This window comes from Neisseria sp. WLZKY-1, assembly GCF_046546535.1.
GTDB lineage: Bacteria > Pseudomonadota > Gammaproteobacteria > Burkholderiales > Neisseriaceae > Neisseria.
The window spans coordinates 1-45784 of sequence record NZ_JBKGTW010000015.1 but is presented as its reverse complement, the minus strand read 5'-3'; the positions used below and the strand labels follow the sequence as shown (position 1 = coordinate 45784).

38 protein-coding genes, 1 other RNA gene and 2 pseudogenes are annotated in these 45784 nt (G+C 56.5%); 23 read left to right on the top strand and 18 right to left on the bottom strand.

The genetic code is table 11. The features are described 5' to 3' along the window. Window positions 1-164: 164 nt before the first annotated feature. Window positions 165-1160 (bottom strand): endolytic transglycosylase MltG, encoded by a 996-nt coding sequence (mltG, locus tag ACLD9W_RS05915; RefSeq protein WP_410841153.1) that lies wholly within the window; start codon window positions 1158-1160, stop codon window positions 165-167. 138 nt (window positions 1161-1298) lie between these two features. Between mltG and ACLD9W_RS05910 the strand changes: the two genes are divergently transcribed. From ACLD9W_RS05910 to galU, 6 genes and pseudogenes are all read left to right on the top strand, one after another. Beyond that, the gene (locus ACLD9W_RS05910) at window positions 1299-1724 is read left to right on the top strand and encodes a DUF4870 family protein (protein WP_410841152.1); all 426 of its coding nucleotides are present in this window, start codon (window positions 1299-1301) and stop codon (window positions 1722-1724) included. A gap of 80 nt (window positions 1725-1804) precedes the next feature. After that, the gene (ampD, locus tag ACLD9W_RS05905) at window positions 1805-2353 is read left to right on the top strand and encodes a 1,6-anhydro-N-acetylmuramyl-L-alanine amidase AmpD (protein WP_410841155.1); all 549 of its coding nucleotides are present in this window, start codon (window positions 1805-1807) and stop codon (window positions 2351-2353) included. Between the two features lie 84 nt (window positions 2354-2437). Next, window positions 2438-3919, top strand: a complete 1482-nt coding sequence (locus ACLD9W_RS05900; protein WP_410841151.1) for a cell division protein ZipA C-terminal FtsZ-binding domain-containing protein — start codon at window positions 2438-2440, stop codon at window positions 3917-3919. Window positions 3920-4063: 144 nt separating this feature from the next. Beyond that, window positions 4064-6251: pseudogene (ligA, locus tag ACLD9W_RS05895) on the top strand (NAD-dependent DNA ligase LigA); the annotation flags it as partial. Next, a complete protein-coding gene (locus tag ACLD9W_RS05890; protein ID WP_410841154.1) occupies window positions 6227-6574 on the top strand; it encodes a BRCT domain-containing protein in 348 nt (115 codons plus the stop codon). The pseudogene ligA and the gene ACLD9W_RS05890, both read left to right, overlap by 25 nt. Before the next feature lie 67 nt (window positions 6575-6641). Continuing rightward, on the top strand, window positions 6642-7520 hold the full coding sequence (gene galU / locus ACLD9W_RS05885) for a UTP--glucose-1-phosphate uridylyltransferase GalU (RefSeq protein WP_410841150.1): 879 nt from the start codon (window positions 6642-6644) through the stop codon (window positions 7518-7520). A 66-nt stretch (window positions 7521-7586) separates the two neighbouring features. Here galU and ACLD9W_RS05880 read toward each other — a convergent pair whose 3' ends face one another. After that, window positions 7587-8087, bottom strand: coding sequence for a hypothetical protein (locus tag ACLD9W_RS05880; protein ID WP_410841149.1), 501 nt, complete (start codon window positions 8085-8087; stop codon window positions 7587-7589). 204 nt (window positions 8088-8291) lie between these two features. Between ACLD9W_RS05880 and ACLD9W_RS05875 the strand changes: the two genes are divergently transcribed. The 4 genes from ACLD9W_RS05875 to ACLD9W_RS05860 all read left to right on the top strand — a co-directional run bounded on the left by ACLD9W_RS05875 (window position 8292) and on the right by ACLD9W_RS05860 (window position 13102). Next, entirely contained in the window at window positions 8292-10427 is a 2136-nt protein-coding gene (locus ACLD9W_RS05875) for a M3 family metallopeptidase (RefSeq protein ID WP_410841148.1), read from the top strand. Window positions 10428-10668: 241 nt separating this feature from the next. Next, a complete protein-coding gene (locus ACLD9W_RS05870; protein ID WP_410841147.1) occupies window positions 10669-10974 on the top strand; it encodes a hypothetical protein in 306 nt (101 codons plus the stop codon). Window positions 10975-11125: 151 nt separating this feature from the next. Beyond that, the gene (locus ACLD9W_RS05865) at window positions 11126-11575 is read left to right on the top strand and encodes a transferrin-binding protein-like solute binding protein (RefSeq protein WP_410841146.1); all 450 of its coding nucleotides are present in this window, start codon (window positions 11126-11128) and stop codon (window positions 11573-11575) included. Between the two features lie 111 nt (window positions 11576-11686). Then, window positions 11687-13102, top strand: coding sequence for a surface lipoprotein assembly modifier (locus ACLD9W_RS05860; protein WP_410841145.1), 1416 nt, complete (start codon window positions 11687-11689; stop codon window positions 13100-13102). Between the two features lie 655 nt (window positions 13103-13757). Here ACLD9W_RS05860 and bamC read toward each other — a convergent pair. The 4 genes from bamC to ACLD9W_RS05840 form a co-directional block, all read right to left on the bottom strand. Continuing rightward, window positions 13758-14879: an outer membrane protein assembly factor BamC gene (bamC, locus tag ACLD9W_RS05855; protein WP_410841144.1), complete on the bottom strand. Its 1122-nt coding sequence runs from the start codon at window positions 14877-14879 to the stop codon at window positions 13758-13760. A 22-nt stretch (window positions 14880-14901) separates the two neighbouring features. After that, window positions 14902-15777: a 4-hydroxy-tetrahydrodipicolinate synthase gene (gene dapA / locus ACLD9W_RS05850; protein WP_410841143.1), complete on the bottom strand. Its 876-nt coding sequence runs from the start codon at window positions 15775-15777 to the stop codon at window positions 14902-14904. 197 nt (window positions 15778-15974) lie between these two features. Next, complete coding sequence (rpoH, locus tag ACLD9W_RS05845) at window positions 15975-16838, bottom strand: RNA polymerase sigma factor RpoH (protein ID WP_410841142.1); 864 nt, start codon at window positions 16836-16838, stop codon at window positions 15975-15977. A gap of 250 nt (window positions 16839-17088) precedes the next feature. After that, on the bottom strand, window positions 17089-19497 hold the full coding sequence (locus ACLD9W_RS05840) for a penicillin-binding protein 1A (protein WP_410841141.1): 2409 nt from the start codon (window positions 19495-19497) through the stop codon (window positions 17089-17091). A 149-nt stretch (window positions 19498-19646) separates the two neighbouring features. Between ACLD9W_RS05840 and pilM the strand changes: the two genes are divergently transcribed. The 7 genes from pilM to ACLD9W_RS05805 all read left to right on the top strand — a co-directional run bounded on the left by pilM (window position 19647) and on the right by ACLD9W_RS05805 (window position 27970). Next, window positions 19647-20744 carry a type IV pilus assembly protein PilM gene (pilM, locus tag ACLD9W_RS05835; protein ID WP_410841140.1) on the top strand — a complete coding sequence of 366 codons (1098 nt, stop codon included), beginning with the start codon at window positions 19647-19649 and terminating at the stop codon, window positions 20742-20744. Window positions 20745-20746: 2 nt separating this feature from the next. After that, a complete protein-coding gene (locus ACLD9W_RS05830) occupies window positions 20747-21388 on the top strand; it encodes a PilN domain-containing protein (RefSeq protein WP_410841139.1) in 642 nt (213 codons plus the stop codon). After that, a complete protein-coding gene (locus ACLD9W_RS05825) occupies window positions 21389-22018 on the top strand; it encodes a type 4a pilus biogenesis protein PilO (RefSeq protein WP_410841138.1) in 630 nt (209 codons plus the stop codon). It begins immediately after the preceding gene. Between the two features lie 13 nt (window positions 22019-22031). Beyond that, window positions 22032-22550 carry a pilus assembly protein PilP gene (locus tag ACLD9W_RS05820; RefSeq protein ID WP_410841137.1) on the top strand — a complete coding sequence of 173 codons (519 nt, stop codon included), beginning with the start codon at window positions 22032-22034 and terminating at the stop codon, window positions 22548-22550. Between the two features lie 19 nt (window positions 22551-22569). Then, window positions 22570-24699: a type IV pilus secretin PilQ gene (locus tag ACLD9W_RS05815; RefSeq protein ID WP_410841136.1), complete on the top strand. Its 2130-nt coding sequence runs from the start codon at window positions 22570-22572 to the stop codon at window positions 24697-24699. A gap of 121 nt (window positions 24700-24820) precedes the next feature. Then, window positions 24821-26023 carry a tryptophan synthase subunit beta gene (gene trpB, locus ACLD9W_RS05810; protein ID WP_410841135.1) on the top strand — a complete coding sequence of 401 codons (1203 nt, stop codon included), beginning with the start codon at window positions 24821-24823 and terminating at the stop codon, window positions 26021-26023. A gap of 69 nt (window positions 26024-26092) precedes the next feature. Continuing rightward, complete coding sequence (locus tag ACLD9W_RS05805; protein WP_410841134.1) at window positions 26093-27970, top strand: monovalent cation:proton antiporter-2 (CPA2) family protein; 1878 nt, start codon at window positions 26093-26095, stop codon at window positions 27968-27970. A 387-nt stretch (window positions 27971-28357) separates the two neighbouring features. Here the strand turns inward: ACLD9W_RS05805 and ACLD9W_RS05800 are convergent, their stop codons facing one another. Then, window positions 28358-29080: an SDR family oxidoreductase gene (locus ACLD9W_RS05800; protein WP_410841133.1), complete on the bottom strand. Its 723-nt coding sequence runs from the start codon at window positions 29078-29080 to the stop codon at window positions 28358-28360. Window positions 29081-29153: 73 nt separating this feature from the next. Then, window positions 29154-30302, bottom strand: coding sequence for a polyamine ABC transporter substrate-binding protein (locus tag ACLD9W_RS05795; RefSeq protein WP_410841132.1), 1149 nt, complete (start codon window positions 30300-30302; stop codon window positions 29154-29156). A 268-nt stretch (window positions 30303-30570) separates the two neighbouring features. On the opposite strand from ACLD9W_RS05795, the gene ACLD9W_RS05790 reads away from it, so the two are divergent. Then, window positions 30571-31083: an RNA pyrophosphohydrolase gene (locus tag ACLD9W_RS05790; RefSeq protein ID WP_395428768.1), complete on the top strand. Its 513-nt coding sequence runs from the start codon at window positions 30571-30573 to the stop codon at window positions 31081-31083. 168 nt (window positions 31084-31251) lie between these two features. On the opposite strand, the gene ACLD9W_RS05785 is transcribed toward ACLD9W_RS05790, so the two are convergent. From ACLD9W_RS05785 to icd, 5 genes are all read right to left on the bottom strand, one after another. After that, complete coding sequence (locus ACLD9W_RS05785; protein WP_395428769.1) at window positions 31252-32085, bottom strand: DUF4198 domain-containing protein; 834 nt, start codon at window positions 32083-32085, stop codon at window positions 31252-31254. Window positions 32086-32255: 170 nt separating this feature from the next. After that, window positions 32256-32756, bottom strand: a complete 501-nt coding sequence (locus tag ACLD9W_RS05780; RefSeq protein ID WP_395428770.1) for a transcriptional regulator — start codon at window positions 32754-32756, stop codon at window positions 32256-32258. Between the two features lie 60 nt (window positions 32757-32816). Continuing rightward, entirely contained in the window at window positions 32817-34043 is a 1227-nt protein-coding gene (locus ACLD9W_RS05775; RefSeq protein ID WP_410841131.1) for a pseudouridine synthase, read from the bottom strand. Between the two features lie 261 nt (window positions 34044-34304). Then, window positions 34305-34667, bottom strand: a transfer-messenger RNA (tmRNA) gene (ssrA, locus tag ACLD9W_RS05770). A gap of 114 nt (window positions 34668-34781) precedes the next feature. Then, entirely contained in the window at window positions 34782-36020 is a 1239-nt protein-coding gene (icd, locus tag ACLD9W_RS05765) for an NADP-dependent isocitrate dehydrogenase (RefSeq protein ID WP_410841130.1), read from the bottom strand. Between the two features lie 169 nt (window positions 36021-36189). Here icd and ACLD9W_RS05760 point away from each other — a divergent pair, with 169 nt between their 5' ends. Continuing rightward, entirely contained in the window at window positions 36190-36750 is a 561-nt protein-coding gene (locus tag ACLD9W_RS05760) for a pseudouridine synthase (protein WP_410841129.1), read from the top strand. Window positions 36751-36852: 102 nt separating this feature from the next. Here ACLD9W_RS05760 and ykgO read toward each other — a convergent pair whose 3' ends face one another. From ykgO to ACLD9W_RS05740, 4 genes are all read right to left on the bottom strand, one after another. Continuing rightward, on the bottom strand, window positions 36853-36978 hold the full coding sequence (gene ykgO, locus ACLD9W_RS05755) for a type B 50S ribosomal protein L36 (RefSeq protein ID WP_009424886.1): 126 nt from the start codon (window positions 36976-36978) through the stop codon (window positions 36853-36855). Beyond that, a complete protein-coding gene (locus ACLD9W_RS05750) occupies window positions 36978-37253 on the bottom strand; it encodes a type B 50S ribosomal protein L31 (RefSeq protein WP_410841128.1) in 276 nt (91 codons plus the stop codon). The genes ykgO and ACLD9W_RS05750 overlap by 1 nt, the downstream gene beginning before the upstream one ends. 192 nt (window positions 37254-37445) lie before the next feature. Further along, window positions 37446-38756, bottom strand: a complete 1311-nt coding sequence (locus tag ACLD9W_RS05745) for a replication-associated recombination protein A (RefSeq protein ID WP_410841127.1) — start codon at window positions 38754-38756, stop codon at window positions 37446-37448. 348 nt (window positions 38757-39104) lie between these two features. Next, window positions 39105-41351: a nitric-oxide reductase large subunit gene (locus ACLD9W_RS05740; RefSeq protein WP_410841126.1), complete on the bottom strand. Its 2247-nt coding sequence runs from the start codon at window positions 41349-41351 to the stop codon at window positions 39105-39107. 346 nt (window positions 41352-41697) lie between these two features. Between ACLD9W_RS05740 and nirK the strand changes: the two genes are divergently transcribed. From nirK to ACLD9W_RS05725, 3 genes are all read left to right on the top strand, one after another. Beyond that, window positions 41698-42894 carry a copper-containing nitrite reductase gene (gene nirK / locus ACLD9W_RS05735; RefSeq protein WP_410841125.1) on the top strand — a complete coding sequence of 399 codons (1197 nt, stop codon included), beginning with the start codon at window positions 41698-41700 and terminating at the stop codon, window positions 42892-42894. Window positions 42895-43136: 242 nt separating this feature from the next. Further along, window positions 43137-43652 carry a c-type cytochrome gene (locus ACLD9W_RS05730; protein ID WP_410841124.1) on the top strand — a complete coding sequence of 172 codons (516 nt, stop codon included), beginning with the start codon at window positions 43137-43139 and terminating at the stop codon, window positions 43650-43652. 138 nt (window positions 43653-43790) lie between these two features. Further along, a complete protein-coding gene (locus tag ACLD9W_RS05725) occupies window positions 43791-44537 on the top strand; it encodes a formylglycine-generating enzyme family protein (protein ID WP_410841123.1) in 747 nt (248 codons plus the stop codon). Between the two features lie 91 nt (window positions 44538-44628). Here ACLD9W_RS05725 and ACLD9W_RS05720 read toward each other — a convergent pair whose 3' ends face one another. Next, window positions 44629-44991 carry a transcriptional regulator gene (locus ACLD9W_RS05720; protein WP_410841122.1) on the bottom strand — a complete coding sequence of 121 codons (363 nt, stop codon included), beginning with the start codon at window positions 44989-44991 and terminating at the stop codon, window positions 44629-44631. 137 nt (window positions 44992-45128) lie between these two features. On the opposite strand from ACLD9W_RS05720, the pseudogene ACLD9W_RS05715 reads away from it, so the two are divergent. Beyond that, window positions 45129-45784, top strand: a pseudogene (locus ACLD9W_RS05715) (hypothetical protein); the annotation flags it as partial.

Here is a 45784-nt window from a genome sequence, read left to right as displayed (position 1 = left end):
CAGACGGCCTCACGTTTTCAGACGGCCTCACGTTTTCAGACGGCCTCACGTTTTCAGACGGCCTCACGTTTTCAGACGGCCTCACGTTTTCAGACGGCCTCACGTTTTCAGACGGCCTCACCGTTTGCAAACGGCTTCTGTAAACAGGAAGGCCGTCTGAAAGTCTATTTTTGTTTCAGGATGTAGCGGCGTACGGCGGCGTTGTGTTCGTCGAGGGTGTGGCTGAACTGGCTTTTGCCGCTTTTGTCCATTTTGGAGACGAAATAGAGGTATTTTTCCGCCGAGGGGTGGGCGGCGGCTTCGAGGGCGGCTTTGCCGGGCAGGGCGATGGGGGTGGGGGTGAGGCCGGATCGGGTGTAGGTGTTGTAGGGGGTGTCGCGCTGCAAATCGGCTTTGCGGATGCGGCCGGCGTAGGCGTCGCCCATGCCGTAGATAACGGCGGGGTCGGTTTGCAGGCGCATGCCGTCGTTGAGGCGGTTGACGAAGACGGCGGCGACGTGGCGGCGGTCGTCGGGGTGGGCGGTTTCCTTTTCGATGATGCTGGCCATGGTGAGCAGCTCGTAGGGGGTTTTGTAGGGCAGGCCGCTTTGGCGCTCGTCCCAGGCGGCGGCGAGGTTGTTCTGCATGGTGCGGTAGGCCAGGCGGTAGATTTGCAGGTCGCTGCCTCCGGTGTCAGTTTCGTAGGTGTCGGGGGCGAACAGGCCTTCGGCGTGCGCGGCGGGGGCTTCGGGGTCGATTTCTTTGAGCAGGCGCTCGTCGCTCCAGCCTGCGGTGTCGTGTTGCAGGTCGGCGGTGTTGTCGATGATTTTGCGCATTTGCGCGAAACGCGTGCCTTCGATGATGCGTATGGTGACGGTGTCGGTGTCGCCGCGTTTGAGTTTTTGCAAAATCTGCCAGGCGGAGGCGTTTTGCGGCAGTTTGTAGCTGCCGCCGCGCAGTGTGTTGTGGGTGCCGGTGAGGTAGGCGGCGGCGGTGAGAACGTGGCGGCTGTAGATAACGCCGTCGGCTTCGAGGCGGCTGCCGACGGCAAAGATGCCTTGCCCGCTGCCGATTTTGAGGCGGTAGGGTTCGGGGCGGGTTTTCGGCGCGAACAGCAGGGCGGCAAAGGCGACGGTTGCCAGGGCGAGGGCGGCGAAAACCGTATAAAACACTTTTTTCATAACGGGATAGGCGAAAAACAAAGGGCGGCAGTATAAAGGCAACGGCTGCGGCGGGCAATTTCAGACGGCCTGTTTGCTTCGGCGGCGCGGCGCGGGTAAAGTGCGGCTTTTGACATTTTGTGCGGTGAAGGAGCGGCAATGGACAGACAAAACGGCAATGCGCGCGATGATGTGATTGATGTCGAACCCGTGTGCGTGGAAACGCGGCAGGACGGCGTGCCCGATGCGGCGGAGGAGCGGCGGCGCAACTATATGTATGTGATTTACGGTCTGTATGCGGCGGCGGTGTTCACCGGCGGCATGGCGGCGCTGATCGGCGTTATCATCGCCTATGTCAAAGGCGACGATATGGCGGGTACGTTTTACGCCGACCATATCCGTTTTCTGATCCGCACGTTTTGGGGCACGCTGCTGGGATTTGCCGTCGGCGGCGTGCTGGCCGTTATCCTGATCGGCATACCGATACTCTGGCTGGCTTCGCTGTGGTATCTCTTCCGCGTTGTCGTCGGCATCGTGCGCCTGTTCGACAATCGTCCGGTTACGCCCGACGGCTGGCTGATGTGAGGCCGTCTGAAAACCAATCTTCCGCGTGCAGGCCGTCCGATGCTTTTTCAGACGGCCTGCACGAACATTGGAGCAAAACGATGAACGAATGGAACCAAGGCCGCTGGCAGGGCGCGCGGCAGGCATTTTCGCCTAACTGCGAACCGCGCCCCGCAGGAGAGCGCGTCACGCTGGCGGTGATACACAATATTTCCCTGCCGCCTTTCGAATACGGCACGGGCGCGGTGGAAAAGCTGTTTGCCAACCGAATCGACGCGGCGGAACACCCGTTTTTCAGCGTCATTAAAGACTTGCGCGTGTCCAGCCATTTTTTTATCGCGCGTACGGGCGAGACGGTGCAGTTTGTTTCCTGCGACGACACGGCCTATCACGCGGGCGTGTCGTCGTTTCGCGGGCGGGAAAAATGCAACCTGTTTTCCGTCGGCATCGAAATAGAAGGCTGCGACTTCGAGCCGTTTGCCGACGCGCAATATCAAAGCCTGCGCCGCCTGCTGGCCGCCCTTTGCGCGCAGTATCCGATTGAATCCGTGACCGGCCACGAGCACATCGCCCCCGGACGCAAAAGCGACCCCGGCCGTTTTTTCGATTGGGACGCCGTGGCCGCATGGGGCTTTCAGACGGCCGTCTGAAACCGGGCGGCGGCCAAAAGTGATGAAGATAGCGGTTTTCCGTTATAATCGCCGCCGTTTGATTCACAACATGCAGACAAACGTATGGACGGAAAAATCTGGATTGCGGCGGCGTTCGGCCTGCTGATTATCCTAGGCGTGATCGCCTACAACATGTATCAGGAAAACCAATACCGCCGCCGTATGCGCGAGCAGTTCGGCAGCTCCGACAAAGACGCCCTGATGGAAAGCCACACCCAGTCGGTGCGCGACGGCAAAACGCACGGCGCGGCAGACTTCCGACAAGACGGGCAGGGCAGACAGGGCAAGCCGCTGGTGGTCGTGCGCGAAGCCGACGTTTCCCAAATCGAAACGCCCGCCGCCGAAACGCCGCCGCAGCTGTCTGAAAAACCTGCCGCGCCGCAGATCAAAGCGAATGCCGCCGACCTGTTCGACGAAGCGCGGAGGCTGTCTGAAAACGCCGATGCCGTGGCGGAAAACGAAGAAGACGGAGAAGGAGAAAGTGAAGAAGAGCGCCGCCCGCTCTCCTTTGCCGAAAAACTCGAACGCGAACGCCGTCTCGCCCGCGAAAAAGCCGCCAAAGTCATGGCGCAGATTCTCTCCGACCGCAAACCCGAAGCCGAAGATGGCGAATCCGTCCTGCAAGAAGAAGGCGCGGCCGAAAACGCCTACGTCTTCGCCACCGTCGGCAGCCCCGAACACGCGCAGGAAAAAGCCGCCCGTAAAGGCCGCCTGCTGATGGACTTGGACGATATGGTCAAACAGGAATTGCCCTGGTTCGAGCCGCGCTTCGACTACATGGCCTACATCGCCCTGCGCGAGCCGCAGGAATTCCGCACCCTGCCGCGCTTCTCCGGCCGCCACCGCTTCCGCATCGCCGGCTGCACCATGGACGGCCTGTGGCAGGAAGTCGAACCCGTGCCCAATGTCTACTACCAGGGCTTTATCGTCGCCATGCAGGCCATCTCGCGCAAGGGGCTGGCCACCACGCAGGAGTTGGAAGATTTCGGCCGCCAGGTGGACGAATTTGCCGCCAAGCTTGATGCCGGCATGAAACTGATGGACATCCCCGCCTTCCTCGAAACCGCCCGCCCGCTCGACGAATTGTGCGAGCGCGTCGACCAAACCATCGCCATGCACCTGATTTCGCGCACTTCCGTCAGCGGCAGCGAACTGCGTGCCGCCGTGGAGCGCGCAGGCTTTGCACTCGGCCACGACGGCGCCTTCCATCTCGACGGTGGCGACGGCCGCACGCTGTTCAGCATCGTTACCATGGACGGTAGCGCCTTCACCGCCGCCCTTTTGGCCTCGCAGCCCTACAAAGGCTTCAGCATCCTGTTCGACATTCCCAACGTGCCCGCAGGCAGCAAAAACTTCGACCGCTTCATGGATCTGACCGTGCGTTTTTCCAGCGAACTGGGCTTGGATTTGGTGAACGACAAACTGGAAGAGCTGTCGATGGAATGGCTCAAAGACGTCGGCCGCTACGTTGTCGCGCGTCAGGACGAAATGCTGAAAGTCGGCATCGAACCCGGCGGCGAGTTGGCGCAGCGCCTGTTTTCGTAAACGCCGCCGCAGGCCGTCTGAACGCAAAAGGCCGTCTGAAAAGTTTTCAGACGGCCTTTGAACAGCCCGTAAAAAACACCTTTCCCCAATCATTGTGAAACCGCGCTTTCAGACGGCCGTCTGAAACCCCCATCCCATCACGCCATGAACGACACCGCACAAAAAATCCGCGAATTAACCGACCTCATCAACCGCTACGGCTATGAATACTACACGCTTGACGCGCCCAGCGTGCCCGATGCCGAATACGACCGCCTGTTCCGCCAACTCGAAGCCCTCGAAGCGGCGCATCCCGAGTTGAAACTGCCCGACAGCCCCACCCAGCGTGTCGGCGGCGCGCCTTTATCGGGCTTTGACGAAGTGCGCCACGAAGTCCCCATGCTTTCGCTCACCAACGCCTTTTCGCCGCAAAACGAACAAGGCGCGTTCGACCATGCCGAAATGCTGGCGTTTGACGAGCGCGTGCGCGGCGGCTTGGGCGGCGCCAATCCGCAATATGTCATCGAACCCAAGTTCGACGGCCTCGCCATCAGCCTGCTCTACCGCGACGGCGTATTGGTGCAGGCAGCCACGCGCGGCGACGGCGCAACAGGCGAAGACGTAACGCAAAACGTGAAAACCGTATCCAATATCCCGCTGCGGCTGCACGGCGAAAACACGCCCGCGCTGATTGAAATCCGTGGCGAAGTCTTGATGCTCAAAGCCGATTTTGCCGCGCTCAACCGCCGTCAGGAAGAAAGCGGCCAAAAGCCCTTCGCCAATCCGCGCAACGCGGCGGCCGGCAGCCTGCGCCAGCTCGATTCGCGCATCACGGCGCAACGCAAGCTGCATTTTTTCCCTTACAGCATCGCGCGACAGCAAGGCGGCGTATCCTGTGAAGCGCACATTCAGGAACTGGCGTACTGCGGCGAACTCGGCTTCAGCCTGCCCGAAGGCAACTACGGCTGTTTCGACAGCATCGCCGAAGTTTTAAACTTTTACGAACAAATGCAGCAAAAACGCCCCGCCCTGCCCTACGAAATCGACGGCATGGTCGTGAAGGTCAACAGCCTAGCGCAGCAGCGCGAACTGGGCTTCATCTCGCGCGCGCCGCGTTGGGCGATTGCCCACAAATTCCCGGCCGAAGAAGCACTTACCATCGTCGAAGCCATCGACGTGCAAATCGGCCGCACAGGCGCGGTAACGCCCGTTGCCCGTTTGCAGCCTGTGTTTGTCGGCGGCGTTACCGTAACCAACGCCACGCTGCACAACCAAGACGAAGTGTCGCGCAAAGACGTGCGCGTGGGCGACACCGTGGTGGTGCGCCGCGCGGGCGACGTGATTCCCGAAGTGGTGCGCGTGATTTTCGAGCGCCGCCCGATGCAGGCCGCGCCAACGGTTTCAGACGGCCAAGCCGATTTGTTCGGCGGAGTGCCGTCCCGAGAGCGGGAGGCTTCGCATTCTGAAAACGGCACGCCGCTTTACCCGCCCTACCGCCTGCCCGCGCAATGCCCCATCTGCCAAAGTCCCGTCGAGCGCGAAGAGGGCGAAGCCGTGGCGCGTTGCAGCGGCGGCATGCTGTGCAGTGCGCAAAGGGCACAGGGTTTGATTCATTTTGCCTCGCGCAAAGCGATGGACATCGACGGTCTGGGGCAGAAACAAATCGAGCAGCTGGTGGCGCAAAACCTCGTGCGCCACTTTGCCGACCTCTACCGCCTCGACGTACCGACGCTGCAAAAAATGAAAGAGGCCGCTGAACAAGGCGAAAGGCCGTCTGAAAGCGGCGAAACCGATTCAGAATGCGAAGCCTCCCGTTCTCGGGACGGCCTCATGCCCGTTACAACCAAAAGCAAAAAACAGCCGACCAAGTGGGCGGAAAACATCCTTTCAGGCATCGAAGCCAGCAAAACGCCCGACCTCGCCCGTTTCCTGTTTGCCCTCGGCATCCGCCACGTCGGCGAGCGCACCGCCAAAACCCTCGCTCAGGCTTTCGGCACGCTCGACACCGTGCGCCGCGCCCCCGAGCCTGTACTCGCCTGCCTGCCCGACATCGGCGAAGTCGTCGCCCGCTCCGTTGCCCACTTTTTCGCCCAAGAGGCGCAGCAGGCGATGATAGACGAGCTGCTGGCCGCAGGCGTGTCGCCCAAAGCGCAGGCCGTCAGCCTGCGCGCGGCCGACTACGCCGAGCCGCAACGCTGGCTCGCCCGTTTGCCCGGTTTCAAAATCAGCGAAACCAAAGCCCAAGCCCTGTGGGAACTCGCGGGCAAAAACGCCGACGCGCTGTTTACCGACCAAGCCCTAAGTGCCGACTGGCAGGCATGGCGCAGCGTGCCGCAAAACGCCGCCCTGTTGCGCCATACCGTCGCATTTTTAACCGAGCTGGCCGACAGGCCGTCTGAAAACTCCGCAGGCGGCGGAAACGGCGTTTCAGACGGCCTCAACGAGTCCGTAGCAGGCAAAACCTTTGTCCTCACCGGCACCCTGCCCACGCTCAAGCGCGACCAAGCCCAAGCCATGATTGAAGCCGCAGGCGGCAAAGTCTCCGGCAGTGTGTCAAAAAAAACCGATTACGTTGTCGCCGGCGAAGCCGCAGGCAGCAAGCTGGAAAAAGCCAACGCGCTGGGCGTGGCCGTATTGGACGAAGCCGCGCTGCTGGCCATGCTGGGTAAAGCCTGACAACAATGGAGGCCGTCTGAAAACCTGTTTTCAGACGGCCTCCGTATGGAAAATATGAAAGAGACCAATGAGCACCAAGCCGATTAAAAAAGCCATATTCCCCGTTGCCGGTTTGGGCACCCGTTTCCTGCCCGCCACCAAGGCCAGCCCGAAAGAAATGCTGCCCATCGTCGACAAGCCCCTGATCCAATACGCCGTCGAAGAAGCGATTGACGCGGGCTGCACCGAAATGGTGTTCGTCACCGGCCGCAACAAACGCAGCATCGAAGACCATTTCGACAAAGCCTACGAACTCGAAACCGAGCTGGCAATGCGCCACAAAGACAAGCTGCTCGAACACGTGCGCGACATCCTGCCGCCCGATATCACCTGCCTCTACATCCGCCAGGCCGAAGCACTCGGCCTGGGTCACGCCGTCTTGTGCGCCCGCGCCGCCGTCGGCGACGAACCCTTTGCCGTTATCCTCGCCGACGACCTGATTGATGCCCCGCAAGGCGCGTTGAAACAAATGGTCGACATCTACAAGCAAAGCGGCAACAGCGTCTTGGGCGTGGAAACCGTCGACCCCGCGCAAACCGGCTCCTACGGCATCGTCGAAACGGAAAAACTGAAAAATTTCCAACGCATCACCAACATCGTCGAAAAACCCAAGCCCGCAGAAGCGCCGTCCAATCTCGCCGTGGTCGGCCGCTACATCCTCACCCCGCGCATTTTCGACCTGCTCACCAACCTGCCGCGCGGTGCGGGCGGCGAAATCCAGCTCACCGACGGCATCGCCCGCCTGCTCGATCACGAATTCGTCCTTGCTCACGCCTTCGACGGCAAACGCTACGACTGCGGCAGCAAACTCGGCTACCTCGAAGCCACCCTCGCCTACGGCCTCAAACACCCCGAAACGGGCGCGGCCTTCCGCGAATTGTTAAAACAGTACGCGCAGCAGGCATAACTCCGACCTGTAAAAAGGCCGTCTGAAAACCCCGATTCGAGGTTTTCAGACGGCCTTTTTGTATTGCTAAGCCTCGGACGCCCGACGCAGACGGCGGCGAAACAGAAAATCGGCAACTGCGTATACGGCGAAGACAAGAACGAAGGCCGCACCCGCGTGGAGGAAGGTGAACAGCTTGAAATACAGCGGCACGACACGGCCGTTTTCGAGGCGGTAGCGGGTGGTCATCGTCCAGCCGCCGCCGCTGACATCCATTTGGTAAACGCCGTCGGCAAAGGTACACAGCCTCAATTCCCGCTCCGGCCAGTCGCGGCAGAGCGGATTGGCCGACGGCGCGGGCGGCAGGGTGCAGGGCTCGGATTTCGCGCCCAAAGGCTCGGCGCGGCAGCCGCCTTGGCCGTCGGATGTGGCGAAGCGGAAACTTTGGTGCGGCGCGTCGCCCGCCGCGTAATGCTCGCCGGGCAGCTCGGACAAGCTGTGGGCGATTGCCCACAGCAAAGGAAAAAACAGCACAAATTGCAGCAGCCGCCACCAAAGCGGCAGATTCGGGCGCGGGGCAGGGGACATGGTTTATCCTTTGTCGGAGGCCGTTTAAAAAGGCCGTCTGAAAAGGGCAAACGTTTTTTCAGACGGCCTGATGTACGCACGCCTGCAAACGGGCGCGGGTATTATGCGGTTTCCGCTTCGGAATGCAAAATGCGCGGCTGTCTTGCCGATTTCGTAAAGACACGTTAAATTATACCGTATTCCACAAACCAAAAAGGAAAATCCATGCAACTTCACCGCCGCCGTTTTCTGCAAACGGGCGCAGCCCTTGCCGCTGCGTTTGCCCTGCCGCTGCCCCTGTCTGCCGCCGCGCAGCCTTTGCCGCTGCCCTTGCCGGAGCATCTGAAAAACAATCCACTCTTAACATTCGGCCGTCTGCCCGACTTTGCCGCCGTCAAGCCCGAACACATCAATCCTGCGGTGGATTTTCTGCTGAAAAAACACCGTGAGGCGGTGGAAACTTTAAGCTGCCTGCCCGACATCACTTGGGAAAACTTTTACCTGCCGCTGGAAGACATCACGGCCGATTTGGAATACGCCTGGGGCATCGCCGAGCATCTGGTGAGCATGAACGGCTCCGACGGCCTGCGCCGCGCGTTTGAAACGGCCGAGGCCAAAAGTAGCGAATATTGGGCTTGGTACGGCCAGCATACGGGGCTGTACCGCGCGTTTGAAAAGCTGAAACACAGCGCGGCGTTTGCGGATTTTTCGCAAGCGCAAAAGGCGGCGGTGGAATTGGCGCTGCGTGATTTCAAGCTCTCGGGCGTGGCGCTGCCTGCGGCCAAGAAAAAGCAGTTTGCCGACATCAGCCGCCGTTTGAGCGAATTGCGCACCAAGTTTGACAATAATTTGGTGGACGCGGTAAAGCATTGGGAAAAAACCGTCGCCGACAAGGCGGATTTGGACGGCCTGCCTGAAAACGCATTGGCCGCTGCCGCCGAATCGGCCAAAAGCAAGGGCAAAAAGGGCTACCGTTTTACGCTGGATTACCCTTCGTACTCCGCCATCATGACCTACTGCCGCAACCGCAAGCTGCGCGCCGAACTCTACCGCGCCTACGCCAACCGCGCCGCGCTGCGCGGCAAATGGGACAACACACCCGTTATCGAAGAAATTTTGAAGCTACGCCTGCAACAGGCCAAACTCTTGGGCTACCGCAACTACGCCGAATACGCGCTCTCCACGCGCATGGCCGAAAGCCCGCAGCAGGTATTGGGTTTTCTCAACGATTTGAAAACGCGCAGCAGGGCGCAATGGTTTAAAGAAACCGAAGAGCTACAAGAATACGCGCGCGCTTCAGACGGCCTCGACAAGCTCGAAGTGTGGGACACCGCCTATTACGCCGAAAAACAAAAAACCGAGCGCTATGCCGTGGATAAAGAAAGCCTGCGGCCGTATTTCCCGCTGGAAAAAGTCTTGTCCGGCCTGTTTGCCGTGGCAAACCGCCTTTACGGCATCAGCGTGCGCGAGAAAAAAGACGTGTCGGTGTGGCATCCCGACGTGCGCTTTTTTGAAATTTACGACGAGGCCGGCCGCCACGCCGCATCGTTTTACACCGACATTTTCGCCCGCGAAGGCAAACGCGGCGGCGCGTGGCAAAAAGGCTGGCTCAGCCGCTGCCGCCTTTCCGACGGCACAGAGCAAAAACCCGTGTCGTTTATCGTGTGCAACTTCGGCAAATCGGCCGACGGCAACAACCTGCTTTTGCACGACGAAGCCGTAACCCTGTTCCACGAATTCGGCCACGGCCTGCACCAAATGCTCACCCAAATCAACGTCGCCGCCGTATCCGGCATCAACGGCGTACCGTGGGACGCGGTGGAATTTCCCAGCCAGATGCTGGAAAACTGGGTATGGAACAAAGAAGTATTGCCGCTGGCTTCCGGCCACTACCAAACCGGCGAACCCCTGCCGCCCAAGCTCATCGACGGCCTGATTGCCGCCAAACGCTACCTTGCCGCCCGCCAGCTCAACCGCCAGCTCGAATTTGCCCTCAGCGATTTCCGTCTGTATCACGAATATCGCGGCCAAGCGGGCTTGGTGGACAAAATCCGCCGCGAGCTGCAACAAGGCTCGCCGCTGCCCGAACCTGACTGGGTACACCGCGCCCAATCGTTCGGCCACATCTTCAGCGGCGGCTACGCGGCAGGCTATTACAGCTATCTGTGGGCGGAAGTATTGGCCGCCGACGGCTACGCCTATTTTGAAGAACACGGCGTACTCAGCCGCCAAGCGGGGCAGCATTTCCTCGACACCTTCTTGGGTCAGGGCGGCTCGCGCAAAGTCGCCGATATGTACCGCGCCTTCCGCGGCCGCAACCCCGACACCGCCGCGCTGCTGAAATCCTACGGCATCAAATAGGCCGCCCGAACGCGCCGCATATTGGTGTCGGCAGCAAAAGGCCGTCTGAAAACATACTGTGGTTTTAACTTCGTTGCAGCTTCGTTTTCAGACGGCCTTTTCTTGGGCAATCCCGATAAAATTGCCGACAGAAAATATATTTTCCATTACAATGCCGCCGTGTCGAAAGACATGTTTTTACAATAGTTAACCTGAATTTTTTAAGGAATCTGCATTATGAAAACATTGAAACTGACTGCACTTGCTTCCGCCGTTATCCTCGGCCTTGCCGCCTGCGGCAGCGGGGGGGGGGGGACGACCTGCCGAACGTAAATTCCACGCCCAACGCCAACCAAAACGGCAATCAGAACAACAACCAAGGCGGCAACCAGTCCAAACCGTCGAATCCCTCGAATCCTTCCAATCCGTCGAAACCGACTACTCCTTCCAAACCGACTACTCCGTCGAAACCCACCAATCCTTCCAAGCCCACTACACCGTCAAAACCTGCCGCATCGGCACAAGGCGGCAATGCCTACGATACTACCGGTATATCTGCACACACTAACTCGGCAACAAAAACCAGCATCAGCGGCGACAAAGACTCCGTCATCACTATCGGTAAGCATAAGATTACCGTTGTCCGTCCGGGAATCACTGCCGGTAAATTCCTGAAAGTTATTGATAAAAATGGCAGTATCGAAGTTAGCGGAAGCAACTTGAGCTATGTCCGTTTCGGTACGGCCACAGTTTTCACGCCAAGTGGAGCTGAGGAAAAATCGTATGAGTTTGCTTACGGCAAGCTGACGGCTGCCAATGATATGCCTGTATCCGGCAAGGCCACCTATAAAGGTTATGTGCATACCGAAACTGCTCTCGCAGGGTATCTTAATGCGTCTTTATTTAATGTTGATTTCGGCAAAAAAACCATTGACGGAAAGATTTATGACGCATCTGATGTGGCACCCTCCAAGGCTTATGTGGCTTTATCCGGAAAAATCAGCGGCAACTCGTTTAGCGGCACAAAAGGCGCAGTGGAAATGCAGGGCAATTTCTACGGTCCGAAGGCGGCCGAGTTGGGCGGCATTTTTAAAGGACAAACTGATTATGGCGAGAATAATGGAAACTATCTTGGCATAGTCGGCTCCTTCGGCGCGAAAAAACAGTAAGCCCGTCCGCCTTACCAAGCCTCAGCCCGTCCGCCATACCGGCCGGACGGGCTTTTCCCCTTTTTTCAGAAACGCCATCCCCGCACAGGCGGGGACGGCCTCTTTACCGCCATGCGCTATCCCATCCTGATACTCTGCGCCGCCGCCTGCGCGGCCGCCGCCGACCCCCTGTCCGTCCCCCACGACGACAACCCCGATCCCAACCGCAGCCAAATCCGCCAGATGCAGCACGAAACTCGCCCGCCCGTTCCCGAAAGCGAAGGCGGGGACGAAGCAGTCTCCATGAGCGAAGACGATCTGGTGGCGCAGCCCGATTTGCTGCAAAACGCCCTCGACACCGCCGTGGCGCGCCAGCAGACCGGCAACATCCGCTTCCTGCTGCCGCTCTACCGCCGTTTGGATGAAAAACGGCGCGACGCGGTGCTCGAAGCCTACGCCGAATCCTTCCTGCTGCGCGAAGACGGCCAATATGCCCGCGCCGAGGAAAAGCTGCGCGCCATTCTCGCGCAAAACCCCGGTTACGCCCCCGTGCGCCTGCAACTGGCGCTGACCCTGTCGCAAAGCGGCCAAACGCGCGAAGCTGCCGCCGAAGTGGCGAAAGTGAAGGCGGTGCCCGATTTGCCGCCCGATACCGCCGCCTATCTCGACAGTTTTTCCGCCTATCTCAAACGCGAACGCGCCTGGCAGTTTGACGCCAACGCCTACTACATCGCCGAGCGCAATGTCGGCCGCGCGCCGAAAGAGCGCGAATACGGCCCGTGGCGTTTTCCCGAAGCGCGCGCCGCGCACGGCTTGGGCTACGAAGCCTCGGCCGGCAAAACCGTGCCGCTGAAAAAGCACTGGGCGGCGCGGGTGCAGGCGTCCGTTTACGGCAAATTCTATTGGGACGCGCACGATTACGACGATTTGAACGCCCGCATCGAAGCCGGGCCGGTATACCGCAGCGGCAGCGGCGAAACCTCGCTGATGCCGTTTGCCGAAAAACGCTGGTACGGCACACAGGCCTATTCGCACACCGCAGGCGGCGTGCTGCGCCATTCGCACAATCTGTCGGCGAAGACCATGCTGTTCACCAGCTGGCAGACGGGCTACAAGCAGCATGGGGAGCGCGACCATCTCGACGGCGCAAGCCACGGCGGCGCGCTGTCGCTGGTGTACCAAAGCTCGCCGCAGCAGTATTTCGTTTTCGGCGCGGGCGCGGGGCGCGAAAACGCCCGCGACCCCTCGGAAGCCTACCGCCACGGCAGCCTGCGCGCGGGCTGGACGCGCCACTGGTCGGGCGGCGAAGGTTTGGCGACTTCGCTCAACGGCAGCATCCGCCGCAGCCTCTACCGCGCCGAAGATTTCTTCAACATCCGCCGCCGCGACACGGAATATTCCGTCCGTGTTTCGGCCGGACATAAGAAGCTGTCGTGGAAAGGCTTCACCCCGCGTCTGAACTGGACTTGGTCGTATCTGGCCAGCAACCATTTCTACTACCGCCGCCACGAGAGCCGCGTTTTCCTGGATGTGTCCAAACAGTTTTGAGCACCTTTCGGACAAACGGCAAGAGGCCGTCTGAAACATTCAGACGGCCTCTTTATTCCGCCGCCGCATTTCACTCCCCCTCCTGCGCCCGCCGTACGGCTCGCGCGAGGGAGGGATAGGGAGGGGCGGCAGTCCGCAGAACTGCTCTGTGCCGAAGCCCTGCAAAAGTTGCCGTTGCGGCACAAACCCCTGGTACAACCCCGCAGGGCGGGATGGGGAACAGGTTTCAGACGATATCGGCAAGCGGCTTCAAGCTGCCAGAGGCCGTTTGAAAGCCTGCTTCTGCCCGCCCCTCTGTTCCCCGAACAAACCAAGCGGAACAACGGAGCATTGGCAGGACGAACCTTGCCGCTGCGTGTTTTCAGACGGCTTCAAACAGGTTGGCAGTCTGAAAGTGCGGTTTGCGTCTTTGCCGCTTTCAAAAAACCGCCCGACTGCCGTCATTCCCGTGCAGGCGGCAATCTTGGCGCGGGGCAAAGCAGTATTTTGTTGTCCGAACGTTTCCGCACGCCGAAAAGATTCCCGTCTGCGCGGGAATGACGGCGGCGTTTGTTTTCAGACGGCCTCGGAGGGGTTTGGCAAAGGTTTGCAGATAAAAAAGGCCGTCTGAAAAGCCCTTTCCGGGGTTTTCAGACGACCTTTTGCGGATACGCAGTCAGCGCAGTTCGGTGTGCAGGCGGGCGAGCCAGGTGGAGGCTTCCGATCCTGTGTAGCGGCTGCCGTCTTTGTTGAGGATTTGCAGGCGCGCGCCGTTGGCCGTGGGTTCGACGAAGACGATCAGTTCGGGAAGCTGTTGGGCTTCGGGGGCTTTTTTGCCGAACAGGCGGCCGATGAGGCCGGGTTTTTTCGTGCTGACCGAGGTGCTTTCGTTTTGTGCGGGCTGCACGAGGAAGGCGTGTTTTTCGGTGTTTTGGCCGATAACGGTCAGGCCGATGCGGTCGAGGGCGAGGGCGGTGCGGCGCCAGTTGCGCTGATAGTCGCCCGACAGAAGGAGGCTGCCGTTTTCGAGTTTGGCAAGACCGGCCGCGCTGCCGCTGTCGGCGGTTTGTTGGAGCTGGTTTTGGATTTGCTGCTCGTCGGCGCCGAGGTATTGCATGAAGCGGGCGAGGAAGGCGGCTTCGAGGTTGGGGTCGTTGGCGCGGGGCTGCCACATGGTGGTTTCTTTTTTGCGGTCGGCGTAGGTTTCGCTCATGCCTTTGTGGGCAAAGAAGATGTCGGTGGCGCCGTTGCGGCCTTTTTCGACGCGGATGATGAATTTGTCGCGTTCGCTGGTGGAGTAGATGCCGCCGAGACCAATTTTTTCGAGGATGCTGCGCAGGCCGCCGCCGGCGAGTTTGGCGCGGTTTTCCGCCCAGTCGGTTTCCATTTGGCCGATGGAGGGTTCTTCGGAGGCGATGGTAAAGCCGCTTTCCTGCCAAAAGGCTTTGAGCAGCGGCCAGAGTTCGGCGGGCTGTTTGCCGGAGACGGTGAGCCAGCGCTGGCTGCCGTCGCGTTCCATTTTGACGCCTTTGACGCTGCCGAGGACGGTTTGTCCGGCGGCGGTTTGTTTGGCGGCGTTGTTGCGGTTGAAGTCGCTGGCGCGTACTGCGCCGACTCCGGCGGGCAGTTGGTAGAGGTTGCCCTGGTTGGGGTTGTTCAGGTCGGGCGGGACTTCGAGGCTGACGATTTTGCGGTTTTCCGACTGGTAGTCGAGTTTGGGTTGTTCTTTTTTGCTGCCCGAGCAGGCTGAGAGGCCGATGAGGGCGATGGCGAGTGCGGCGGGTTTGATGGGATTCATACAGACTCCGTGTGGGATGAAATCAAATCAGTCCGGCGGTTTGCAGTGCGGCGCGCACTTTGTTTTGGCCGTCGGGTGTGAGGGGGATGATGGGCAGGCGGACGTGTTCGGTGCAGACGCCCAGTTGCGCGGCTGCCCATTTGGGTGCGGCGGGGCTGGGTTCGCAGAACATGACGTCGTAAACGGGGATGAGTTGTTCGTTCAGGCGGCGTGCTTCTGCGATGTTGCCGGTGAGGGCGGCGCGGCACATGTCGGCGAAGAGTTTGGGGGCGACGTTGGCGGCGACGGTGATGACGCCGTGGCCGCCGCAGAGCAGGAAGGGCAGGGCAGTGGGGTCGTCGCCGGAGTAGACGGCGAAGCCTTCGGGGGCGCGGTTGATGAGGTCGATTTCGCGGGCAAGGGCGCCGCTGGCTTCTTTGACGCCGGTGATGTTGGGGATTTGTGCCAGGCGCAGGATGGTGTCGTTGTTCATGTTGACGACGGTGCGGCCGGGTACGTTGTAGATGATCATGGGGATGTCTACGGTTTCGGCGATGGTTTTGAAGTGGCGGTAGATGCCTTCCTGCGAGGGTTTGTTGTAGTAGGGGACGACGGAGAGTGTGGCGTCGGCGCCTGCTTTTTTGGCGGCTTGGGAGAGTTCGACGGCTTCGATGGTGTTGTTGGCGCCTGTGCCGGCGACGATGGGGATGCGTTTGGCGGCGTGTTTGACGGCTGTTTCGATGACGAGGGTTTGTTCGGGGATGGATAGGGTGGCGGATTCGCCGGTGGTGCCGGCGATGACGAGGGCGTCGGTGCCGTTAGCGATGTGCCAGTCGATCAGTTTTTCGAGTTGGGGGAGATCGACGCTGCCGTCTTCGCGCATGGGGGTGACCAGTGCGACCAAGCTGCCTGTCAGCATAGTGAAAGCCTTTGTAGGTGGTTGGAAAAAAACGCGCGGATTGTAGCGTAAGTACGGCGCGCTGTGCAAAAGGCCGTCTGAAACGGGTGGCGCTTGTTTTTCAGACGGCCTTTTGTTGTGTGTTTGCCGGTTTGAGGCAGTCTGAGAAAGAGGGATGTTGGGACGGGGTTTTGTGGTTTCAGACGGCCTTTGGCGGATTATTGTTCGGCTTCTTCGGCGAGAAAGCCGCGCAGTTTCTGCATGGCTTTGGCTTCGATTTGGCGGATGCGCTCGGCGGAGACGCCGTATTCGGCGGCAAGCTGGTGGAGGGTGAGGCCGCCGTCGTCTTGCAGCCAGCGGGTTTCGACGATGCGTCTGCTGCGGTCGTCGAGTTTGGCGAGGGCGTTTTGCAGGCCTTCGGTTTGCAGGGCGTAGTGGGCTTTTTGTTCGATTTGGCGGGTGGGCTCGGTTTCGTGGTCGGCCAGCCAGTCGATGGGGGCGAAGCTGTCTTCGTCGTCGCTGTTGTCGGCGAGGAGGGCGACGTCTTTGCCGGTCATGCGCTGTTCCATTTCCATGACTTCGGACAGTTTGACGCCGAGGTCGTCGGCGATGGCCTGGGCTTCTTTCGGCGACAGGGCGGACAGGGATTTGCGCATGGAGCGCAGGTTGAAGAAGAGTTTGCGCTGGGGTTTGGTGGTGGCGACGCGCACGAGCCGCCAGTTTCTTAAGATAAATTCGTGGATTTCGGCTTTGATCCAGTGGACGGCAAAGGAGAAGAGGCGGGCGCCGCGGTCGGGTTCGTAGCGTTTGACGGCTTTCATCAGGCCGATGTTGCCTTCTTGGATGAGGTCGGCCTGGTTGAGGCCGTAGCCGTCGTAGCCGCGGGCGATGGAGACGACGACGCGCAGGTGGGACAGGATGAGTTGTTTGGCGGCTTCGACGTCGCCGCTTATTTTGCGTTCGGCGAGGTTGTGTTCTTCTTCGGGGGTGAGCATGGGGATGCTGTTGACGGTGTGGATGTATTGTTCCAGGCTGCCGTGTCCGCTGGGGACGGGGAGGGTGATGGTTTGACCTGTGGCCATTGGTGTTTCCTCAAATCGGATGGTGTTTCTGCTGGGACGGCTGTCCCGAAAGGCGCGTAGTTTACGCTATTTTTATGCTAAAAAACGCATGGCGGCGGTTAAGACGCTTTTTATTTCTTTTATTAGGCGGTTCGGGGGCGGTGTTTCAGACGGCCTTTGTGTTTTCAGACGGTCTGTGGGGTGCGGCCGTCTGAAAACAGGAAACGGCAGCTTTGCGGGCTGCCGTTTTGCCGTTGGATTGGCGGCTGTTTTAGAAGAGGTCGTCCAAGTCGGTGTTGTTGACGGGGCGGCGGTTGCTCGGCTTGATTTCCTGTTCGTCTTGGTTGACGTTGGTCGGCCTGAGTTCGCGCTCGGCTGCCGCGCCGCTGTCGGTGTCGGCGGGTTTGCCGATGGTGCCGTCGGAGTCGGAGCGGCTGCTGCTGTTGTCGATGCGCAGCGAGGGGTCGGTGGTTTGGCGCTCTTTATAGAAGTATTCGCCGCCGCGCAGAACCATGCCGCCGGGTACTTTCATGCCTGTGCTCGGTTTGCCTTTGAGGGCGTGGCGCATGTATTCGACCCAGACGGGCAGGGCGATGGTGCCGCCATAGCCGGCGCGTCCCATGCTGCGCGGTTTGTCGAAACCGATGTAGACGGCGGTGACGATGTCGGGGTTGAAGCCGACGAACCAGGCGTCTTTGTTGTCGTTGGTGGTGCCGGTTTTGCCGGCAATGTCGGAGCGGCCGAGGGCGAGCGCGCCGCGTGCCGTGCCGTATTTGACGACGTCCTGCATCATTTTGTACATGATGTAGGCGTTGCGCGGGTCGATGACCTGCGGTGCGTTTTCTCCGGCGACGAGGGGCTGCATCTGCGCTTTCAGATGATCTTGCGAGTCGTAGATTTTGTCGATGACGTAGGCGGACACTTTGTAGCCGCCGTTGGCAAATACGGCGTAGCCTTCGGCCATTTGCAGAGGTGTGCTCGATCCTGCGCCCAGTGCCATGGAGAGGTTGGCCGGGTGGTTGTTGGGTTTGAAGCCGAATTTTTGGATGTACTGCTGGGTGTAGTTGACGCCGGTAGCCATCAGGATGCGGATGGAGACCATGTTTTTCGAGCGGGTCAGCGCGTGGCGCAGGGTGATGGGGCCGTCGTAGCGGCCGTCTGAATTTTTCGGTGTCCACGGACGTCCGCCGCGTCCCGCGCCGGGGATGGAGATGGGGTCGTCGTTAATCAGGGTGGCGGCGGTCATGCCTTTGGACAGCCCCGCGGAATAGACGAAGGGTTTGAATGATGAGCCGGGCTGGCGCATGGCCTGGGTGGCACGGTTGAAGTTTTTGCTGTGGAAGTTGTAGCCGCCGACCAGTGCGCGGACGGCGCCGGTGCGGGCATCCAGTGCGACGAGTGCGCCTTGCAGTGCGGGCTCTTGTGCGATGCGCCAGCCGCTGCCTTTGACTTTTTGTACGCGGATGACGGCGCCCGGACGGATTTGCGTTTCTTCGAGTTTGGCGTTGAGAACGGCATTGCGCGCGCCGCCCATTTGTGCGGGCGTCAGCTGGATGCGTTCGCCTGTGGTGATTTGGGCGGTGATGCCTTTGTTTTTCGACGCGGTGATGACGACGGCCGGTTCCAATCCGTCTACCGCATGCATGGTGGACAGATATTTGCCGACAATTTCTTCGGTGTCTTCGTCGGTGTCTTTGCTTAATTCCAGATAGCCTTCCGCACCGCGGTAGGCGCTGCCGCGGTCGAATCCGCGCAGGGTTTTGCGCAGGGCGTTGGTGGCGACGCGCTGGCTGTCGGTGTCGACGGTGGTGTAAACCTTGAAACCCTGCGTGTAGGCGTCTTCACCGTATTTTTCATAAAGCTCCTGGCGCGCCATTTCGGCAACATATAAGGATGTTTGGTCGATGTCTTGGACATGGCGCTCGTAATGGAGTTCTTCGTTGAACGCGGCGTTTTTTTGCTCGGGTGTGATCATGCCCAGTTCGACCATGTTGTTCAGGATGTATTCCTGACGCTGTTTGGCACGTTTGGGGTTGACCAAGGGATTGGCAGCCGAGGGGAATTTGGGCAGGCCGGCCAGCATGGAGGCTTCCGCCAAAGTCAGCTCCTGAACCGGTTTGTTGAAATAGACTTGCGAAGCGGCTGCAAAACCGTAGGCACGCTGCCCGAGATAGATTTGGTTGAAGTACAGTTCCAAAATCTGGTCTTTGGTTAAGGATTGTTCGATTTTGTAGGCCAGCAGGGCTTCGTTGAATTTCCTTGTCAGCGTTCTTTCGTTGGTGAGGTAGAAGTTGCGCGCTACCTGCTGGGTAATCGTGCTGGCGCCGGACTGTACGCCGCCGGAAGTGAGGTTGCCAATGATGGCGCGGCCGACGCCGATAACGTCTACGCCCCAGTGGTCGTAGAAGCGTTTGTCTTCCGCGGCAATAACCGCGTTTTTCAACACTTGGGGGAAGTCTTTGATTTCGGTAAAGGCGCGCCGTTCCTCACCATAAGAGCCGATCAGCTTGCCGTCTGAAGAGTAAATCATCAAAGGCATTCTCGGCTGGTAGTTTTGCACGGCATCTAATGAAGGAAGTTTGGGATAGGTTGTCAAAACGGCGATGGCCAGCAGACCGACAGCAAACAGAGCCAGCCCGATGAACAGACCGATAAGGGTGGTGAAAATTTTTTTAATCATGACTAAGTAATATTTACCCCAAAGGGTATTAAATAAAGTAAAATGGTCTTAACGTTTAAACAGGGCGGTAATTTTATTGCCGCTCCTTCTTATCAACCGCTTACGGAAGCCGATATTGTAACCAATATTATTTGGCAGGGAAATGAGTTATGCGTTTAACAAAAAGTCAAAAAAATACAAAAGGTAAAGCTTCTTCCAGTTTTTCCTCACGTGCGTCAGTGGGGATTGATATTACCCAAGATGCTGTAAAAATCGTTCAGTTGTCGGGGCGTAATTTGAATCAAGTGCAGTTGGATAATTACTCTATTGTCCGGTTGCCGAAGAATATTATCAAGGGTGCAATCGTTCAGGATTACGATCAGCTTGTAGCGTACTTGCAACATGCATATACGCAGCTGGGAGGTAATAGCCGCAATATCATCGGCGCCATTCCGCAGTCGCTGGCTAATATAGAAACTGTAACCTACAACGAAAAAGATGCCGATATGGATTTGGCAGATTTTGTCGAGCTTGAGGTCTCGCAGCAGATGCCCTTGGATGAAGTTAATTATGACTATCGGGTTGTTCAAGAGGGAACGGGTTCGGCAGGTAAGAAGGTGTTGGTGGTTGCTGCGCGAAAAGAAGATCTGGAGCCTAGGCTAGAAGTGTTTGATAGCGCTGGTTTGAGTTTGCAATCGTTAGATGTGGATGTGCTGGCTCAGGCTAATGCTTTTAATTATTGGATGGATAGGCAAAATCCTGAGTTTTTGTCTGACAAAGTCATGGTCGTTCATATTTCAGAGGATGAAATGTCTTCCTTGGTGTTGCAAAACGGTCAAATTCTGTATCGGCAAGAATCCGCTTTGGGTGGTGAGCAGCTTTGTCAGTTAATCCAGCGAACTTATCAGGTGAGCGATGAGCAGGCTAAAGTTATGCGTAAGAGTGAAAATAAGCCTGCTGATTATCAGATTCAGGTGGCTGATCGTTTCAATGCCCAAATTGCTCAGGAAGTCCAACGTGTTTTGCAGTTTTACTACACCACTCAGTCGGGTGAGCAGTTTGCCAATGTAAGGAATATATTCCTTACCGGATCAGCTTCTACTCAGGCTAATTTGGCAGAAACAATTTTTTCTCAAACAAATACATCGGCTGAATGTGTCGATCTGACAACTTCTGTTTCAATTGGGATGAAGGCAGATGCTTCTGAAATGCAGCAAGTTGGTTCGGAATTGGCAATAGCATTTGGTTTGGCATTAAGGGGATTGTAATTATGACAGATTTAATTAAAATTAATTTGCTTCCCTACAGGGAAGAATTAAGCCAAAAGGAAAAGCAGAAGTTTAAAGTCATGATGATGACTGCCGGCTTAATCGGGATTGGTTTGGCAGGATTGGCTTTTGTAGGTCTAAATCAGGCTATTTCTTCGCAAGAAGCTAGAAACACATTCTTGGAGCAGGAAATACAAAAAACTGATGAAGCTATTAAAGAAATAGCAAGTCTTGAGGCAGAGAAAGCAGATTTCTTAGCTAAGAAACAGAAGGTTGAGGAGCTCCAGAATAAAAGATTTGAGGGTGCCCGCATTATAGATACATTGAATCAACTGCTTCCTGAGGGAGCCTATGTTCTTTCTATAGCTTCGCAAGATGGTGATTCTTATGATATTACTGGTAAAGCATCCAGTGATAACCGCATTGCTATGTTTATGAGAGCATTGCCGACAACAGGGATATTCAATCAACCAGAACTTCTTGGAATTGAGAAGACGGATAATGGTCAGAAATTTGTTATTAAAACAGTTTTGAACCCGTCTGCCGCGTCATTGGGCGATTCGGTAAGACAATCTGAAAATGAACAGGCAGCATCTTCTGCTTCAGATGTAAGTCAAAATAGTGCAAGTGCTACGGAGAAGTAAATGGCTAAGAACAACCAAAAAATCGATTTGCAAAATTTACATGAGTTGAATTTTGTATTTAAGATTTGCATCGCTGCTGCTTTGGTTGCAGTGATACTTGTGATTGGATATTTTGTGGTTTTCCAAGATCAGTTGGCTGAACTGGATTCGGCTAAAGCAAAAGAAGAGGAATTAAAACAATCGTATCAGGAAAAAAGTATAAAAGCGGCAAATTTAGAGAATTTAAAATCGGAATTGGCTGCGTTGCACACGTCTTTTAACCAGTTATTGCAACAATTGCCCACGGATAAAGAAATACCTAATTTGATTCAAGAATTGAATCAGGCGGCTTCAACAAATAATTTGCAGCTTGGTGCGCTTTCTCCACTTGATCCTGTAAACGATGGCGCTATTCAAAGATTACCCTATAAACTTTTAATAAGCGGCCAATATGATCAAATTTCAAAATTTGCTAGAGATGTTGGTGGGTTATCTCGAATAATTACACTGAGCCAGCTGAATATGTCCAAAGAAGACAAAACAGGGCAAATTAAATTAGAGGCTATTGCAAATACTTATAAAGCACGGCCTGCAGAAGAGTTGGCAGCAGAACAAGCTAGCGCAGCGTCCGCTGCGTCCGCAGCAAACTAAAATAGGGTCATAGATGATGAAGAAAATAATTTTACTATCCGCTTTTTTATGTTTATCTGCGTGTGATGATGAACCTGAAGATCTCAGAGTTTGGGTTGATGCTACCAAAAAAGAAGCAGAAAAAAAGGTGAAACCAGTGGAGATCCCGATTGGCGTTCCTGCTTTGACTTATACTCCGGCAATTCAACCTGTTTTGGATGCATTTAATAGTAAACGGTTGAGTACTAATCAAAAGGGTGTCAATGCGCCAGATTTAAACCGACCTAAGGAAGTGTTGGAGGCGTTTAATTTGGACAGTATTAAATATGTAGGCTCCTTTAAGAAAGCTGGAACTACTTCTGCTTTTGTAGAGGTTGAAGGACATGTTTATACAGTTGTTCCAGGTAATTATATTGGCCAAAATTATGGTAAGGTAACCAAGATTCAGGATGATGCAATCCTGATTACCGAATTAGTTGAGGATGCAAACGGCAATTGGACCTTTCGTCCTGCAGAGTTAATTTTAAGTAGTTCTGAAAAAACAGGAAATTAAATTTTAAGGGGTATTGGTAATGAATAAAGTTAAAACCATCAATAGTATATTTGCAATATTGGGATTGTCGTTCATTGGTCATGCGGCATATGCGGGAAATATAACCAACATCAATGTTTCCTCTATGCCGAATAATCAAAAAATTATTAAAATTAAATTTGATAAGGATGCGGTTTTACCCGTTGCGTCCCCGAGCGCTTTGCCTACCCAGTTTGTTCTTAATTTTCCTACTACAGGTGTTGGTTTGCCCCAACCTGTTTTGGAATATGAAGATTCCTTATTAAACCGGGTGGTGGCTGCTCAACAGGCGGACGGTCAGACTAAAGTTGTTGTCGGTTTAAACAAAAACGGGCGTTATACAACTGAAGTGAAAGGTAATGAAGTTTGGATTCGGATCAATGAATTTGTAGGTGCGCAGGCAAATGTCAAAGCCTCCCAACAACAGGTTGTAAACTCTGCTTCGACTGTTGATTTCAGAAAATCCGGTAAGTCTGAAGGTATTGTTGATATTTCTGTTCCGGGTTTTCAGGGGCAGCCTGATATTAAACAAAACAGTAGCGGCATTACGATCACTTTAAAAAATTATCCATTACCGACTCAGGCTCAACGCAATCTGGATGTAAGCGATTTTGGTACGCCTGTTCGTAATGTAATCATGAAAAGAATTGGCAACAATACTCAGGTTATTATTAAAAACCAAGGTGGTTGGTCATATAATCACAAAGTATCCGGAGGGCGAATTTCGGTAGAAATTTCTCCTAACACTTCCGCTGAAGTGAATGGTTTGCAATCCAATAAGTCAAAATCCTTTAAAGGTAATCGGGTTTCATTTGATTTCCAGGATGTTGATGTGCGTACCATCTTGCAGATCTTGGCAAAAGAGTCTGGGATGAATATTGTTGCCAGTGACAGCGTTACTGGTAAGATGACTCTTACTTTGAAGGATGTTCCTTGGGATCAGGCTCTTGATTTGGTAATGCAGGCTCGTGGCTTGGATATGCGTCGTTCCGGCAATATCATCAATGTTGCGCCAAGATCTGAATTTTTGGCTAGAGATAAAGAAGTTTTGACTCAACAGCGCGAAATCGATGAATTAGGTCCGTTGTATTCCCGCACATTCCAATTGAAATACAAGAATGTGGAGGAGTTCCGCAAAATTCTGAAATTGGATGATGACAGAAGGAATGATAATTCTGATGAGAGAAGAACTATTTTAAGTAAGAGAGGAAGTGCATTAATCGATCCCTCTACTAATACGCTAATTATTACTGATAACCCTGCAGTTCTACAAAAATTTGAGAAAATTTTGGAAGAATTAGATGTTCCTGCACGCCAAGTTATGGTTGAAGCTAGGATTGTAGAAGCATCAGATGGTTTTTCTCGTGAACTCGGTGTTAAGTTTGGTTATGCAGGATCCAATGGTAAGAACAGCTGGGGTAGTGATTGGGGTAATTCTATAGAGAATAAAAATGCTTTAGCTAAATCGCTTAGAGCTAGAAATGATCCTAGCTATAAACCTAATGGAACAACTGATGATAGATATCCTACTTGGACATTAAATCCAAATATTAATCTTCCGACGGTTGCGGCTACTTCAAGTTTGGCCTTAGTTCATTCGCTTGCATCGGGTGCTTTGGCATTGGAATTGTCGGCACAACAGGCACAAAATAAGGCTAAAATTATTTCTTCGCCAAGAGTTTTGACGCAAAACCGTAAAGAGGCTGTAATTGAAGCAGGTACGGAAATCCCTTATCAGGAAGCATCTTCCAGTGGTGCAACCTCCACCTCCTTTAAAAAGGCTGTTTTAGGTATGACTGTAACTCCTAATATTACTCCGGATGGTCAAATTATATTGGATATTAAAGTAAATAAAGATTCCGTAAATCGTAATTGTGGCTCTTCTGAACCCTGTATCGACACCAAGCGCTTGAATACCAGAGCAATGGTGGAAGACGGTGGTACTCTGATTTTAGGTGGTATTTATGAAGAGGAAAATTCCGATGGTGTCAGCAAAGTTCCGTTGTTGGGTGATGTGCCTGTGTTGGGTAACCTGTTCAAACACCGCTCCCGCAACAACAGCAAAAAAGAGCTGCTGATCTTTATCACTCCGCGCATTGTCGATAATGTCGGCAGCACGCTGCGTTACTGATAGCTTGGTTTGAAAATGGTCTAAGGTTGCTTTAGTCAGCCTTAGGCCATTAATTTGCTTGTTTCAAAAAAAATTCTGTAAGATTCAATTCGCTGTTAATTCAATACGAATAAAGGAAATTATGAAAAACTACCAAGCGCCCGACGAGCAGGGCTTTTTCGGCGAACACGGCGGACTGTATGTGTCCGAAACCCTGATTCCCGCTTTGAAAGAATTGGCCGAAGCCTATCAGGCGGCGAAAAACGACCCCGAATTTTGGGCACAGTTCCGTCATGATTTGAAACACTACGTCGGCCGTCCCAGCCCCGTTTACCATGCCGCGCGGCTTTCCAAGCATTTGGGCGGCGCGCAGATTTGGTTGAAACGCGAAGATTTGAACCACACTGGCGCACACAAAGTCAACAACACCATCGGTCAGGCGCTGCTTGCCAAACGCATGGGCAAAAAGCGCGTGATTGCCGAAACCGGCGCAGGGCAGCACGGCGTGGCCTCGGCCACCGTGGCCGCGCGTTTCGGCATGACTTGCGACGTGTACATGGGCGCAGACGACATCCAACGCCAAATGCCCAACGTGTTCCGCATGAAGCTTTTGGGTGCGAACGTCATCGGCGTGGAAAGCGGCAGCCGCACGCTCAAAGACGCGATGAACGAAGCGATGCGCGAATGGGTCGCCCGCGTGGACGATACGTTTTACATCATCGGCACGGCTGCCGGCCCTGCGCCGTATCCAGAAATGGTGCGTGATTTCCAATGCGTAATCGGCAACGAGGCCAAAGAGCAGATGCTCGAAACCGTCGGCCGCCAGCCTGATGTGGCCGTGGCCTGCGTGGGCGGCGGCTCGAACGCCATCGGCCTGTTTTACCCGTATATCGGCGAAGAGGGCGTGCGCCTTGTGGGCGTGGAAGCGGGCGGCTTGGGCGTGGACACCAAAGACCACGCCGCGCCGATTACCAGCAAAGCGCCCGTCGGCGTGTTGCACGGTTTCCGCAGCTATCTGATGCAGGACGAACACGGCCAGGTACTCGGTACGCACTCGGTATCCGCCGGCTTGGACTACCCCGGCATCGGCCCGGAACACAGCCACCTCGCCGACATCGGCCGTGTCGAATACACCGCCGCCAATGACGATGCCGCGCTGGAAGCCTTTGATTTGCTTTGCCGCTTCGAGGGCATCATTCCCGCACTCGAATCCAGCCACGCGCTGGCTTGGGCGGTGGCAAACGCGCCGAAAATGGGCAAAGACCAAGTGATTCTGGTCAATCTCTCCGGCCGGGGCGACAAAGACATCAATACCGTAGCCAAACTCAAAGGCATCGAAATTTGATTTTTCAGACGGCCTCCTCCGATGGAGGCCATCTGAAAGCCTCTTTATCAGAAGAAGACAAAACACACTATGACTGAAATATTGTTGTACACCTTCATCTATATGGCGTTTGCCGTCGGCGCGGTATTGATTTCGCAAAAACTGGGGCTGGGATCGGTATTGGGCTACCTGATGGCCGGCATCCTCATCGGCCCGGTATTGGGCTTCGTCGGCAAAGAAGCCGAATCCATCCAGCACGTTGCCGAGTTCGGCGTCGTCATGATGCTGTTTCTCGTCGGTTTGGAACTCGCACCGCAGATGCTTTGGCGGCTGCGCCACAAACTGCTCGGCTTGGGCGGCCTGCAAGTAGGGCTGACCCTGGCCGCAGTAGCCGCCATCGCCGTTGCGCTCGGGCAGAGTTGGCAGGTAGGCATTGCCATCGGCTGCATACTGGCCTTATCGTCCACCGCCATCGTCCTGCAAACCTTCAACGAAAAAAACCTGCTCTCGACACCGGGCGGGCAAGCCGGTTTTGCCGTCCTTCTCTTCCAAGACGTCGCGGCCATTCCCATGCTGGCGCTGCTGCCCCTGCTTGGTGTGGCGGCGGTTAGCGGTGGCGACGGACACGAACAGGCCAATATCATGGCCGGGCAGCCCGGCTGGGTAACGGCGCTGGTCAGCGTGGCCGCCATCGCCGTTATCGTTATCGGCGTGCGCTACCTCGTGCCCGCCACCTTCCGCTTCATCAGCAAAACGCGCCTGCGGGAAATGTTTACCCTGTTCACCCTGGCCGTCGTCGTCGGCATCGCCACCCTGATGTCCCTGATCGGCCTCTCGCCCGCCTTGGGCGCATTCATCGCCGGCGTCACTCTCGCCAACAGCTCCTACCGTCACGAAATGGAAAGCCATCTCGAACCCTTCAAAGGGCTGCTGCTCGGCCTGTTTTTCATCACCGTCGGCGCAGGCATGAACTTCGGCCTGCTCGGGCGCGAATTTTTGCTGGTTTTGGGGCTGACCGCAGGCACCATGCTGGTTAAAGCCGCGGTGCTGTTTATCTTGGGCAAACTCTTCCGCCTGCCTTCCGCCGCAGGCAAACTGTTCGCCATCAGCCTCGCGCAGGCCGGTGAATTCGGCTTCGTGCTGCTCTCCATCTCGCAACAAAGCAGAGTGCTGCCGCAGGCTCTGGCCGACCGCATCTCCCTGGTCGTCGCCCTGTCCATGCTGTTCACCCCGCTACTCTTTATCTTCTACGACAAAGTTATCGCCCCGCGCGCAATAGCGGCGGAAAACGAAAGCCGTCCGAACGACGAAGTGCACGAAGAAAACCCCATCATCCTGCTTGGACACGGCCGCTTCGGTCAACAAATCAACAGCATGCTCACCAGCTGCGGTTTCCATACCACCGTAATCGACCATCACGCCGAAACCGTTGAAGGCCTCACCAAATACGGCAGCAAAACCTACTACGGCGATGCCACCAGCCCCGAGCTGCTCAACTCCATCGGACTGGGCAAGGCCAAGCTGCTCATCGTTGCCATCGGCGACGACCAGCAATCGACCGAAGTCGTCGAATTTGTCCGCCGCCACTACCCCGACCTCACCATCATCGCCCGCGCCCACGGCCGCCAGCACGCCTACAACCTGCACCACGCCGGCGCCGACTTCATCGTGCGCGAAACCTTCGACGCCGCCATCCGCAGCGGCCGCATCGCCCTCGAAAGCCTCGGCGTATCGCAGGAGCGGGCAAAAGAACTGAGCGACTTCTACGCCGCGCGCGACCGCTACCACCTCTTCACCTTGTCCGAACTCTACGACCCCGAAGTCCCGCCGTTCGCCAATGAAGCCCTGATGGAAAAATCGCGCAAACTCGACGCCGAAACCGCCGGCATGATGCAGATACTGCTTAGCGGCGGCGAAGTCGAATGGCAGCGCGAAGCCGCCGACTGGGCGCATACCAAGAAAAACTGACCGCCGCAGCGGTTTGCGCCGGTAAGGCCGTCTGAAACCCGAATCCAAGGTTTCAGACGGCCTCTTATTTTTGCCCACACGCCTCCCCGCCAACTCTGCAACTGCGTGCGTTGCTGCGCAACACACCCTACCAGTTCGGCAAAGGCCGCCGGTTTGCGCGTAGGGTGTGCCGCCCCAGCGACGCACGCGTTTCTTGCGATACGGCCGTTCCCAAAAGGCCGTCTGAAAGCCTTAATCCGCTTTTCAGACGGCCTTTTCTTCGCCCACACGGTTTTTGCAAAGCCTCAAACTGCGTGCGTTGCCGCGCAACACGCCCTACCGGCGCGGCAAAGGCCGTCTGAAACCTTTGTTTCGGGTTTCAGACGGCCTTTTTCTTCTGCTGCCGCTTTACAGGAAAACCGTTTCGCCGCTGCGGCCGCGGCTTTCGCTGCCCAGCCAGTAGACGAAGGCGGGCATGATTTCGGCGAGGTCGCGGCGCTCGCTTTTGGCTTCGCCGGGGTGGGTTTTTTCCCGCTGCGGGGAGTTGACCGCGCCGGGAATCAGGACGTTGGCGCGCAGGTTGGGGAAGCGGCTCCATTCGTCGGCGATGCTGAGGGCGAGGTAGTTGAGGGCAGCTTTCGATGCGCCGAAGCCGCCCCAGTAGGCTTGCGGCGTTTCGCTGTGGCTTTCGCTGACGAAGACGACGGAGGCGTCTTCCGACTGCATCAGCAGGGGGGTGAAGGCACGGGTGAGTCCCATGGGGGCGACGGTGTTGATGCGGTATTGTTTGACCCAGTCGGCGACGGTTTGGAAGTTGAGAGGGGAGAGTGCGGCAAAATAGCTGGCGCTGTGGACGATGCCGTCGAGCCTGCCGCCCGTGGCTTCGGCGATGGTGGCGGCCAGTTGGGCGAATTCGTTTTCTTCGGCGGTGAGCAGGTCGAAGCAGACGGCGTAGGGTTCGGGCGAGCCGGCGGCGACGATTTCGTCGTAAACCTTTTCCATGCGTTTCTGCCGCCGTGCGATGAGGACGACGGTGGCGCCTTCAGCGGCGCAGTGTTTGGCGGCGGCGGCGCCTATGCCTTGCGAGGCGCCGGTAATCAGGATGGTTTTTCCGTTGAGTTTGCCTGTCATGGTTGCTCTCCGTGGTCGGGTTGGCGGGCGGCCGTCTGAAAAGCGGTTTGGTGCTTTCAGACGGCCTTCGGGGTTACTGTCCAGCTTTGAGCGCCTGCCACAGCCGTGTTTGCAGTTTGACGGTTTCGCGCGATTTGGGCAGGACGATGAAGCTGCGGGTAAGGGTTTCTTTGTCGGGGAAGACGGAGGGTTCGTTGGCGTATTTTTCGTCCATCAGGCCGCGCGCGGCTTGGGCGGCGGGGGCGTAGGTGACGAAGTTGCCGTTTTTGGCCGCCACTTCGGGGTTGAGGGTGTGGTTGATGTATTTGTGGGCGTTGGCGGCGTTGGGGGCGCCCATCGGAATCATGAAGGAGTCGACCCACAGGCCGAAGCCGCTTTTGGGGGCGAGGACGCGCAGTTTGATGCCGTTGCCCGCTTCTTCGGCGCGGTTTTTGGCGATGTTGAGGTCGCCGCCGTAGCCGACGGCGACGCAGAGGTTGCCGCTGGCCATGTCGTCGATGTAGCCGGAGGAGGTGAAGCGTTTGATGTCGCCGCGCACGCGCTGCATCAGGCGGTTGGCTTCTTCGAGATCGGCGGGGTTTTCGCTGTTGGGGTTTTTGCCGAGGTAGTTGAGGGCGAGCGGGTATTGTTCGGTGGGGCTGTCGAAGTAGCTGATGCCGCAGTGTTTGAGTTTGGCGGTGTATTCGGGATTGAAGACCAGATCCCATTCGTTTTCGGGGAGCTTGTCGGTGCCGAGGGCTTCTTTGACTTTGTCGGTGTTGACGGCGAGGGTGTTGATGCCCCAGAAGTAGGGAACGGCGTATTTGTTGCCGGGATCGACCTGTTCCATTTGTTTGAGCAGGGCGGGGTCGATGTTGGCGTAGTTGGGTATCAGGCTTTTGTCGATTTCCTGATAGGCGCCGGCCTGTATCTGGCGTCCGGCGTTGGAGATGGAGGGGGCGACGAGGTCGTAGCCGGAATGGCCGGTGAGCAGCTTGGCTTCGAGGGCTTCGTTGCTGTCGTAGAAATCGTAGCGCACGCGGATTTTTTCCGCTTTTTCAAAGGCGGCGACGGTGTCGGGATCGACGTAGTCCGACCAGTTGAAGATGTTGAGTTTGCCGGTGGCGGGCAGAGCGGCTGTGTCTCCGTCCGCCGCGCCCGCACTATCGGACGGGCTGTGTTCCGCGCCGCCGCAGGCTGCAAGCAGCAGGACGGTTGCGGACAGTAAAAGGGTTTTTTTCATTGTGTTTCCTCTTGTTCGGTAGGGTTGCGCGCGGGTGGCCGCGTGCCGCGCATTAAACGGCAAAACACCAGGCGGCGCAAGCGCTTGATGGGGTTTTGCCAACATTTTTTAACAAATGTTGCAGGCGGCGGAAAATGCGCGCGCAGGCCGTCTGAAAACGGGTTTTGCGTGCGGGAAAACGCGGGCCGCAGGCCGCCGCGCTTGCTTTTCAGACGGCCTTGAATATGGGAAAATCGCGCGCTTTAAAATTCAGCGCAGGGGCGGAATCATGTTGGACAGGGAAGGCTACCGTCCGAACGTCGGGATTATTTTGGTAAACGGGCACAACCGCGTGTTTTGGGGCAAGCGCGTGCGCGAGCATTCCTGGCAGTTTCCGCAGGGCGGCATCAAGCCGGGCGAGAGCCCCGAAACGGCGATGTACCGCGAACTGATGGAGGAAGTCGGCCTGCTGCCGCACCATGTGAAAATCCTCGGCCGCACGCGCGACTGGCTACGCTACGAAGTGCCGAACAACTGGGTGCGCCGCGAGTGGCGCGGTTCGTATAAGGGGCAGAAACAGATTTGGTATCTGCTGCGGCTGACCGGCCGCGAAAGCGACGTGCACCTGCGCGCCACCAGCCATCCCGAGTTCGACGGCTGGCGCTGGCACGATTACTGGGCGCCGATAGACGAAGTGATCGATTTCAAGCGCGGCGTTTACGAGGGTGCCTTGTCGGAGCTGTCGCGCTTTTTGAAAAATCTGGAAACGCGCGAAGAGTTTGTCCGACGAACGGCGGAGTGAAAGCAGAACGGAAGAGGCCGTCTGAAAACCCGTAAAACAGGTCTTCAGACAGCCTCTTTGTTTGTTTGACCGTTTGGCCGCTCTTCAATTGTTCAATCGGATTGCACTCAAAAGGCCGTCTGAAACCCCGTTTGGCGGTTTCAGACGGCCTTTGTGCTGCCTGCTTTATTAATGGTGGTGATGGTGGTGCGCTTCGGTGTGCGCGCGCTCCTGTCCCACGGGCATGATCAGCGTGGCGTAGGCGGCCGATTCGCCGCAGACTTTCGGATCGGCAAACGGCGCTTTGTGCACGACTTTCACTTTCCACAGTCCTTCCACCAGCGGCAGAACGTTGACCTTGCCTTCTTTGTCGGTTTTGCCGGAAAAGGCCTGCGGTTCGCGGTGGTCGTGTGCCGCCGCCAAATCGCGGGCGACAATGGTGTCTGCCGTGGCGGTGACGGTTGCGCCCGCCAGCGCTTTGCCCTGATAGAGGATTTGCACGGGGAAGAGCTGGCCGGGTTTGACCGTGTTCGGATTTGCCAGCGGCACGATTTCCAACATCTGGCCGACAGGGCGGGAGATGGCGGCTAAATCTTCCGCGCCGCCGACGTTCACCACGCTTTTGCCGAACATTTGGCTTTGCTCGCAGGACACGGCCGACGGGCGATCGGCCATGTTTTTCTGCTCCCATTTTCCTGCGGCGTCTTTCGACCAGAAAGTCGGCTTGTAGGTGGCGCTGATGATGTAGCTGCCTTTTTTCAGACGGCCTGATGCGTATTGGTAGTTTTCGCCCTGCTGTTTGAGCGCGGCGGTTTTGCCGTCGGGAGAAGTGATGTGCAGCGGCGCGAAAATGTGCAGGCGGTCGGCAGGGATTTTTTCCGCGTGCGGGAAATCGTGGCTGTATGCCAAATCGGCCTGCAAGGCTTCGGAAACGGACAGCTCAGCGGGCGCGTTCACCCAAACTTCGTGGGCATGGGCAAGAGCGGCGGTGCAGAGCAGGGCGGCTGGAAGGAGTTTCTTCATAATCTCTCTTTCTGGAAACGGATGGAAAACGGGCGCACGGATGCACGCGCGCGTTATGATATTACATTTTCAGTGCACAAGAAAGGGAAACGAAGGAGGGACGGGCGCAAAACATTCTGCCGCCGCGCAGACGGAGCGTGCGCGGCGGCAGAATGCGGCGTTCAGACGGCCTATTGCACGCGTTTGACGGGGAAATGGTAAACGTCGGGTGCGGCATACATTTTCAGGCCGTCGTTGCGGTCGAGCTGGATGAAGGACATCGCGCCGTCTGCGCAGCTTAAAGAAAGATTGACGCGCAGGTATTTTTTGTCGGCGCTGATTTTCGCCAATGCTTCTTGCAGGGGCGCGGAATAGGCTTCAGCTTCTTCTTTCGTGCCGTTGCGGTTTTGATCTTCGATGCTTGCGCGGATGCTTTTGGCGAGTTCGCGGCCGCTGGTGCGGTCGGTGTTGTGGACATAGCCTTTTTTGCGCTTGTCGCAGCCGGCTTTGATTTTGGCGAACTCTTCAAAACCGTGCGTGGCGATAACAAAGCGTTCCGCGGACGCTTGGCCGTTTTTGACAAGGGTTTCTTCCCAAGTGCCGTAGCTTTCGCGGTGCGGATTGCCTGCGGCCTGCGCGGCGGTGGCCAGTGCCAGCGATGCGCAGAGCAGGGCGGTTTTCAAGTGTTTCATGGGATGCCTTTTTGTCGGGGTGCAAGGTTTGACTTCTTTGCAGCTTCGTTTTCAGACGGCCTATTTCCTGCGCCGCCGCCCGCCTGGCAGACCCATGTCCGCCCATTTCACAATATTGGCTACTTCGGCGGGATTAAGCTCGTAAAATTGGCCGCGTTTGAGGCGGTTGGGCAAACCGATCGGCCCGAATCCCACGCGCACGAGGCGGCTTACTGTCAGCCCGAAATGCTCGAAAATGCGGCGCACTTCGCGGTTGCGGCCTTCTTTAATCACGACGCTGTACCATTTGTTTGCACCCTCGCCGCCCTGCTCGAAGATGCGTTCCACTTTGGCCAAACCGTCTTCCAGCATCACGCCTTCTTCGGTCAGCTCGCGCATCTGTTCGGCGGTCATTTCGCCCAACACGCGAACGGCGTATTCGCGTTCCACTTCAAAGCTGGGGTGGGCGAAACGCTGCACCAGTTCGCCCGATGTGGTGAGAATCAGCAGGCCGCTGGTGTTGATGTCGAGCCGGCCGATGGCGACCCAGCGGCTGCTGGCCGCCTGCGGCAGGCGGTCGAAAATGCTCACGCGGCCTTGCGGATCGTCGCGCGAGACGATTTCGCCTTCTTGTTTGTAATACAAAATGATGCGCGGCAGGCGGTCGGCCCATTTGAGTTTGATCACGCTGCCTTTGACGGTAACGTGGTCGTCGGGCGTAACCTTGTCGCCCAAGCCTGCGGTTTTGCCGTTGACCTGCACGAGGCCGGCGGCAATCCATTCTTCCATTTCGCGGCGCGAGCCGACACCTGATGCGGCCAGCACTTTTTGCAGGCGTTCGGGTTCGATGTGCGAGAGGTCGCTGCGGCGTTCTTTCAACTCGCGAGCGCGCTCCATGATTTTTTGGTTGGGATTGCGCACGACGAGTTTTTTCGCTTTGGCGGCGCGCTGTTTGGGGGCGCGGTTTTCGTGCGGCAGAAGGCCGTCTGAAACCTCCAGTCGGCCGTTTTCAGACGGCCTTCTGCCTGCGGCGGCGCGGTTTGCGAAGGGTTTTCCGTCGGTGTGTCTGCCGCGTGCCGATGTTTGACGGCTGTTGTTGTTTGACGAAGCCTGCCGAGAGCGTTCGGAGCGCTGTCGGTTTTCGCGCTGCGTGCCGTTTTCAGACGGCCTTTTGCCTGCGGTACGGGTTTCGTCGCGTGGAAAATCTTTGCGGCTTTCAGACGGCCTTTTCGCCGCGCGCGGTGTTTTGGCAGAGGCGGCGGACGCGCCGTCGCGCCATTGGCGTTTGCTGGTTTTCTGTTTCGGCATGGTGGTTCTCCTTAACGCACCGCCGCGCCGTGCGGCAGCCGTTCTTCTGCGGCTTGGCTTTGCCTTCGTGCGCCGAAAAAGGGCGGACGTGGACGGCAAATGCTTGGGCGGCAGGGGTTGGTAAAAAGATGCGGGCAGCCGCGCCGTATTGCGGCGGCTCGTGTTCGGACGGCCTGTCCGTCCGGTGTTCCGGGTATTAAAAACCGCCAATTCTTGTCGAACCGGCGGTTTGGGCTTTCCGGCACACGCCGGAAAAGTGTCTGGTGGAGGCGGGGGGAATTGAACCCCCGTCCGAAAGTCCTCTACAAAGCGTTCTACATACTTAGTCGTGTTTATTTGGAATCTCGCTTCCATTCCGCCAACCGACAGGCTGTTTGGAAGCCAGTTACCTTAAATCTTATTCCCTGCCAAGTAACCCGACAGGAAACCAGTCAATGTAAGATGACGTTGCGGCGGGTTGCCCCGCACAGCCCATTGACTAACTGCTGCAACGGCAGGCCTTAGGCGGCCAGTGCGTAAGTTTCGTCGTTTGCGACTATTTGTGTTCAGTGTTTTACGGGAAATCTGAGACCCCGGTATGCCCGCATCTGCTTCGCAACCCCCGTCGAAACCAAGATCGCCCCCAGATAGGAAGGGCGGATTATACAGGGGTTCGGCCGAAATTGCCATGAATGGGAAAAGGCCGTCTGAAAGCGCCCGGCGGGGTTTTCAGACGGCCTCTGTCTGCCTGCAAAGGGTTTACATGCGTTCGATCATCGCTTTGCCGAAGGCGGAGCAGGAGATTTCGTTGGCGCCGTCCATCAGGCGGGCGAAATCGTAGGTGACCTGTTTGTCGCCGATGGCTTTTTCCATGGCGCTGATGACGAGGTCGGCGGCTTCTTTCCAGCCTAGGTGGCGCAGCATCATTTCGGCGGAGAGGATCAGCGAACCGGGGTTCACTTTGTCTTGTCCGGCGTATTTGGGCGCGGTGCCGTGGGTGGCTTCGAAGATGGCGTATTGGTCGGAGATGTTTGCGCCGGGGGCGATGCCGATGCCGCCGACTTGTGCGGCCAGCGCGTCGGAGATGTAGTCGCCGTTCAGATTCAAAGTGGCGATGACGCTGTATTCGGCGGGGCGCAGCAGGATTTGTTGCAGGAAGGCGTCGGCAATAGCGTCTTTAACGATGATTTCTTTGCCGGTTTTCGGGTTTTTGAAGGAGCACCACGGGCCGCCGTCGATGGGCTGCGCGCCGAATTCTTTTTGCGCCAGCTCGTAGCCCCAGTCGCGGAAGCCGCCTTCGGTGAACTTCATGATGTTGCCTTTGTGTACGAGGGTGACGCTGGGTTTGTCGTTGTCGATGGCGTATTGGATGGCGGCGCGCACGAGGCGCTGTGTGCCTTGTTTGGAAACGGGTTTGATGCCGATGCCGGAGGTTTCGGGGAAGCGGATTTTTTTCACGCCCATTTCGTTTTGCAGGAAGGAGACGACTTTTTTGCAGTTGTCGCTTTCGGCTTCCCATTCGATGCCGGCGTAGATGTCTTCGGTGTTTTCGCGGAAGATGACCATGTCGGTTTTGCTCGGGTCTTTCAGCGGCGAGGGCACGCCGTTGAAGTAGCGCACGGGGCGCACGCATTGGTAGAGGTCGAGCTCTTGGCGCAGGGCGACGTTGAGCGAGCGGATGCCGCCGCCGACGGGGGTGGTCATCGGACCTTTGATGGATACGGCGTATTCTTTCAGGGCTTCGAGGGTTTCTTCGGGCAGCCAGACGTTGTCGCCGTAGACTTTGGTGGCTTTTTCGCCGGCGTAGACTTCCATCCAGTGGATTTTTTTCTCGCCACCATAAGCCTTGGCTACGGCCGCGTCGATTACGTCGATCATCACGGGGGTAATGTCGACGCCGATGCCGTCGCCTTCGATGAAGGGGATAATCGGGTTGTTGGGAACGGGTTGTCCGGCAACGATTTTTTGACCTTCTGCGGGTACTTTGATATGACTCATGGTGTCTCCTAAAAACGGGTTGATCATCTTCTTTTGGCTAATGCGTCCTGTTGGCCGCAACCGCGCGATTATGCTTGATTTTGTAAATTTTTGCTAGGGTGTCGTTTGTCTACGTCTATTCAACGCGTACAATCGCGGCCGTCTGAAAATATTTTTGTAAAGAAGGGTTATGGAGCATCTGATTGTTTTCAACAAGCCCTGCGGCGTTATCTGCCAATTTTCCGCGCACGAAAAACACCGCAGCTTGAAGGATTTTATCGACGCGCCGGGGTTTTATCCGGCGGGGCGGCTGGATACCGACAGCGAGGGGCTGCTGCTGCTCACCAACGACGGCCGTTTGCAGGCGCGGATTGCCGAGCCGAGGTTCAAGCTGGAGAAAACCTATTGGGCGCAGCTCGAAGGCAGCGCGGATGCGGACAAACTGGCCGCGTTTTCCCGACCGATGGATTTGGGGGATTTTACGGCGCGTCCGGCGAAAGTCCGTTTGTTGGACGCGGCGGAAACAGACGGGCTGTGGCCGCGCGTGCCGCCGGTGCGGGTGCGCAAAACGGTGCCGGATTTTTGGCTGGAAATTCGTATTTCAGAGGGGAAAAACCGGCAGGTGCGGCGGATGGCGGCGAAGGCGGGCTATCCCTGTTTGCGACTGGTGCGGGTGGCGGCAGGCCGTCTGAATCTGTTTGACTGTGGCTTGGCTTCGGGCGAATGGCGGTTTGCGCCGCATCTGCCGTGAGCGTCTGCAAACAGAAGCAGCACACGGACAAAGGCCGTCTGAAAATGGGTTTTCAGACGGCCTTTGCCCTGTGAACGCAACGTAATCTAAAAGGATGAAAGATTAACGCTGCCGGGCTTTGAAACGGGGGTTGCTCTTGCAGATAACGTAGACCTTGCCTCTGCGGCGGACGATCTGGCAATCGCGGTGGCGGGCTTTCGCCGTTTTCAGGGAGGATAAAACCTGCATTATTTGTCCTTTCTTAAAGCTTCCATCATGCCTTGGAAGCGTTGCTGGAATTTGCTGGCGCGGCCTTCGCTGCTGTATTCGCGGCGTTTGCCGGTGTAGACGGGGTGGGAGGCGGAGGAGGTGTCGAGCATAAAGACGGGATATTCGACGCCGTCGTGCCACGCCATGGTTTTGCCGTGCGTGTTGGCGCACGAGCGGATGAGCCAGCCTTCATTCGCGCCGCTGTCGAAAAAGAGCACAGTGCGGTAGTTGTCGGGATGGATGCCTGCTTTCATCGGATAATGCTCCTTGTTTGTTATGTCGTAACATAATAAATCGTAGACGAACTTGTGGCAAGTATCTTTACGTTTTTGTTTTTGCAAACGGAATGCGGCGGTTTTTTGTTATCTGCCGAACAGGGTAGGGTGGAAAAGGCCGTCTGAAAGCCGGAAAGCGGTTTTCAGACGGCCTTTGTGCGGCAGCATCTCTTAGTTTTTCTGCTCCGCTGCGTCGTCCAGCGATTTGAGCCATTCGAGTTTTTCGCCGATTTTGATTTCCAGCCCGCGCGGTACGGGTTGATAGAAATCGGGTTCGGCGAGGCCGTCGGGCATATAGCTTTCGCCGGCGGCGTAGGCGTGCGGCTCGTCGTGAGCGTAGCGGTATTCGCGGCCGTAGCCGAGTTCTTTCATTAATTTGGTGGGCGCGTTGCGCAGGTGTACGGGCACTTCGTCGCTGGCGTTTTCTTTGACAAAACGGCGCATTTGCTTGTAGGCCGTATAGCCTGCGTTGGATTTGGCGGCGGCGGCCAGATACAGCACGGCCTGCGCCAAAGCCAACTCGCCCTCGGGCGAGCCGAGCCGCTCGTAGGTGGCGGCAGCATCGTTGGCAAGCTGCATGGCGCGGGGGTCGGCCAGGCCGATGTCTTCCCAAGCCATGCGTACGATGCGGCGGGCGAGATAGCGCGGGTCGGCGCCGCCGTCGAGCATGCGGCAAAACCAATACAGCGCGGCGTTGGGGTGCGAACCGCGCACGGATTTGTGCAGGGCGGAGATTTGGTTGTAGAAACTTTCGCCGCCTTTGTCGAAGCGGCGGATTTGCGCGCCCAAACTGTCGGCGAGAAAGGCGGCATCAAGCGTATTCAGACGGCGTGTGGCGGCGGTGCGTAAGAGTTGTTCCAATAAATTCAACAATCTGCGCGCGTCGCCGTCGGCGGTGTTGATAAGCAGCTCCAGCGCGTCGGCTTCGATGGCAAAGCCCTGATATTCGGGCAGGGCGAGCACTTTGGCGGCGAGCTTGGCCAGATCGTCGGGCGAGAGCGCCTGCAACACATAAACCTGCGCGCGGCTGAGCAGGGCGGGGTTGACCTCGAAAGAGGGGTTTTCGGTGGTGGCGCCGATAAAGGTTAATAGGCCGCTTTCTACGTGGGGCAAAAATGCGTCCTGCTGGGCTTTGTTGAAACGGTGTACCTCGTCGACAAACAAAATCGTCGCGCGGCCTTGTTGCAGGGCGATCTCGGCCTTGTCGATGGCCTCACGGATGTCTTTCACGCCGGAAAATACGGCCGATACGGGCAGAAACTGGGCGTTGAAACTCTGCGCCAAAATCCGCGCCAATGTGGTTTTGCCCACGCCAGGCGGCCCCCAAAGCAGCATGGAATGCGGCTTGCCGCCCTCCACCGCCACACGCAGCGGTTTGCCCTCGCCAATCAGATGCTGCTGGCCGATCACGTCGTCCAATACGCGCGGGCGTAGGCGTTCGGCAAGCGGGGCTTCGGGTTCGCGGGCGAATAAATCAGACATGGCGGGACTTTCTTATCAATATGGCGGGATGGATTTCGGTCTTGCTAAGGCAGGGTTTTAACTTCGTTGAAGTTTCGCTTTCAGACGGCCTCAAAGCGGGAAGGTTCGGGTTTGCACGGCAAAGCCAACCCTGGAATTTCGGTTTGTTTTAAGAATTTGCGGGCGGTGTTGTGGACGACAAATTATGGCAAACCGCAGGTTACTATGTAATCACGGGGTGATAAAGCCCGAATGAAAAAAACCGAATCCCGCGTGGTACGGGATTCGGTTGTTAATAGCCGTTGATGTTGCCTGCCGACTTGGCGGGTTTGATATTCAGACGGCCTTTATGGCTTCAACTGCCAAACCTTATTTGGCGGATTTGCCGAAACCGAATACGGTTTTGGTAGCCTGCCATGCGAAGCAGCAGCCGCCGCCGATGAAGATCAGGTCGGACAGGGTGCGGATCCAGCGCAGGGTTTCCAGCAGATCTTGTTGCATGAAGCCTTCGCTGCGGGCATACCACAGGCCGTGGGTGATGCTGGCAGCGGCCTGAATGGCGCCGACGGGCAGCAGGCTGGTAGCGATCATACCGACGAGGCCGCCGTTAAGCATCCAGAAGCCCCAAGTCATGAGGTTGTCGTTGAACTGATCGTTCGGTTTCAGGTAGAGGGCGACGAGGAGGACGAAGCCCAGCGCCAGGAAGCCGTATACGCCGAACAGTGCCGCGTGGGCGTGTACTGCGGTGGTGTTCAGGCCTTGGATGTAGAACAGGGAGATCGGCGGGTTGATCAGGAAGCCGAATACGCCCGCACCGATCATGTTCCAGAAGGCCACGGCCACGAAGCACATCAGCGGCCAGCGCAGGCGTTTCGCCCACGGAGCAGCGTTTTGGTAGGACCAGTGTTCGTACGCCTCACGACCCAAAAGAATCAGGGGCACAACTTCCAACGCGGAGAAACATGCGCCGATGGCCATCGAAGCAGAGGTAGAACCCGAGAAGTACAGGTGGTGCAGCGTACCGGGAATACCGCCGAGCATGAAGATGGCGGCTGCGGCCAAAGTGGCGGCAGTGGCGGTGTTGCGGCGCACGAAGCCCATGTTGAAGAAGATGAAGGCGAAGGAGGCGGTGGCGAATACTTCAAAGAAGCCTTCCACCCACAGGTGAACCACCCACCAGCGCCAGTATTCCATTACGGCAATCGGGGAATGCTCGCCGTAGAACAGGCCGGGTGCGTAGAACAGGCCGACGCCGAACATGGAAGCCACGAAGATGGCCAGCAGGTTTTTGTCGGTGTTTTTCTCTTTAAACGCGGTGAAGGTGCAGCGTACCATCAGGAAGAGCCACAGAACGAGGCCGACCATCAGCAGAAGCTGCCAGAAACGACCCAGGTCGAGGAATTCGTAACCTTGGTGGCCGAACCAGAAGTTCAGGGCGGCGGGCATATTGTCGCTCAGGGCGAGGAAGTTGCCGCCGTAAGAGCCAAGCACCACGATAAAGAGGGCGATGTAGAGGAAGTTGACGCCTGCGCGCTGGAATTTCGGATCTTTGCCGCCGTTGATAATCGGGGCAAGGAACAGACCGGCGGTCAAAAAGCCAGTGGCAATCCAGAAAATGGCGGACTGGATGTGCCATGTGCGCGCCAAGGCGTAGGGCAGCCATGCGGAGAAATCAATGCCGTAGAAATGCTGGCCTTCGATGGTGTAGTGCGCGGTCAGGCCGCCGAGCAGGGTTTGTGCGACAAACAGGGCGACGGTCAGGAAGACGTATTTGCCCAATGCTTTCTGCGACGGAGTCAGTTCGATCTTAGCCAGCGGATCTTCGGCGGGCGGCTGCACTTCTTCGTGTTTGGTCAGGAAGGAGTAGCCCCACAGCAACAGGCCGATACCGCTCAGCAGCAGCACGATACTGGTGAACGACCACATATAGTTTTCGGTGGTCGGCACGTTGTTGATCAGTGGCTCGTGCGGCCAGTTGTTGGTGTAGGTAAAATCCTTGTCCGGACGGTTGGTTGAAGCGGACCATGCTGTCCAGAAGAAGAAGTTGGTCAGTTTTTTACGTGCTTCTTCACTAGGCAATGTATTGTTTTTCATTGCAAAGTTGTCACGTGTCTGAACCATGGAGGGATCGTTGCCGTAAAGGGTGATGTAGTACGGGGCAACCGCATCAATCGCTTTTTTACGGGTTTCGCTGATGACCACTTTGCCGTCTTCTTTCACACGGCTTTGGTTACGGTATTCGTCAGCCAGCTGGGTACGCAGAACGGACTGTTGGGATGCGTCCAGCTCTTCGTATTTTTTGCCGAATTGGTCTTGGGCGGTGAAGTCCAACCAGGCAACCAGTTCGCGGTGCAGCCAGTCGGCAGTCCAGTCCGGAGCCTGATAGGCGCCATGACCCAGAATTGAGCCGACTTCCATGCCGCCGGTAGACTGCCAGGCAGACTGACCGGCCAGAATGTCGTCTTTCGTCATGACGACCTGGCCGGAGGTGGTTACGATTTGCTCGGGATAGGGCGGAGCCTTTTTATAGACTTCCGACCCCATGTAGCCGAGGATGGTGAAACAGACAGCCAGTACTGCGAAGAGCAGATACCAAAGCTTTTTATACTGTCCCATAATTAAGCTCCTAGGGTGGTTGTGTTAAAAATTCATGAAATATGAATGTTAAAAATTGTAGCATGACTGGACGGGGAAATAAAGCAGGATGCCGTGCAACCGTATTTTTTCGGCAACACGACGCGCAATAGGAAAACTGTTTCTTTCCGTTTAAAAAAACGTCCATTACAATTAAGCTGATTTTTCCGTAGTTTAAGACATATTACCTTTGTGTTGGAATGGGTAAAGCAAACGAAATGAAACGTTAATACCGCTTGTTTGATTTATATCAAATAGGTGTTAAGGTGGGTAATCCATAATTGCCCTACGTAAATTGTGAACGTAACCCAGTAAAAGGAAAGTAACTATGAAACGCCAAACCCTAGCTGCTTTGATTGCCGCTGCATTTGCACTGGCAGCCTGTAACGACGATAAACAAGCTCCCGCGCAGCCTGCTAACGACAGCGCTCCTGCGGCGGCACAAACCGCTTCTGAAGCGCCTGCCGCTTCTGGACAGCAGAGTGCCGAAGCCGATGTTCCCGTTGATCAGCTGCCGGTTATTGAAGCTGTGATGACACACGCTCCGGAAGCGCCTCCTCCCGTTAACCGCGACCATGCCGCTCTGGTTAAAGTCAAAATGGAAACCATCGAAAAAACCATGAAAATGGCCGACGGCGTGGATTACACCTACTGGACATTCAACGGCGATGTTCCGGGTCAGATGATCCGCGTACGCGAAGGCGATACCGTAGAAGTGGAATTCTCCAACAACCCGTCTTCCACCGTTCCCCACAACGTTGACTTCCATGCTTCTACCGGTCAGGGCGGTGGTGCCGAAGCGACCTTTACCGCTCCCGGCCGCACTTCCACTTTCCGTTGGAAAGCGCTGCAGGCCGGTCTGTATATCTACCACTGCGCCGTTGCGCCTGTAGGTATGCACATCGGTAACGGTATGTACGGTTTGGTGTTGGTTGAGCCGAAAGAAGGCCTGCCGAAAGTGGACAAAGAGTTCTACATCGTTCAGGGCGACTTCTACACCAAAGGCAAATACGGCGAGCCCGGCCATCAGGCATTCAGCATGGATAAAGCCATCCGCGAAGATGCCGACTATGTCGTATTTAACGGTCATGTAGGCGCGATTGCCGGCGAAAACGCCCTGAAAGCCAAAGTGGGCGATACCGTCCGCATGTATGTCGGTAACGGCGGCCCGAACTTGGTATCTTCTTTCCATGTAATCGGCGAAATCTTCGACAAAGTATGGGTTGAAGGCGGTAAAACGATTAACGAAAACGTACAAAGCACCCTGATTCCTGCCGGTGGCGCAGCTATCATCGAATTCAAAGTCGATACCACAGGCAGCTTCACCATCGTTGACCACTCCATCTTCCGTGCGTTCAACAAAGGTGCGCTGGGTCAGCTGGTTGTCGAAGGCGAACACCAAGACAACATCATGACCAAAAAACTGAGCGACAACGCCTACCAGCCTGCCGGTGGCGAAGCCTCTGCCGCATCCGCAGCAGCTTCCGCACCTGCCGCTTCCGGCGCTTCTGCCGAAAGCAAATAAAGTCGGCACATCCGGCTGGGCAACCGGCCGGATACAGGCTCAAAGCGATACGAGGCATCCGCATTCTTGGATCAGGCCGTCTGAAAATATCCGCGAGGGTATCGACGAACGGATATTCAGGCATACGGATGCCTTTTCTTTACCACAGGCAAGCCGAAAACCGGTCTGCCCGAACGCATCCCGATACCGCCGGACAATACCGAAAACAAACAACCGGCGTCACAATCGCAAAGGAATACATCATGAAATACGCACAGCCGTTTGCCGCCGCACTCTGCCTGCTGCTTGCTGCCTGCAACGGCGGGGAGAAACAGACCGCTGCTCCAACGCCTTCCGAACAGCCGTCCGCGGCTTCGAGGCCGTCTGAAAACACACAGGCGGCAGTGTCCGAGGCATCCGCCGCACAAGCCCCTGCCGAGGTCGAAGTGCCTGCGCACCTCAAAGCAGGCAAAGACATCTACGACAAACGCTGCAAAGCCTGCCACGGCATCGACGGCAAAGGTTCGAACGCCGCCCTGCCGCCGCTTGCCCAAGCCGACTATTTCGCCGGCGACAAAATGCAGCTTGTCGCCTCCGTTACACGCGGCATACGCGGCAAAATCACCGTCAATGGCAAAGAATACGACGGAATCATGCCCTCCTTCCCCATGAAAGATGAAGAAGTGGCCGCCGTCGCCACCTATGTATTAAACTCGTTCGGCAACGGCGGTGGAGAAATCAGCACCGAAGAAGTGGCCGCCTACCGCAAAGCAAAATAAATATAGCGAATCAAAATAAAAAATCTACGGCGTTGCTGCGCCTTGTCGTACTACTTGTACCGTCAGCGGCTTGCTGTCTTGTATCTTTTTCATTTTGATTCACTATAAACCCGACAATCCACCCGAAGAGAGCGCAACATGAAAAAAACCGTACTTTGCAGCCTGTCCGCCCTCCTGTCCGCACTCGCGGCGGCAGGTGAAATGGCCGACCTGCCCGGCGGCACCTACCGCCCCCTCTATCTTGCCGCCGATGCCCCGTTGGCCAAAGTCGGCGCCTTTAAAATGGACAAACTGCCCGTTACCAATGCCCAATTCTACGAATTCGTCAAAAAAAATCCCCAATGGCAGCGCGGTAAACTCGGCAGCAAACAGAGCGACCGCCACTACCTCTCCCATTGGTTCAAAACCGCAGACGGCTACGCCCCGCAGAAAGCCGACCTGAACAAACCCGTCGTCTTCGTTTCCTGGTTCGCCGCCAACGCCTACTGCACCGCGCAGGGCAAACACCTGCCCACCATCAACCAGTGGGAATTCGCCGGACAGGCATCCGAACTCAAACCCAACGGCGCCAACGAAAAAGCCTACCGTGACACCATCCTCAACTGGTATGCCCAAGGCAGCCGCAACGGTCTGCGCGAAGTAGGCCGTCTGAAACCCAACTACTGGGGCATCCACGACATGCACGGTCTGATTTGGGAATGGACGGAAGACTTCAACAGCAGCCTGCTCAACGCCGGCGGCGTCGATGCCTCCATGTTCTGCAGCGGCGCAGCGGCCGGAGCGACCGACCCCAGCAACTACGCCGCCTTCCTGCGCTACGGCTTCCGCACCAGCCTGCAATCCAAATTTTCCGTCCACAACCTGGGCTTCCGCTGCGCGCAGTAAAATTTTTACACCGAAAAGCAAAAAGGCCGTCTGAAAACATTTTTTTGTTTTCAGACGGCCTTTTCGCCGCTTTCAGACGGCCTCCCGCTCCTTATCCGCTTTGATGCAGCAGCACAATCAAAGCACGGCGTTTTTCCGGTGGCAGCGCGCGGAAATACGACAACAAAAGCAGCTCGTCCGCCGAAACGCTGCCGCAATCGAGCGCCATCCTGCCGTGGCGCAACCATTCCGGGCTGGTGTCCAGCCATTTTGCCAGCGTATCGATTTTGTCCGCAGTCGGAATCGAACGCCCCGTCAGCCAATGGTGGAAAGCCTGCGTGCTCACCGGCTGGTTGGGATGGCGCAGATTGAAACGGTTGGCCAGGTTCGCGCCCGATAGCGTATCCAGTCCCGCCAGCTTGAGCGCGGTTTGCAGTCTTTGGCTGAAATCCGCCTTGTCTTGTTCGGTATGCATAAGCGGCGGATTATGTATAAGCGTCTGTCGTGAAATTTAAACAGAAAGGTTAGTAATTTAAACTTAACTGTTTACAAATGTAAAGAAAACGTAGACATAATCCATAACACATTACCAACCATATAGGGAATCATACTATGTCTTTACAAAAAGTCAGCGCACTAACCGTTATCGCCCTCAGCCTCGCCGCCTGCGGCGGAGGCAGCGGCAGCCCCACTGCCAAATCCGCCCCTACCGCTCCTTCGGTCAAACCAGGAAACCAGTCGAAAAACGACGAAGCAAAAAAAGCGGAAGAAAAACGCAAAGCTGAGGAAGCCCGTAAAGCCGAAGAAAAACGTAAAGCTGAAGAAGCCCGCAAAGCGGAAGAAAAACGCAAGGCTGAAGAAGCCCGTAAAGCCGAAGAGGTACGTAAAGCTGAAGAAAAACGCAAGGCTGAGGAAGCTCGTAAAGCCGAAGAGGCACGCAAAGCCGAAGAAAAACGCAAGGCTGAAGAAGCCCGAAAAGCTGAAGAAGCCCGTAAAGCTGAAGAAAAACGCAAGGCTGAGGAAGCCCGTAAAGCCGAAGAGGCACGTAAAGCTGAAGAAGCACGTAAAGCCGAAGAAGCCCGTAAAGCTGAAGAAAAACGCAAGGCTGAGGAAGCCCGTAAAGCTGAAGAAAAACGCAAGGCTGAGGAAGCCCGTAAAGCCGAAGAGGCACGTAAAGCCGAAGAGGCACGTAAAGCCGAAGAGGCACGTAAAGCCGAAGAGGCACGTAAAGCCGAAGAGGCACGTAAAGCCGAAGAGGCACGTAAAGC

What these genes read in the sequence shown, in the direction of transcription:
- mltG (WP_410841153.1), bottom strand. Translation starts at nt 1,160, where the DNA reads ATGAAAAAAGTGTTTTATACGGTTTTCGCCGCCCTCGCCCTGGCAACC.
- ACLD9W_RS05910 (WP_410841152.1), top strand. Translation starts at nt 1,299, where the DNA reads ATGGACAGACAAAACGGCAATGCGCGCGATGATGTGATTGATGTCGAA.
- ampD (WP_410841155.1), top strand. Translation starts at nt 1,805, where the DNA reads ATGAACGAATGGAACCAAGGCCGCTGGCAGGGCGCGCGGCAGGCATTT.
- ACLD9W_RS05900 (WP_410841151.1), top strand. Translation starts at nt 2,438, where the DNA reads ATGGACGGAAAAATCTGGATTGCGGCGGCGTTCGGCCTGCTGATTATC.
- galU (WP_410841150.1), top strand. Translation starts at nt 6,642, where the DNA reads ATGAGCACCAAGCCGATTAAAAAAGCCATATTCCCCGTTGCCGGTTTG.
- ACLD9W_RS05880 (WP_410841149.1), bottom strand. Translation starts at nt 8,087, where the DNA reads ATGTCCCCTGCCCCGCGCCCGAATCTGCCGCTTTGGTGGCGGCTGCTG.
- ACLD9W_RS05875 (WP_410841148.1), top strand. Translation starts at nt 8,292, where the DNA reads ATGCAACTTCACCGCCGCCGTTTTCTGCAAACGGGCGCAGCCCTTGCC.
- ACLD9W_RS05860 (WP_410841145.1), top strand. Translation starts at nt 11,687, where the DNA reads ATGCGCTATCCCATCCTGATACTCTGCGCCGCCGCCTGCGCGGCCGCC.
- bamC (WP_410841144.1), bottom strand. Translation starts at nt 14,879, where the DNA reads ATGAATCCCATCAAACCCGCCGCACTCGCCATCGCCCTCATCGGCCTC.
- dapA (WP_410841143.1), bottom strand. Translation starts at nt 15,777, where the DNA reads ATGCTGACAGGCAGCTTGGTCGCACTGGTCACCCCCATGCGCGAAGAC.
- rpoH (WP_410841142.1), bottom strand. Translation starts at nt 16,838, where the DNA reads ATGGCCACAGGTCAAACCATCACCCTCCCCGTCCCCAGCGGACACGGC.
- ACLD9W_RS05840 (WP_410841141.1), bottom strand. Translation starts at nt 19,497, where the DNA reads ATGATTAAAAAAATTTTCACCACCCTTATCGGTCTGTTCATCGGGCTG.
- pilM (WP_410841140.1), top strand. Translation starts at nt 19,647, where the DNA reads ATGCGTTTAACAAAAAGTCAAAAAAATACAAAAGGTAAAGCTTCTTCC.
- ACLD9W_RS05830 (WP_410841139.1), top strand. Translation starts at nt 20,747, where the DNA reads ATGACAGATTTAATTAAAATTAATTTGCTTCCCTACAGGGAAGAATTA.
- ACLD9W_RS05825 (WP_410841138.1), top strand. Translation starts at nt 21,389, where the DNA reads ATGGCTAAGAACAACCAAAAAATCGATTTGCAAAATTTACATGAGTTG.
- ACLD9W_RS05820 (WP_410841137.1), top strand. Translation starts at nt 22,032, where the DNA reads ATGATGAAGAAAATAATTTTACTATCCGCTTTTTTATGTTTATCTGCG.
- ACLD9W_RS05815 (WP_410841136.1), top strand. Translation starts at nt 22,570, where the DNA reads ATGAATAAAGTTAAAACCATCAATAGTATATTTGCAATATTGGGATTG.
- trpB (WP_410841135.1), top strand. Translation starts at nt 24,821, where the DNA reads ATGAAAAACTACCAAGCGCCCGACGAGCAGGGCTTTTTCGGCGAACAC.
- ACLD9W_RS05805 (WP_410841134.1), top strand. Translation starts at nt 26,093, where the DNA reads ATGACTGAAATATTGTTGTACACCTTCATCTATATGGCGTTTGCCGTC.
- ACLD9W_RS05800 (WP_410841133.1), bottom strand. Translation starts at nt 29,080, where the DNA reads ATGACAGGCAAACTCAACGGAAAAACCATCCTGATTACCGGCGCCTCG.
- ACLD9W_RS05795 (WP_410841132.1), bottom strand. Translation starts at nt 30,302, where the DNA reads ATGAAAAAAACCCTTTTACTGTCCGCAACCGTCCTGCTGCTTGCAGCC.
- ACLD9W_RS05790 (WP_395428768.1), top strand. Translation starts at nt 30,571, where the DNA reads ATGTTGGACAGGGAAGGCTACCGTCCGAACGTCGGGATTATTTTGGTA.
- ACLD9W_RS05785 (WP_395428769.1), bottom strand. Translation starts at nt 32,085, where the DNA reads ATGAAGAAACTCCTTCCAGCCGCCCTGCTCTGCACCGCCGCTCTTGCC.
- ACLD9W_RS05780 (WP_395428770.1), bottom strand. Translation starts at nt 32,756, where the DNA reads ATGAAACACTTGAAAACCGCCCTGCTCTGCGCATCGCTGGCACTGGCC.
- ACLD9W_RS05775 (WP_410841131.1), bottom strand. Translation starts at nt 34,043, where the DNA reads ATGCCGAAACAGAAAACCAGCAAACGCCAATGGCGCGACGGCGCGTCC.
- icd (WP_410841130.1), bottom strand. Translation starts at nt 36,020, where the DNA reads ATGAGTCATATCAAAGTACCCGCAGAAGGTCAAAAAATCGTTGCCGGA.
- ACLD9W_RS05760 (WP_410841129.1), top strand. Translation starts at nt 36,190, where the DNA reads ATGGAGCATCTGATTGTTTTCAACAAGCCCTGCGGCGTTATCTGCCAA.
- ykgO (WP_009424886.1), bottom strand. Translation starts at nt 36,978, where the DNA reads ATGCAGGTTTTATCCTCCCTGAAAACGGCGAAAGCCCGCCACCGCGAT.
- ACLD9W_RS05750 (WP_410841128.1), bottom strand. Translation starts at nt 37,253, where the DNA reads ATGAAAGCAGGCATCCATCCCGACAACTACCGCACTGTGCTCTTTTTC.
- ACLD9W_RS05745 (WP_410841127.1), bottom strand. Translation starts at nt 38,756, where the DNA reads ATGTCTGATTTATTCGCCCGCGAACCCGAAGCCCCGCTTGCCGAACGC.
- ACLD9W_RS05740 (WP_410841126.1), bottom strand. Translation starts at nt 41,351, where the DNA reads ATGGGACAGTATAAAAAGCTTTGGTATCTGCTCTTCGCAGTACTGGCT.
- nirK (WP_410841125.1), top strand. Translation starts at nt 41,698, where the DNA reads ATGAAACGCCAAACCCTAGCTGCTTTGATTGCCGCTGCATTTGCACTG.
- ACLD9W_RS05730 (WP_410841124.1), top strand. Translation starts at nt 43,137, where the DNA reads ATGAAATACGCACAGCCGTTTGCCGCCGCACTCTGCCTGCTGCTTGCT.
- ACLD9W_RS05725 (WP_410841123.1), top strand. Translation starts at nt 43,791, where the DNA reads ATGAAAAAAACCGTACTTTGCAGCCTGTCCGCCCTCCTGTCCGCACTC.
- ACLD9W_RS05720 (WP_410841122.1), bottom strand. Translation starts at nt 44,991, where the DNA reads ATGCATACCGAACAAGACAAGGCGGATTTCAGCCAAAGACTGCAAACC.